We start from the raw sequence: 55695 nt of genomic DNA on the forward strand, positions 1-55695 counted from the left end.
GCTACCGGGGCACGGTCCGGCGCACCGGGCTGCTGTGGGTGAACCCGCTGGGGCGGCGGCGCCGGGTGGATGTGCGGCTGCGGCACTGGCGCAGCGGGGCGATGCCCGCGGCGGACCCCAACGGGCTGGCGCTGCGGGTGGTGGTGCTGGTGGTCTGGCGGGTGCGGGACACCGCGCGGGCGGTGCTCGGCCTGGAGGACCACGAGACCTATCTGCGCGAGTGCGTGGAGGCGGCGCTGGCCCGGGTGCCCGTGGAGCCGGTGGGCGGGACGGGCGGCGGACCGGCGGTGGCCGCGGACGCGCTGACCCGGCTGGTGGCCGTGGACGCCGCGCCGGTCGGCCTGGAGGTGTTCTCGGTGCAGCCGCTGCGGGTCGAGTACGCCCCCGAGGTCGCGCCCGCGATGCAGCGGCGCCGGATCGCCGCACTGGACGCCCGGCAGCGGGCCAGCCTGCTCAGCTCGGTAGTGGACTCGGTGGAGGACACGGTGACCCGGCTGACTGTGCGCGGCCTGGTCGAACTCGACGACTACGAGCGCAAGGTGCTGGTGCGGGACCTGACCGTGGCGTTCTGCTCGGGGCGCGGGGAGCCGGTGTAGCCGGGCCGGGCCGGCCTCCGTTATTGGTATGGACATGCCCAGGATGCGGCCATAATCTGAGACTTGGTCTGGACCTATCTTCTGCACGGCTCACTGAACTCCCCACGTTCTCCAGGAGCGGCAGCATGTGCACCAAGACCAAGTTGTCCGCAGTCGTGCTGGGCGTCGTGACCGCCGGAGCCTTCGTGCTCTCCACCGGCGGCGCCAGCGGGCACGGCTACACCGACCTCCCCATCAGCAGGCAGAAGCTCTGTGCCAACGGCACGGTGACGGGCTGCGGCGAGATCCAGTACGAGCCGCAGAGTGTCGAGGGCCCCAAGGGCTTCCCGGCGGCCGGGCCCGCCGACGGCCAGATCTGCAACGGCGGCCTGAGCCGGTTCGCCCAGCTCAGCTCGCCGACCACCCCGTCCGGCGCGGCGTGGCCCACGACCCGGGTGACGGGCGGCCAGACGTACACCTTCCGCTGGCAGTTCACCGCCATGCACGCCACGACGGACTTCAGGTACTACGTCACCAGGCAGGGCTGGAACCAGAACCATCCGCTGTCCCGCTCGGACCTCGACCTCACCCCGTTCCTGACGGTGCCCTACGACGGCCGGCGCCCGCCGCAGACGCTCACCCACAGCGGCACCCTGCCGGCCGGCCTGAGCGGTCACCACGTCATCCTCGCGGTGTGGACGATCGCGGACACGGGCAACGCGTTCTACGCCTGCTCGGACGTCAGGTTCTGAGCCGGGCTTGAGCGAATCCGGTCCCCGGTGGGGGTAGGTTCCCGCCACGCCGATCCGCAGCGGCGGCGTACCGACCACCGGGGGACCCCATGGAAGCGCTCTTCTACATCGTGCCCACGATCATGCTCGTGCTCGTGCTGTTCGCCGCCTTCGGGGTGCTGCGGCGTTCCCGGGAGATCAGCAGGGCCTGGCAGAGCGGGCTCACGGCCGAGGCGCGCTGTCTGAACGCCTACACCACGACCAGCGGCGGCGGGGACGCCATGGTGAGCACGACGCTGCACCACGTCTACGAGTTCACCACCCGCGAGGGCCGCGCCGTCCGGTTCGAGGAGCGGGGCGGATCCGCGACGGTCGTCCCGGGCGACATCGTCACCGTGCGCTACCCGGCCGACCGCCCGGAGAAGGCCACGGCCAGGCCCCCGGCGCAGGGGAAGCTCGCCGCGGGCACGGGCTGCCTGCTGGCGTTCTTCGGCGTCTTCGCCGCCGGCTGCGTCGCCTTCATGATCGGCGTCCACGCGATGTTCTCGATCGCGGACGACGTCCTGCCGTAGCCCCGCACCTGTGCCGTGCCGGGCGCACCGACGGCCCCTGACGGCGCAAGACGCCGAAGGGCCCCTCGCTCTCGCGAGGGGCCCTTCGATCATGTGCGCCGCCAGGGACTCGAACCCCGGACCCGCTGATTAAGAGTCAGCTGCTCTAACCAACTGAGCTAGCGGCGCATGACTCCCGCCATCCGCTACCCGCGGCCGGCGACGAAGAAAATACTACCTGGTCCCCAGGGGTGCTCGTGACCACCTACAGGGTGAGCGAGAGCAGGACCGGCGCCGCCCCGCGGTTGAGGGTCTCCGCGGCCTGCTTCAGCCGGTGCGCGTGCTCCACCGGGAGCGAGAGCGCCAGGCAGCCCACCGACGAGCCGGCGGTGATCGGGACGGCCGCGCACACCGTGCCCACCGCGTACTCCTGCAGGTCGAGCACCGGCACCGTCGGCGGCTGCGACTCCAGGCGGGAGAGCAGCAGCTTGTCGCTGGTGATGGTGCGCGAGGTGAGGCGGGCCATCTTGTGCCGGGAGAGGTGGTCGCGGCGGGCGTTGTGGTCCAGCTGGGTCAGCAGGCTCTTGCCGACCGCGGTCGCGTGGGCGGAGTAGCGGAAGTCGACCCACTCGTTGACCGCCGGGGTGGTCGGCCCGGCGGCGTACTGGGTGACCTTCACCTCGCCGTCGACGTACCGGCTGATGTACACGGCGGCACCGACCGAGTCGCGCAGCCGGTCCAGGGTGTGCTGGAGCTTCTCGCGCAGGGCGCGCTCGCGGTCGTGGGCCGAGGTGAGGCGGCGCAGGGTGTCGCCGGTGACGTACGCCCCGTCGGTGATCTGCTCGACGTAGCCCTCCCGGCGCAGCATGCGCAGCAGGGCGGTGAGCCGCTCGGGGCCGAGGCCGGTGTGCCGGGCCAGTTCGGTGTCGGTGACGCCGAGGGAGTGGCGCGCCACGGTCTCCAGCACGCGCAGCGCGTCCTGGGCGGAGTGGTACGGGGCGGTCGGCTCGTGCATCAGCGCCACGGTGGGTCCCCCTGCGCTCGCTTACTGGGCCGTATGTCCGGTCGGTGGAGCGGTTCCACGATAACGGGCAAAGGCCGGTTGGGGAGAGGGCGTTGACAAGATTGCGGTCCACGCCCTCTGGCTCCCAACTGCGGCGAGAACCGCTGGCATATGCCAAAGTCATGACCCAGCCGCCGGACCTTGACCGTTCCCGTGTCGCGCTGCGCGGTCACAGGACCGCGCTGAGGAATTCCCGCGTGCGTTCCTGCTCCGGTTCGCCGAAGATCTGCTCCGGTGGGCCGGCCTCGATGACCCGGCCCGAGTCGAACATCAGGACCTGGTCGGAGATGTCCCGGGCGAACCCCATCTCGTGGGTCACGCACAGCATCGTGATGTCGGTGGTGCGCGCGATCTCCCGCAGGAGGTCGAGCACGCCCGCGACCAGCTCCGGGTCGAGCGCGGAGGTCACCTCGTCCAGCAGCAGCACCCGCGGGCGCATCGCCAGGGCCCGCGCGATCGCCACCCGCTGCTGCTGGCCGCCGGACAGCTGCGTCGGGCGCGCGTCGCACTTGTCGGCGAGGCCCACCATGTCCAGCAGCTCCCGGGCGCGCGCCTCGGCCTCGTCCTTGGACAGGCCGAGCACCTGCACCGGCGCCTCGGTGATGTTGCGCAGCACCGACATGTTCGGGAACAGGTTGAACTGCTGGAACACCATCCCGATCTTCTTGCGGACCTCCCGGATCTGCGTCTCCGGCGCGGGGAACAGTGCTTCCCCGTCGACGGTGATCCTGCCCTCGTCCGGCCGGGCGAGGGTCATCAGCAGTCTGAGGATCGTGGTCTTGCCGGAGCCGGAGGGGCCGATGAGCGTCACGTGCTTGCCGGGCCGGACGGCGAAGTCCAGGTGGTCGAGCACGGTGTTCGTGCCGAACCGCTTGGTGACCCCCTCCAGGCGGATCAGGTCGGCCGGCTGGGCCTCGGTGGCGGAGGGCTCGGTACGGGTCTCAACGGACAAGGCGTCGCTCCAGGGCTCGCAGGAGAAGGGAGGCCAGGTAGGAGATGACGATGAAGGCCACCCCGATCACGGTCAGGGGCTCGGTGAACTGGAAGTGCTGCTGGGAGAAGAGCCGGGCCCGGCCGAGCATCTCCAGCACGGTGATCACCATCAGCATCGGCGTGTCCTTGAGCATGGAGATCACGTAGTTGCCGAGGGCGGGCACCACCCGGCGGATCGCCTGCGGCAGGATCACCGCCGTCCAGGTACGCCGCCGGGGCAGGTTCAGCGCGGTCGCCGCCTCCCACTGGCCGGCGGGCACCGCCTCGATGCCGGCCCGGTAGACCTGCATCGTGTAGGTCGAGTAGTGCAGGCCGATCGCGAAGACGCCGGTGGCCAGCGCCGAGAAGGTCAGGCCCCACTCGGGCAGCACGTAGAAGAGGAAGAACAGCTGCACCAGCAGCGGGGTGTTGCGCACGAACTCCGTGACCACCCCGAGCGGCCAGCGCACCCAGCGGCTCGGCGCGCGCATCAGCAGCGTCCAGACCAGCCCGAGCGTGAAGGACAGCAGCGACCCCAGGGCCAGGGCCTGCAGGGTGACCAGCAGCCCGTGCCAGAAGTCCGGCATGAAGTCACCGACGGCGTTCCAGTCCCACTTCATGCGATGCCACCCCCCACTTCGGCGCTCTGCGCCGGCTTCGTCTCGGGCGCCGCCCGCCGCGGGCCGGCGTCCCTGCCGACCTGCGCCTTGAGCCGCTTCTCCAGGCCCCTCATCAGCCGGGTGAGCACGAAGGCGATGACGAAGTAGATCAGCAGCACGTACGTGTAGATCTCCGCGCTCTGCTGCAGCGCGAGCCGCACCAGATTGGCGCTGAACGTCAGATCGCCCATGCCCATGACCGACACCAGCGCGGTGCCCTTGAGCAGCTCGACCAGCAGGTTGGAGAAGGAGGGGATCATCTCCGGCACCGCCTGCGGCAGCAGGATCAGCCGCATCCGCTGCGCCGGGGTGAAGCCGAGCGCGATCCCGCCCTCGCGCTGCGCCGGGTCGACCGCGTTCAGCGCCCCGCGCACGATCTCCGAGCCGTACGCGCCGTACGTCAGGCCGAGCGCCAGCGTGCCCGCCCACATCGGCACCAGCTGCCAGCCGAAGGCGACCGGCAGCACGAAGAACACCCAGAAGATCATCACCAGCGCCGAGGTGCCGCGGAACACCTCGGTGTAGAAGCCGGCCACGAAGCGCACGATCCACAGCCGGTGGGTGCGCGCCATGCCGACGGCGAAGGACACCGCGGTGGCCAGCAGCGCGCTGAACACCAGCAGCTGGACGGTGGTCCAGACGCCCTTCAGTACCAGTTCCCACAGTCCCGAGGTCATCCGCCGCACAGCTCCTTCGCGGTGAGGTCGGTCATCTCGGCCTCGCCGAAGCCGAACGGCCGCAGAATCCGGAAGAGTTCGCCGCTCCTCTTCAGCTTGCGCAGCTCGGCGTTGAAGGCGTCCCGCAGCTTCGTCTCGGTCGGCCGGAACGCGAACGCGCCGCCGTCGACGTGCGGTTTGCCCTTGACCAGCGGTGCGAACGGCTTGGTGGCCTCCGCCTTGGCCGACTTCTTCACCACCTCGCGGGTGGTGAGCGCCGTACCCGCGAACACGTCGACGCGCCCGGCCTCGACGGCGTTCAGCCCGGCGACCTGGTCCGGGACGATCAGGATGTCGCCCTCCTTGTACCCGGCCTCCACGGCGTACTGGATCTCGGCGTAACCGGTGCCGGTGGCGAACCTGGCCTTCTTCTCGACGACGTCCCGGTAGGAGTGCAGCCCCTTCGGGTTCCCCTTGCGGACGATGAACGAATCCAGCATCTGGTAGTCCGGATCGGCGAAGATCACCTGCTGGCAGCGCTCCGGATTGACGTACATCCCGGCCGCGACGACGTCGAACTGCTGCGAGTTCAGGCCGGGGATGAGCGAGCCGAACTCCGTCGGCACCGGCTGCACCCGGTCCACCCCGAGCCGCTTGAAGATCACCTTCGCCAGCTCGGGCGCCTCCCCGGTGAGGTGGCCGTCCTTGTCGATGTACCCGAAGGGGATCTCACCGGCGATCCCGAGCCGCACGACACCCTGCGCGCGCAGCCGGTCGAGCAGGTCGCCGCCGGGCACGCCCGACGCCGCCGCCACCCGTGTGCAGCCCGCCGCCCCCAGCGCGCCGAAAGCCGCGAGGCCGGCGAGCACCGAGCGGCGGCTGCGTCTGCGGTCCGGCCGGAATGTGTGTACGTCGTTCCCAAGTGGTGGAGCCATGGCGGCGCGGCTACCCAACCGCATCCGGGGTATGCACCCTGGATTTCATGGCCGATCGATTCGTCACCGTCTCGCTCGAGAAGCGGGGCGTGCACTGCACGGCACGACTGCTGGCCGACCGCGCGCCGTTGACCTGCGCGGCGGTATGGGACGCGCTCCCGCTCGCGGGTGACGTCTATCACGCGAAATACGCGCGCAACGAGATCTACGCCCTCTTCCCGCCGTTCGCCTCCACGGAACCCCCACGGGAGAACCCGACGGTCACTCCGATCCCCGGCGACCTCTGTTACTTCTCCTTCGCCGGCACCGAGTTGGGCACGGGGGCCTACGGCTACGACCGCGAGGTCCGCCCCGGCGCCGCCGTCGTCGACCTGGCCCTCTTCTACGAGCGCAACAACCTGCTGCTCAACGGCGACGTGGGATGGGTGCCCGGGATCGTGTGGGGGCAGGTGGTGGAGGGGCTGGACGAGATGGCCGGGGCCTGCCAGGACCTGTGGCGGACGGGCGCGGCGGGGGAGACGCTCAGCTTCCGGCGGGCGTGATGGCCCCGGGCGGGCCGAGGGCGCGCCGGTACGTCAGCGCGGGGCGTCCGGACAGGTGCGTCTCGCCGGTCACGGTGAACCCGGTGCGGGCCAGCACGGCGCGCGAGGCCGCGTTGTCGAGGGCGGCGGCGGCCCGCAGGAAGGTCAGCCCGTACCGTTCGGCGGCCAGGGTGCACACCTCCCGCACGGCCCAGGTGGCCAGCCCCCGGCCCGCGGCCCGCTGCGCGACCCGGTACCCGAGGTCGGCGCCGCCGTCCGCGAGGTCCATCAGGTTGATCCGCCCCAGCACCTCGCCCGAGGCGCCGACCACCACATGGAAGCGGCAGATCCCGGCCTCCTGCTCGTCGAGCAGGGCCTGGTGCCGCTCGGCGAACCGGGCGAAGTACTCGTCGCCCCGGTCGGAGATGGACGCGGCGAAGTAGGCCCGGTTCTCCCGCTCGAAGGCGAGGACCGCCGGGGCGTGGTCGGGACGGAGCAGCTGCAGCTCGGGCACGGGAGGGACGGTACGCAACCGGCCGCCCGCCCACCACGCATTTACGACGGCAGGCGGACCGGCGGCACCGCCGCCACCTGGGCCTCGTACAGCGCGTGCGCCGCCCGCAGCACGAGGTCGTCCCGGTGCCGGGCGGCGACGATCTGCAGCCCGGCCGGCAGCCCCTCCCCGTCCGTGCCCACCGGGACGGTCGCGGCCGGCTGCTGGGTCAGGTTGAACGGGTAGGTGAACGGCGTCCACCCGGTCCAGCGACGGAACGGGGAGTGCTTCGGCACCTCCAGCCCCGCCTCGAACGCCGTCAGCGGCAGGGTCGGGGTGACCAGCAGGTCGTACCGCTCGTGGAAGCGGCCCATGCGCCGGCCGAGGTCCATGCGGACGTCCACCGCGGCCAGGTAGTCCAGCGCGCGGTAGCGGGCGCCCTGGGCGCAGATCTCGCGCAGCCCGGGGTCCAGCAGCTGCCGCCGGCCCGGGGAGAACCGCTCGGTGAGCCGGGCGGCGCCGCTGAACCACAACACGTGGAACGCCTCGACCGGCTCGCAGAAGTCGGGGTCGGTCTCCTCCACGTACGCGCCGAGGTCCGCGAGCGCGGCGACCGCCCGCCGCACGGCCGCCGCCACGGCCGGCTGGACCGCCACCTGCCCGCCCAGCGACGGCGAGTACGCCACCCGCAGCCCCCGCACACCCCCCGCGAGCGCCTCCGTGAAGGAACCCGGCGCGGGGGGCAGCGCCGACCAGTCGCGCGGGTCGGGCGCGGCGATGACGTCCATCAGCAGGGCCGCGTCGGCCGCGTCCCGGGTCATCGGGCCGACGTGTGAGAGGGTGCCGAAGGCGCTCGCCGGATACAGCGGCACCCTGCCGTACGTCGGCTTCAGCCCGAAGATCCCGCAGAACGCGGCCGGGATGCGGATGCTGCCGCCGCCGTCGGTGCCCAGCGACAGCGGGCCCGCACCCAGCGCCACGGCCGCGGCGCTGCCGCCGCTGGAGCCGCCGGCGGTGCGCGAGAGGTCGTGCGGGTTGCGGGTGACGCCGGTCAGCGGGGAGTCGGTGACGCCCTTCCAGCCGAACTCGGGAGTCGTCGTCTTGCCGAGGAACACCGCGCCGTGCTCCCGCAGCCGGGCCACCGACGGCGCGTCCTCGTCCCAGCGGCCCTGCTCGGAGACGGTCTTCGAGCCGCGCAGGGTGGGATGGCCGCGCAGCAGCAGGAGGTCCTTGACGGTCACCGGCACCCCGTCGACCAGCCCGGCCGGTTCACCGCGCCGCCAGCGCTGCGCCGACTCCCGCGCCCGCGCGAGCGCGTCCGCCTCGGTGAGCCGCACGAACGCGTTCACCTCCGGTTGACCGCGCCGCGCCCGCTCCAGGGCCTCCTCGGTCACCTCGACGGGGCTGAACTCGCCCTTGCGGTAACCGGCCAGGAGCCGGACGGCGGTCAGGTCGGTGAGCTGCATGCACCCTCCCAGGAGGTCAGTGACCGGGCACGTAGCCGCGCTTCTTGTCGACCACGTTCACCAGTGGTCTGCCCGCCGCCCAGCGCTCGTACAACTCCACGAACTGCGTCCCGAGTTCGTCCCGCCAGCCGGCCGTGTCCCCGCTCATGTGCGGGGAGACGATCAGTCCCGGCAGGTCCCACAGCGGGCTGTCCCGGGGAAGGGGCTCGGCGGCGAACACGTCCAGCGCGGCGCCCGCTATCCAGCGCCTGGTCAGGGCCCGGGCGAGGGCGTCCTCGTCGACGAGCTGCCCGCGCCCGACGTTGACGAAGAACGCCGAGGGCTGCATCACGCCGAACCGGTGCGCGTCGAACATGCGGTACGTCTGCTCGGTCAGCGGCGCCGCCGCGATCACCCAGTCCGCGCGGGAGATCAGCCGGTCCAGGTCGGCCGGGCCGTGGATGCCGGTCCGCGGCACCCGCCCGACCAGCGCCGTCGTCACGCCCAGGGCCTTCAGGGTGCGGGCGATCGCCCGGCCGATGGGGCCCGTGCCGACCACGCACGCGCGCGTGCCCGCCACCCGCCGGCTCTCCCGGTGCCGCCAGGTCCGCTCCCGCTGGTACTCCAGCGTGCGCGGCAGATCCTTGGCGGCGGCCAGCACCAGGGCGGCCACGTACTCGGCGATCGGCTGGTCGAAGACGCCGCGCGCGTTGGTGACCACCGTGTCGGACGCGGCCAGCTCCGGGCACATCAGATGGTCCACGCCCGCGCTCACCGTGTGCACCCAGCGCGGGCGCGGCCCCTCGCCCGGCCACGCCTCGCGCACCGCGTGCGAGGTGAAGTCCCACACCAGCAGCACGTCCGCGCCGGGCAGATGCTCGGCCAGGTGTGCCGCGTCCGTGTGCACGATCCGGGCGCGCCCGGTGAGCCGGCCCAGCCGGGGCGGCGGCTCGGCGTCCAGGACGAGGAGCGTGGGCAGGGTCGTCATACGGGGCGGCTCCCGGCGTCTGACATGCGCGGATTGACCACGCTCGCACCCCAACCTACCGTCGTCAACACGGGCGCACTCGCGGTCCGTTGTCCACTCGTCTCCCAGCGTGAGGCCGGTGCCAGCCATGGACGTCTCCTTTCTCGGCGGCCCCCGCCCCCAGCGCGGGATCGGCGTGGTGGCCCCCTTCGACTTCGCCCTCGACCGCGAGCTGTGGCGCTGGGTGCCCGACGAGGTTTCGCTGCACCTGACGCGGACCCCGTTCGTGCCGGTCGAGGTCGGCCTGGACCTGGCCCGGCTGGTCAGCGAGCACCGGACGCTCGGTGCTGCGGTGCGCGCGCTGACCGCCGTCGTCCCCGAGGTCGTCGCCTACGCCTGCGCCTCCGGCAGCTTCGTCGGCGGCATCGCCGGGGAGCGGGCGATGTGCGCGGCGATGAGCCGGGCCGGCGCCCTGCCCGCGGTGACCACGTCCGGCGCGCTGCTGGAGGCCCTGACCGAGCTGCGGGTCCGCCGGGTCGCCCTGGTCACGCCGTACACGGTGTCCGTCACCCGGGCGCTGGAGGAGTACGTCGCCGAGGGCGGCGTACGGGTCACCGGCTGCGCCTTCATGGGGCTGACCCGGCACATCTGGCAGGTGCCCTACCGGGACGTGGTCGCCATGGCCCGCCGGGCCACCCGGCCCGGCGCGGCCGACGCGCTCTTCATCTCCTGCACCAACCTTCCGACCTACGACGCGATCCCGCAGCTGGAGGCGGAGCTGCGCATGCCCGTGCTCTCGGCCAACCAGGTCACGATGTGGGCGGCGCTGCGCCGGCTGGGTACCCGGGCCGTGGGGCCCTACCAGGCGCTGCTCGACCCGGCCGCGCGCGAACGGCCCGTACTTCCCGAAGAGACGCAGGAAGGCTGGACATGACCGCACTCGGATTCCTCTACCCGGGCCACTCCGCCGAGGACGACTATCCACGCATCGAGCAGCTCCTGGGCAGCGACATCCGGGTGGACCTGGTCCACACCGACATCGGCGTGGACGCGCACCGGGTGGACGCGCTGCGTGAGATGGGCTCGCCCGAGCGGCTCGCCGAGGGCATGGAGCGGCTGCGGCTGGCCGGCGCCGAGACGGTGGTGTGGGCGTGCACCAGCGGCGGCTTCGTCCACGGCTGGGAGGGCGCCAAGGAGCAGGTGCGCACGCTGGCCCGGCTGGCCGGGATGCCCGCCTCCTCGACGTCGTTCGCCTTCGTGAACGCGGCCCGCGAGATCGGGGTACGGCGGGTCGCCGTCGGCGCGACCTACCCCGAGGACGTGGCCGCGCTGTTCGCCGAGTTCCTGCGGGCCGGCGGCCTGGAGGTGACCGGCATGCGCTCGTCCGGGGTCGTCACGGCCGCGGAGGTCGGCACCTGGGGGGAGGAGGACGTGCTCACCCTGGCCCGGGCGGCCGACGTCCAGGACGCGGAGGCGGTCCTGCTCCCCGACACGGCCCTGCACACGGTCGCGCATGTGCCGCTGCTGGAGAAGTCCCTGTCCAAGCCCGTGCTCACGGCGAACCAGGTGACGGTGTGGGAGGGGCTCAGGCTGGCGGACCGCCGGGTGAACGCGCCCGCGTTGGGGTCGCTGTTCACGCGGGAGCCGATCGTGCAGGCCTGAGCGCGGGAATAAGCGGAGACAGCCTCCTGTTAGGCCTGGGAAGCACCGCGACGCACACACAGGAGGCCCGCACCGTGTCGGCAGACGAGGCAGACGAGATCCGGGGCACGACGCACGGGACCGCCCCGGTCCCCCTCTCCGTACTGGACCTGGTGACCGTCGGCGCGGGCCGGACCGCCACCGACGCCCTGCGCACCAGCGTCGAGCTGTCCCGGCTGACGGAGTCCCGCGGATTCCACCGGTACTGGGTCGCCGAGCACCACTCGATGCCCGGCGTCGCCTCCTCCTCGCCCGCCGTGATCCTCGCGCACCTCGCCGCCCACACCGACCGCATCCGGCTCGGCTCGGGCGGCGTCATGCTGCCCAACCACGCCCCGCTCGTGATCGCCGAGCAGTTCGGCACGCTGGAGGCCCTGGCGCCGGGGCGCATCGACCTCGGCCTCGGCCGGGCCCCGGGCACCGACGGCGCCACGGCCGCGGCCCTGCGCCGCACCGACACGCTCAACGAGGGCGCCGACGACTTCCCGCAGCAGCTCGCGGAGCTCACCCGCTTCCTCGACGACGACTTCCCCGACGGGCACCCCTACCGCCGCATCCACGCGATCCCGGGCCCGGTGCAGGGCACCGCACCCGGCGGTGTCCAGTCGCCGCACCGCCCGCCGGTCTGGCTGCTCGGCTCCTCCGGCTTCAGCGCCCGCCTGGCCGGGCTGCTCGGCCTGCCGTTCGCCTTCGCGCACCACTTCTCCGCGCAGAACACCATCCCGGCCCTCGACCTGTACCGGCAGACCTTCCGCCCCTCCGCGGTGCTGGCCGAGCCGTACGCCCTCATCGGCGTCTCCGCCCTCGCCGCCGACGAGGAGCGGGAGGCCCGCCGGCAGACCCGGGCGATGGGCGTCAACATGCTCCGGCTGCGCACCGGCCGGCCCGGCCTCTTCCCCGACCCGGAGGAGGTCGAGCAGCAGGAACTCGGCCCGGCGGAGGAGGAGTTCATCACCTCCTGGACGGCCAACGTCGTGCACGGCACCGCCGACGAGGTCCGCTCCGGACTGGACGACCTGCACAAGCGCACCGGCGCCGACGAGTTGATGATCACCACGCACGCCCACCGCGGCGAGCTGCGCCTGCGCTCCTACGAACTGATCGCCGACGCCTACGGGTTGCCCACCGCGTAGCGCCTACTGCTTGGCCACCACGTCGGCCTGGGCGCCCAGCAGCTCGGAGATGCGATCCGGCGGCACCGGACGGGAGTACAGCCAGCCCTGCCCGGTGTCGCACCCGATCCGGCGCAGCCGGCTGGCCTGGGCGGAGGTCTCCACGCACTCGGCGGTGACCGTCAGGCCCAGGCGGTGGGCCAGCTGGATCATCGCCTCGACGATGACCTCGTCGGCGGGGTTGGGCGGCACGCCCTTGGCCGCCCCCTCGTACTGGAAGCCGCGCACGAAGGAGCCGTCCAGCTTCAGCACCGAGACCGGTAGCCGACTCAGGTAGGCGAGGTTGGAGTAGCCGGTGCCGAAGTCGTCGATGGCGATGCGCACCCCCATGTCGCTGAGGGCCTGCAGGGCCTGCAGCGGCCGGCCGGCCGAGCCCATCACCGCGGACTCGGTCAGCTCCAGCTGCAGCAGATGCGGGGCCAGTCCGGTCTCGGACAGGGTCTTCGCCACGTCGGCCACCAGGTCGGAGTCCCAGACCTGGCGCACGGCCACGTTCACGCTCACGAAGATCGGCGGTTCGCCGGGGTGGTCCAACTGCCAGCGGCGGGCCTGCCGGCAGGCGGTGGCCAGGGCCCAGCGGCCCAGCTGGACGATCGAGCCGTCCTCCTCGGCCAGTCCGATGAACCGATTCGGCGTCAGCGTGCCGAACTGAGGGTGATTCCAGCGGACCAACGCCTCCACCCCGGACAGCTTTCCGTTCTCCATGCCGACCAACGGCTGGTACTCGAGGGTGAATTCGCCGCGCTCGATGGCGGGGCGCAGGGTGGAGGACAGGGCCTGACGGGTCATGCGGTGCGCGTTGCGCTCGGGGTCGAACAGGGTCCAGCGGGCCTTGCCGTCGGCCTTCGCCCAGTACAGCGTCGTATCGGCGGCCTGCATCAGACCGGTCGCGGTCGTGCCCGGCGCATGGCGCTCCACGACGCCGATGGACGCCGTCAGCGACAGCCGCTGCCCGGCCAGATCGAAGGGCTCCTCCAGCGCCTTGAGCGCGGACTCGGCGAGGTCGGCGAGCTGCTCGGTGCCGGTGGAGTCCTCCACGAGCAGGGCGAACTCGTCGCCGCCCAGCCGGGCCACCAGGGGCGTGACGGCGCGGGCGAACCCGGCCTCGTCGGCGACCCGGGTCAGGCGTTCGGCGACGGCCGCGAGGAGCCGGTCGCCGACGCGGTGGCCGAGGGTGTCGTTCACGGCCTTGAAGCCGTCGAGGTCCAGGTAGCACAGCCCGATGCGGCCGGTGCCGCTCTCCTCGTACGACTCCGCCTCCAGCGCGGCCGTCAGCCGCTCGAAGAACAGGGTGCGGTTGGGCAGCCGGGTCACCGGGTCGTGCATCTGCAAGTGCCGCAGCCGCGCCTGGAGTTCGCGGCGGGCGCTGATGTCGGTGACCGAGAGCAGCACGCCGGGGCCGCCGCCGGCCAGCGGGGCGACGGTGACCTGCACCCACAGCGAGTGCCCGTCGGGGTGTTTCAGCCGGCGCGTGCAGCGCAGCCTCGCCTGCCGGCCGCGCAGCACCTCGAGATAGGCGTGCCAGGTGCGGGCGTCCGAGGCGAGGTCCACCAGGTCGGCGGCGACCCGCCCGGTGAGCGTGTCCGCGTCGGTGCCGAGCAGGTCGCCGAAGGCGGGATTGGCGCCGACGACGAGTCCCTCGCGGTCCACGACGGCCATGGAGAGCGGGGCGGCCGCGAAGACACGGTGGTAGATGGTGTGGTCACTGTCTGTGACGGCTGACCGGTCGAGGTCTGCCGCGGGCGTCGGCCCTTCGGACGTTCCGCTCACCGCTCGCTCCCGCAGTGCACTCGATCGCTGTCCGTGCCGGAAAGTGTGCCGATCATAGAGGCTGGCCCCGGGCCCTTCCAGCCGGTCTTCAGTGTCCCGGACGGAGCACAGTTTCTGACAGATCGTTTCTGCCCGCAGGTGGACGGGTTCTTGAGGCCCCCGACCAGTTGTGACGTTCCGTGAGTGTTTCGGGGGTGTCGAGCGCCGGTGTGCGCCGGAGCGCAGATGGGATGCGCTCACTCTTCTGGTGCAGGCAAATAGTGCAGAACAGATCAAACCACATCAATCTGGATTCGGGTCCGTCGAACCGTATCCGGAGGTCATGTCCGTGCCCATGCTGCGCAGCACCGCCGCCGTGTGCACCACGCTGTCGGCGCTGGCCGCGACCACGATCCTCTCCGGCCCGTCGGCCGCGGAGCCCTTCTCGACGGCCCCGTGCGCCCTGCACCGGACCGACGCCCACCACTCCGAGGGCGTCGACACCTGGAACCCCGACTACACCCGCCCGACCAGGCCGCTGGACGCGGTGATGGTGTTCCTGTCCTTCCCGGACGCCACCCCGCAGACCACACCCGCCGAGCTGACGGCCGACCACTTCCCCGGCACCAGCCGCTTCTACCAGCAGGCCTCCTACGGCAGGTTCGCGCTGCGCCCGCATCCGCTGACGCACTGGCTGCGGATGCCGCGGCCCTCGACGGCGTACGCCATACGGCGTGACTGGAGCGCCGAGGACCGGGCCGCCTACCTGCGGGACGCGTTCGCGGTGGCCGACAAGGACGTCGACTTCTCGCGCTACCAGATCGTGTACCTCGTCGCCGACCCGGACGCGCCCGGCGTGGACTCGGACGCCACCAAGGTCGTCAACCTGGACACGCCCCTGCACGTGGACGGCACGGACGTGCGCCGGGTGGTCACGGTGTTCGAGAAGCATCCGCCGGACCGGCTGGTCCTCGCCCATGAGACCGGCCACGTCCTGGACCTGCCCGACCTCTACCACCGCCCGGCCGACGGCAAGGGCGACTGGGACACCTACGTCGGCGACTGGGACCTGATGGGCAGCCAGTTCGGGCTCTCCCCGGACCTGTTCGCCTGGCACAAGTGGCGGCTGGGCTGGCTGGATCCGCGCCAGGTGGTGTGCGTGCGCGGCGCCGGTCCGACCCGCCTCACCCTGGAGCCGCTGGAGGCCGGTCCGGGCATCCCGGTGCAGGGCTCCGGCGGCGTGCCCGCCTTCGGGCTCGGCGACGGTGTGAAGCTGGCCGTCGTGCGCACCGGCCCGGACAGCGTCCTCGCCTTCGAGGCGCGCACCGCCGCCGGCAACGACCGCACGACCTGCCGGGAGGGCATCCTCGTCTACCGGGTGCGCAGCAGCGCGGCGTCCGGCGGCGGGCCGGTCGAGGTCGTCGACACCCACCCGCACACCGGGGCCTGCTCGGAGGACTCGGTCTACCCGCCCCTCGCCGACGCCCCGCTCGGCGTGGGCGAGAGCTTCACCGTGCCCCGGGAGAACGTGAAGGTGGAGGTGGAGGACCGGACGGCGTCGGGAGGCTGGATCGTCAAGATCACGCCGGGACTGAGCGGCTGACCTCCCGCCCGACGGCCGTCGCGCCGGCGCCGGCGGGGGTGCGGGTGGCACACCCCCCGCGCCGCGCGGCGAAACCAGGCGGAAACAGAGATGGCGAGCCGACCCCGTGCGTTACGGAGATGGCTCGCCATCGTCATCGTGCGCCGCCAGGGACTCGAACCCCGGACCCGCTGATTAAGAGTCAGCTGCTCTAACCAACTGAGCTAGCGGCGCCTGCTGACGTCGTAGACCTTAGCATCCTGATCGGCGGGAGGAAAAATCGATATGCGTACGGCCGCGCGGGCCGCCCGGACGGCCGCCCAGAGCACCACCTCGGGGCCGGGCAGCCAGGGGTGCCGGGTGTCGGGGGCGACGAGCCAGCGGGCGGTGCCGGGGGCGTCGTCGCCGGTCGGCGCCGGGACGGTCACCGCGTCCCCCGGGCCGTGGCACAGCAGCGGCGGCACCGCGTCCGTGCGGTGCGAGCCCCACTCCTCCCAGGCCAGCAGCGAGGGCAGCCGCTGGGCCGTGCCGGGCGCGGCGAACAGCAGCACGCGGCCCCGGAAGATCGCGACCGGGCCCGAGCCGGGCCCGTCGTCCCAGAGCCGGTCCAGCATCCGGCGCCCGAAGATCGCGGGGGCGCTCACCACGTCGAAGACGGTGCCGCAGGGCAGGACGACCGGAGCGTCCGGGCGCTCCTCCCAGAGGGCGAGCGTGCTTCGCGGATACGTTCCTGCCGAGGCGAGCCAGGTGACGCCGTCGGAGGTGGCACGGGTGACGTTCGGTGCGCTGCTCATGCCCACTACGTCTACCGGCCGTGAGCGTGCGACTCTGCTCGGTTGTGGAAAACCGGGACACGGGGGAAGAGAGGGAGTATCTTGCCCACCTGGCATATGCCCCCCGAGGGGTCACACCGGGTCCGCGGTCGTGCGTCCCTCGCTGTTCCCCCGCATCAGGTCACGGCCGAACTCGACCATCTTCTTGGCGTAGTCCTCGGTCCACTCCGCCCGCTCGGCGATGTCGGCGGCGGTCAGCCGGTCGAACCGGCGCGGGTCGGCGAGCTGGGCCGCCGCCATGGCCTGGAACTCCACGGCCCGGTCGGCGGCCGCGCGGAACGCCTGGGTCAGCTCGGTCGCCCGGGCCAGCAGCGCCCGAGGATCCTCGATCGACTCCAGGTCGAAGAAGTGCTCGGGATCGCCGGCCGCATCCGCGGGCTCGAAGAGCAGGGGCGCGGGGCGTAGCCGCGGTTCGTTCCGACGCGGCGTGGGCTCCGCCATGTCTTGTCTCCTCCTCGGACGGTCGGCAGGACCACCTTTCAGGTGGGCCACGGTCCATTGTCCCGCGCATACGCAAGGGGCACCCACGGCCTGCGGCCGATCCGGCACCGCCCGCCGGGCGCCGCCCTCCGCGTGCGGCTCATCCGGCGTGGTGCGGCGCCGGGCTCCGGGCTCTCGGCTCGGTGTGCGGCTCATCCGTGTCAGCGGCCCGCCGTGACGTGGTTGCCGGGTCACCCGGCGTGGTGCGGCTCCGGGCTCCGGGCTCGGTGTGCGGCTTGTGCGGCGTCGGCGGGTTGCCGGGGTCGGGTCACGGTTTCCAGGCCACCCGGTGTTCGGCCGGGTGGGCGAGGACCGCGTGGTTCGCCTCCCAGCCGTCGGGGGCTGTAACCGTTGGCCGCCTCCGGCGGCGTGCCGGACTCCGTCCGTCGGGTGCGGCGCTGAGCCGGGTGTCCGCCGATCTGGTGCCCGGTGTGCCGGTCAGGGTTTCCAGGCCACCCGGTGTTCGGCCAGGTGGGCGAGGACCGCGTGGTTCGCCTCCCAGCCGTCCGGGAACTTCACGAGCGTGCCCAGCTGGACCGGTTCCGTGGAGGGGTAGTCGTCCAGGAGGTCGCCCACGCCGGCTCGGCAGACCACGATGCACGCGTGGCGGTGGCGGGAGGCCAGGACACACAGGCGGCCGGTCTCCAGGTGGAAGGCGGTGGCGTCGGGGCGGCCGGAGAGCGGGTGCAGGACGACCGTGACGTCGTACTCACGGCCCTGCAGGCGGTTCGCCGTGTCGACCGTCACCTCCTGGACGCCGAGCTCGGCCAGGGCCGCCCGGACCGCGGCCGCCTGGTCGCGATGGGCGGTGCCGACGGCGATGCGGTCCGCGGTGAGCGGGCCCGGTTCTGTGGAGCGCTCCGAGACGGCGGCTCCGCCGCGGTCCAGGAGGCGCCGGACGACCGCCGCCACCGCGCGCACCGCCTCCGGATCCGTGCGCGGGGTGTGCCGGGCGGGCAGCTCCAGCAGGCCCCACCCGGACACGGCGGCCTCGTCGATCACCCGGTCCGGGCCGGAGCCGTCGGACGGCACCGCGAAGGTCAGGCGGCGGTCACCGTGGTCGGTGCCGCTGCGGAACGGGGTGTACGGGTAGAACGCGTCCGAGACCAGGGGGGCCGCCGAGGCGGGCAGCCGCCAGGACACCGGGAGGCGGTGCTGGGGGAGGTCCGGGTTGTGGGCCAGCAGGGTGGTGACCGCCGAGGCCGACGGGTCGTACGACAGACCCGCCCACTGCTCGCTGCCGACGATCGCGAACGGGTCCAGCTGGCCCGGGTCGCCCACGAACAGCGCCCGCTCGAACAGGCCGGCCACGGCGAGCAGGGAGTCCGAGCGCATCTGGTACGCCTCGTCCACGATCGCGTGCGGCCACGGCTCGTCCACCCTCACGTGCGCCCACTTCGCGGCGGTGGAGAGGACGACCGGCAGGCCGTTCAGGTCGGCCGCCCTGGCGGACGTGCGGACGTTCGGCAGGTCGTCCAGCGCCTTGTCGTACGCGTCGGTGTCGCTGCTGTGCAGGCGGCCCACGGGCAGCTCGCGGTTCTTCTCGGCGAGGCGCTGGACCAGGTCGTCGACCTGGGCGTTGGTCTGCGCCACCACCATCAACGGGCGTCCCGCGTCGGCGAGTTCCAGCGCCGCCCGGACCACCAGCGTGGACTTGCCGGCGCCGGGCGGGGAGTCGACCACCACGCCCCGCTCGCTGCCGCGCAGCGTGTCGCGGAGGATCGCGTCGGTCGCGCGGGCGGCCGCGGCCGCCGGGTCGAAGCCGACGGTGTCGGCGGTCGTCACAGCACGTCCTCCTCGGTCACGGGATCGGCGGCCTCGGGCACGGCCTCGCCCGGCGGGCCGCCGTGCGTCCACGGGGTCCGCTCCGGGTCGGGCAGCTTCGGCCCGCCGCGCTGCTCGTGCTCGAAGACGGTGAAGCGGACCAGGTCGCCCTTCTCCGGCACCGAGCCGGGCTCCGGCTCCTTGCCGCGGCCCATCTTGTCGAGGATCCGCAGCACCAAGACCCCGTCGCCCTCCTGGCCGACGAACTCCGCCGACTGCGGCCTGCCGCCCAGCGAGCGGTACACCTTCGCCCGCTCCGCCAGCTGCGGCCGGTCGTCCGTGCGGACCGTCACCAGCGGGCGCGGGCTCGGCCGCCTGCCCTCGCTGTACGCCATCACGACGTCGGTCACCTCGCCCGCGAACGCCTCACCGGCCAGCCGCCGTCCCGCCATCACCAGCGGATCGTCCAGCGCCTCCTGCGCCTCCAGCCGGGCCTGCTCGCGCTCGCGTGCGGCCAGCTTGTTCGCCGCCGTCACCGCGTCGTCCCGGCGCGGCTGCGGGGGCTCGCCGGCCAGCACCCGGTCCCGGTGGCCGGTGAACGACCAGCGGTCGCGCGTCCAGCGCTCCTCGACGTGCGCGCCCTCCGGCAGCGCCCGCAGCAGGTCCAGACCCCGCCACACCGCGTCCCAGGTGGGGCGGGTGCGGCTTGCCACCAGGTCGCGGATCTCCCGCTCCGCCCTGGTCAGCGCGGCGAGCCGGTCGTCGGCCTCCAGCGGGTCCTCGGCGGCGGCCAGGGCGCCGCGCGCGCGGTCGTAGCGCTCGATGGCCGGGGCCAGCAGCCTGTTGTCGAACGCCGGGTCGGTGGCCGGACCGGCCGGCGGGCACAGCAACTGGCCGTCCGCGTCCCGCGCCAGCTCCGCCCGTCGCGCGGCCTCGGCGCCGCTGCTGCCCTCCGGGGGGTCGATCCACGCCAGCAGCGCGCCCAGGTGCTGGTCCTCCAGTCCGGACTGGCCGGTCGCCCAGTGCCGCGCGAGCACGTCGGTCAGCGCGAGGAGCAGCGAGGAGCCGGGCACCCGGGACCGCTCCCCGTAGTGGGTCAGCCACCGGCCGAGCAGCGGCACCCGGGGCGGTGCCGGGTAGGGCGTCTCCGGGTCCTGCTCGGCGGTACGGCGAAAGCGCATGGAGCGCCCGAGCAGCCGCACGAACTCCAGGCCCGCCCGGCTCGGCACGATCAGCTGGGGCGCGTCCGCGCACAACTCGACCTCCACCTTGACCCGCTTGCCGGTCTCGGGGTCGGTCTCGGTGCGCTCGGCCGCCTCCACGGTCTGTGCGCAGGAGTCGATGTACGGCAGGACGACGTCCGCCAGTTCGGCGAGGAACGCGAAGCGCAGCTCGCGGTCGCGGGGCTGCGGCACGGCCAGCAGGCGCGGCGCGTCCCGGTCGGTGCCCACCAGCGCGCCCAGCGGGGCGCCGGCCTCACCGGCCGTGGTGAGCGGTACGAACACCAGCGGGCGCTCGGACAGATGCCGGTGCCGGACGGTCGCCGCGGGCTGGGCCCGGCCGCTGCCGACGGCCTCGAGACGGGCCAGCGTGGTGATCAGGGACACGGGGTCACCCCCGCGGCGGCCAGTGCCTCCGCGCGCAGGGCCGCCGCCCGGCGCAGCGCCACGACCGCCGGGTCGTCCGGGTCGCCGCGCTCGCCGCGGGCCGCCGCGAGGACGTCCTCGACCGTGTCCAGTCCGCCCAGTTCGGCGCGCAGCGGCCGGCCGAGGCGGGTGACGGCGCCGGCCGCCTGGGCGCGTTCCCGGCAGTGGAAGGCCAGTTCGCACGCGGACAGGCACTCGGGCGCGTACGTCGCCGGGACCGCCGCCACGGCCGCCGTCAGTTCCTCGGCGCTCCGGTCCGGCGCGAAGCAAGTGCCCTCGGGCAGCGAGTCGGCGATCTCCTCGATCCGGGTGAGCCGGGCCAACTGGCGCGCGGTGACCGCCCGCTGCTTGCGGACGTCCACGGCGGACGCGGCGGGCAGGTTGGAGAAGTCCTTCGGGCACACCAGCAGCACCCGGTGACGCACGCGCGGAGCGGGGGCGCCGTCAGGGGCGCTCCGCCCGTGGGGCGCCCCGGCCGGTGCCGAGGGGACGACCGCGCTCTCCCCCTCGGGCCTCCCCGGGCTCTCCCCCTCGACGCCGGCGGGCCCCGCCGGCTCCGCGCCGAGCCGGGCGGCGACCTCCTCCAGGGCGAGCACGTACACCGCCGCCTGCCGGGCGGCCGCGCCCACCTTCGCCGGGTCCGCGGAGCCGTCCAGCATCGGGAAGGACTTGATCTCCACGACCGACCAGCTGCCGTCCGGGTGCACCACGACCGCGTCCGGCTCCAGGAACGCGAGGGAACCCGCCACCTGAAGCGCGAGCATCGGGTGGTCGAGGAGCGTCCAGCCGCCGGCGCGCACGGCCTCGCGCAGCGCCAGCGCCGTACGCGCCGTGCGCCCCTCGGGGCCCTGTGCGGTCAGGTCGGGCACGGCGGCGCCCTCCGGCGGCGGGGCGCCGGGGTCCAGGCGGGCGTGCGCCAGCCGCAGCAGCTCCGCGCCGCCGTCCGCCTTCACCTTGGCCTCGAACGCGTTCCCCCGGGTCAGCGCGAACTGCGACTGCCCGAAGGCGGACGGCGCACCGAGCGCGCTCGCCAGCCGGGCCTTGTCCACCCCGGCGCCGTCCAGGATCGCCCGCCTGCGGCACCCGGGGTTCGCGGCGAGCGCCGCGAGGGCGCGCGCGTCCAGGGCCTTGGCCGGTACGTCGGGGCCGCGCAGCTCAGCGAGCCGGTGCCGCAGCCCCTTCGCCCGCGTCCGCGGTGGAGGCGTCCGGCTCGGCTCCGCCGTCGAGCTGCGACTCGCGCTGCCGTGGAATTCGCTCACCCGCGGAAGTCTGGCATCCGGCACTGACAATCGGGGAACCCGTGCCGTCCGCGGCCGGGACGGCGCGCCGGAGCAGTCGGGCCCGGACCGCGTCCGCGGCCCGCATCACGTGCGGCGCGAGCACGAGGCCGACGCCCATCACGGCGACGCCCGCGACCGCGTCCAGGAGGTAGTGGTTGGCCGTGCCCATGACCACCAGCGCGGTGCCCAGCGGGTAGAGGACGCCGAGGACCTTGGTGAGGCGCGTGCCGCCGTACCGCCAGAGCATGATCCCGCACCACAGGGCCCAGCCGACGTGCAGGCTCGGCATGGCCGCGTACTGGTTGGTCATCCCGCCCAGGCCGCGCGGCGCGCTGGCCTGGCTGCCCCACCAGCCGTACGAGCTGTAGTGGGCCATGGTGTCCACGAAGCCGTGGCCCGCGGAGAGCAGGCGCGGCGGGCAGGTCGGCAGCAGCGTGAAGCCGATCAGGCCGATGAACGTGGACGTCATCAGCCAGGTGCGGGCCCGCCGGTAGTGCTCGGAGCGGGCCCGGAACAGCCACACCAGGAGCGCGGGCGTGATCAGGTAGTGCAGCGAGGCGTACCAGAAGTCGGCCGGGATCCCGAGCCACGGCTCACGCGTGAAGAGCCGGTTCAGCGGGTGCTCGGCGTTCAGGTGCAGCAGCTTCTCCAGGCGCAGGATCGCCAGGCCGTGGTCGACGGCGCCCTGCACGTCACCGCGCGCGAGGAGCCGGCCGGCCGAGTAGCAGCCGTAGACCAGCAGGATCAGGGGCAGCTCGGTCCACCAGCGCAGCCGGGTGCGGGGCACCACCTCGGTGCCCAATGTCTCGGTCTGCGGCATCCGATCGCCCGCCCCCTTCGCTGTACGGCGCGCCGCCCGGTGAGCGACCGTGCCACTTTACGGTGTGCGCATCTCGCCCATGAGGGCGCTCCGGCCCACAAAGACGTCGAGACGGGCCGCCGGGTTGCCCCGGCCGGGGGTGGGCGATGATGGAGAGGCCTCACCTGCTGTTTCCGCGGCGTCCGTGTGGCGTCCGTCTCCCGGAAAGGTCTCCCATGGCTCCGCGCATCCTGCTGGCCCGGCACGGGCAGACGGCCTGGTCGCTGTCCGGCAAGCACACCGGCAGGACCGACGTGCCCCTGCTGGAGGAGGGCCGGCGCGGGGCCAAGCTGCTGGGCGAGCGCCTCCACGCCGCACCGCTGGACGGGCTGCCCGGGGCGGAGGTGCGGACCAGTCCGCTGTCCCGCGCGCGTCAGACGTGTGAGATCGCCGGGTTCGGCGGGCGCGCCGAATGCTGGGACGCGCTGCTGGAGTGGGACTACGGGGCGTACGAGGGCATGACGCCGGCCGAGATCGGGGCGGTGCGGCCGGGCTGGCTGATCTGGCGGGACGGCGTGCCCGAGGGGGAGAGCCTCGCCGAGGTCACCGCGCGCGCGGACGAGGTGGTCGACTGGGCCCGCTCCGCCGACCGGGACGTCCTCGTCTTCGCCCATGGGCACATCCTGCGGTCCATCGGCGCGCGCTGGCTGGGCCTGCCGGTGGACTTCGCCGCCCGGATACGGCTGAACCCGACGTCACTGTCCGTGCTCGGCTGGGCCTACGGCGAGCCGGCGATCGAGAGCTGGAACGACACCGGGCACCTGCCGGACTGACCGGCTGCCCGGTGCCGGCGACGGCCGGGGGCCTCCCACCGGGGTTCAGGCCCTGCCCGTTCTCGGCATGGACGCATGCCGGTCCAGGAACTCCGAGACCCCCGACGCGCGCCGGTGCGGCAGCAGCACGCGCGCGGTGCCCGCGAGCATGCTCTGGATGCGGGACGACTGGACCTGGTCCAGCAGGGACAGCACGCGCAGGCCCGCGGCGGCCGCCTCGTCGGGACGGCCCTCGCGCGCGAGGTCGTCGGCCAGCTCCGCGGTGTAGAGCGCGATGTTGCGCGTGAAGTGGGGATCCTGCACCTCGGCGGCCCGGCGCGCGTGCCGGGCCGCGCGCCCCCAGTCGCCGAGCATGGACCAGCACTGCGCCTCGAGTCCCTCCAGTTCGGCCTCGCCGTAGAAGCTCATCCACTCGGGGTCGGCATCGCAGTGCCCGCGCTCGAACAGGGCCTGCGCGCGGGCCAGGGCCTGTTCGCAGCCGGTGCGGTCGGCGAGCCCCGCCCAGCCGCCCGCCTCGCGCAGCGCCAGCAGGGACATCAGCCGGGCCGAGCCCAGGGGCCGCGCGGCGCGCTGCGCCGCCTGGGCGGCCCGCACCGCTTCCCTGGGGCGGCCGGAGTCCCGGGCGAGGAACGCGGTGTTGCAGAAGGCGTGCGCCTCCAGCCCCGCGTCCCCGGTCATCCGGGCCGTCGCCAGGGCCTCGGCGTAGTGCGAGCGGGCGTCGTCGAAGCGCCCGGAGTCATGGGCCAGCCAGCCCACGGAGATGGCGAGTTCACCCGCGCCCGCGTGCAGCCGGTCGACCGTGGTCTGCCGGGTGGCGCCGGCGTCCAGCAGCGCGTACGCGGCGCGCAGGGGAGCCGCCGCGCGGCGGTAGAGGCCGTCCGCGCCGTGCCGGTCGTCGAGCAGCCGGATGCGGCGGACGGCCTCCTCCAGGGCGGCCGCCTCGGGGCTTCCGGGCCGGCGCCCGGGCCGGACCGCGGCCAGGGCGTCCGTGGTGAGCCGGAGCGGGCCCAGCGTGGCGGCGGCCACCGTGGCGCCTCCGCCGGTCATGAATGCGCGACGCAGCACGTCGCTCTCCTCGTGGTTCGGATGGTCTTTCTCGTACGGCTCGTACCGGTCGTACGGGTCCTGCCTGTCATACGGCTCGAACGCCTCCCACGTCTCAGCGGCCCCACCGGTCCCGGCCGTCGTGAGCTCACCGGCGGTGGGCTCCGGCGGTCCGTCCGCCGCCGGGCGCGCCGCGCGTCCGCGGACGGACGAGCGGGGCGCGAAGCCGAGGTCGGTGAGCGTGCGGCCGGGGAACATGTGCAGGAACACCCGTTCGTACGCGTAGTTGGGGCAGCGGATCTCGCCTGCCTCGACCCGCCCGACGTAACGCGCGTCACAGCACACCCGCTCACCGATCTCGCGCGCGGCCCGCCGCACCAGCGCCGCGAACTCGGCCGGTGAGCGCCGGCCGCGCAGCTGCCGGAAGGCGAGATTCGGCCGGGGTGGCCGGTCGGGCTGTGACGAGGTCACCGTTGACGACGCCATGGCCGGGTCCTCTCGTGCGAACCGTCGAACCATTGCCGCAGCCGGGGCGGTTCGGGACGAGTTGTCCGTGTGACGCCCTGGTTCCGGCGGGCATGAACGTACCGGCTGTGAAGGACTCGCCACGCTGTGTTTGGCTACAAACCGGATATCTCATCCACGATCTGCCATGAACTGCCATCCTTTGCGGCGCACTTGCGCCGTAGCCGTTGACGCGCTCGCGCGTTGGGCTCCATGGACCGCAACAGGGCTGTGTGGTGGAGGCCGGCATGGAGACCAGCCAGAGCAACGAACCGTGCCCGTCGCCGTCGTCGCCGACGACGGCCGAGGGTGACGAGGCGCCGTGCGACCTCGTGACGGTGCCGGCTCGGCAGGGGCTGGAGGCGGTCGACATCCTGCGCCGTGCGGACGCGGACGCCGTGGGGCCCGTGCTGCACGACGGCGGCTGCGACACCCTCGGCTTTCTCGTGCCGGCGGGCACGGCGGCCTGCTGGGACGTGCCGGGCAGCACCTGCACGGAGACGGACGGACGCGGGCTGCAGCTGAACCCCGAGCCACCGGTCGCGGGATCCGACTGGCTGCTGCCGCCCGGCGACGCCGATCTCGCCACCGACCCGGTGGTGCTGCGCCGGGCCCTCGGGGAGGCGGCCCGGCTGATCGAGGCGGCCGACAACTGCCGGTGACGCGGTCGCCCGCGGGACCTGCGAAAATGGGCCGATGGGCAGGTCCAGGAACACACGGCGCAGATCGGCCGCCGAAGCCGTCGAGGAGCCGGTGGACGGCGGGCTTGCGCAGCTCATACCCGATCCGGACCACGGCCGGGCCTGGACACTGCTGATCGACGGCGCCCCGCAGTCGCACGTCGACCTGGACGACCCGGCCCGCCTCTCGTTCGAGTACCAGCGCCGCCTCGGCCATGTCGTCGACCTCGCCGCCCCGCCCGGCAGACCCGTGCACGCCGTGCACCTGGGCGGCGGCGCGTTCACCCTCGCCCGGTACGTCGCCGCCACCCGCCCCCGCTCCACCCAGCAGGTCGTCGAGCGGGACGCGAGCCTCGTCCAACTGGTCCGCCGACTGCTGCCGTTGGACCCCAACGCGCGGATCCGGGTGCGCTCGGCCGACGCCCGCGCCGGGCTCGCCAAGGTGCCCGACGGCTGGGCGGACCTGGTCGTCACCGACGTGTTCAGCGGCGCCCGCACGCCCGCACACCTGACCTCCACCGAGTTCCTCGACGAGGTCCGCCGCGCCCTGAAGCCCTCGGGTGTCTACGCCGCCAACCTCGCCGACGGGCCGCCGCTCGCGCATCTGCGCGGCCAGATCGCCACCGCCGCCGCCCGGTTCGCGGAGCTCGCGCTGATCGCCGACGCGGCCGTGCTGCGCGGCAAGCGCTTCGGCAACGCGGTCCTGGTCGCCTCCGACCTTCCGCTGCCGCTCGCCGAGCTCACCCGCCGCGCCGCCTCCGACCCGCATCCCGGCCGGGTCGAACACGGCAGGCAGCTCACGGACTTCACCGGCGGCGCGCCGCCCGTGACCGACGCGGCGGCAGTGGCATCCCCGGCGCCGCCGCCCTCGGTGTTCCGCTGAGCCGCCGCCGTACGCTCAGTAGGTGCCGATGTCCACGTGCGGCGGCCCGTCGTGCCAGGTGCACATCACCGACACCCGGTCCGTGCCCCGGCTGAACTCCACCCGGATCCACGTCTCCGTCTTCCACACCTGCATCGACCAGCCGGTGCCCGGCGTCGCCGAGACGAGCGTCGCGCTCGCCGGGTCCAGTTCGAACACCGCCCGGCCGCCGTCGGTGTCGTACGCCTTGACCCGGCCCGACGGGGTGGCGGACGGCGGGGCGGCGGGGCCGCGGGCCGGCGCACTGGACGGGGTGGGCTTCGGCGGCCTGGCCGACGGGCCGCGCGACGGGGACGCCGAGGGTGCCGGGGAGGCCGGTGCCCTGTTGCCCTGGGCCGTCGCCCCGGCAGCCGTCACCGGCAGCGCGCGCGGCGGGTCGTACGCCGTGGCCGCCATCACCGTGTGCACACCCCACCACGACAGCGTGACCGCCGCTCCGGTCGCGAGCAGCCACGCCAGTACGTGAACGAGTCCTCTGCGCATCAGCGCCATCCTGCCCCAAGACTCCCCCGGGTTGTCCACAGGAACGGAGTTGTCCACAGGTCCGGACCGGGTGCCGCCGCATGGCGTACGGTGCGGCGCATGGCAAGTGTGCTCGTGGTCGAGGACGACCAGTTCGTACGCTCGGCGCTCATCCGGCACCTGACCGACGCCTCGCACACCGTGCGCAGCGTCGGCACGGCACTGGAGGCGCTGCGCGAGGTCGCCCATCTCCGTTTCGACCTGGTCATCCTGGACCTCGGACTGCCCGACCTGGACGGCTCCGAGGCCCTGAAGATGCTGCGCGGCATCACGGACGTGCCGGTCATCATCGCCACCGCCCGGGACGACGAGGCGGAGATCGTCCGGCTGCTCAACGCCGGTGCGGACGACTACCTCACCAAGCCGTTCTCCGTCGAGCACCTCTCGGCCCGCATCGCGGCGGTGCTGCGCCGGACCCGCTCCTCGGGCGGCGAGAGCCCGCCCTCGCCCGTCATCCGGGTCGGCGGCCTGACCGTCGACCCGCTGCGCCGCCAGGCCGAACTGGACGGCGCCCGGCTCGACCTGACCCGCCGCGAGTTCGACCTGCTCGCCTTCCTCGCCGGCCGGCCGGGCGTGGTCGTGCCGCGCAAGGAACTCCTCGCCGAGGTCTGGCAGCAGTCCTACGGCGACGACCAGACCATCGACGTCCATCTGTCCTGGCTGCGCAGGAAACTGGGGGAGACGGCCGCCCGGCCGCGCTATCTGCACACCCTGCGGGGCGTCGGCGTGAAGCTGGAACCGCCCGGAGAGGTGACACCGCGATGAGGTGGGCCCTCGTCAAGGTGTGCCTCGCGGTCACCACGATGGTCGTGGTCGCCTTCGCCGTCCCGCTCGGCCTGGTCGTCAAGGAGATGGCCCGCGACCGCGCCTTCTCCAACGCCGAGCGGGAGGCCGCGGCGGTCGCGCCCGCGCTGTCCATCACCACCGACCGGGAGAAGCTGGAGCGGGTGGTGGCCTCCGCCGGCGCCGGCTCCCAGATGGCGGTGCACCTGCCCGCCGACGGCGGCCGGGCCGCGCTCGACCTCGGCCCGCAGCACGCCGCCGAACGCGACATCGAGGCCGTGCGCAAGCTCGGCCGGGCCTCCACCACCTCCGTCCGCGGCGGCTCCACCCTGCTGCAGCCGGTCGCGCTCGGCTCCGGCTCGATCGCGGTCGTCGAGGTGTACGTCCCCGAGTCCGAGGTGACCAACGGGGTCGGCACGGCCTGGGCGGTGCTCGCCGCCGTCGGCCTCGCGCTGATCGTCGGCTCGGTGGCCGTCGCCGACCGGCTCGGCGTACGCATGGTGCGGCCCGCGCAGCGGCTGGTGGAGGGCGCGCACGAACTGGGCGAGGGCAAGCTGGGCGCCCGGGTCCCGGAGGAGGGGCCGGACGAACTGCGGCTCGCGGCCGTCGCGTTCAACTCCATGGCCGACCAGGTCGTCCAACTCCTCGCCAACGAACGGGAGCTGGCGGCCGACCTCTCCCACCGCCTGCGCACCCCGCTCACCGTCCTCCGGCTGAACGCGGCCTCCCTGGGCGCCGGCCCGGCCGCCGAGCAGACCCGGACCGCCGTCGCCCAGCTGGAGCGCGAGGTCGACACCATCATCCGCACCGCGCGGGAAGCCAAGCCGCAGACGGCCGCCCTCGGTCCCGGCGCGGGCTGCGACGTCGCCGAAGTGGTCCGCGAGCGCATGGAGTTCTGGTCCGCGCTCGCCGAGGACGAGGGCCGCAAGTGGCGGGTGGCCGGCGTGGAGCGGCCGGTGCGCATACCCGTGGCCCGGGCCGACCTGGCCGCCGCGCTCGACGCCCTGCTCGGCAACGTCTTCCGGCACACCCCGGAGGGCACCGCCTTCGCGGTCGACGTGCACAACGGCGAGGACGCGGTGATCGTGCTGATCTCCGACGCGGGCCCCGGCATATCCGACCCCGAGGCGGCGATGGCCCGCGGCCGGGGTTCCGGAACCGCGGGGTCGACCGGCCTCGGCCTCGACATCGTGCGCCGGCTCGCCGAGTCCACCGGCGGCGACGTCCGCATCGGCGCCTCCGTCCTGGGCGGCACCGAGATACGGATCTGGTTCCAGTTGGACGGACGGAAGCCGGTGGGACGGATTCACCGGGGGGCGGTGCGGCGGCGGCGATCGGGCAAATTGGTCTCGACCTTTAACCGCTCCCGATCCCTTCCTTAAGCGAAGCCTAAGGTCTTCAACGACCGTCCGCATCAAGCCGTTTGTCCGATTCCGGCTCGCTAGCGTGCTGCCGCACCACTCCCCGTGATGAACGAAGGCAGGCACGCGCATGAGCAGCACTCACCGGCGCAGGATCAGTGGCAGGAACAAGGCGATAGGCGGCGTCGTCGCCGCGGCCGTGGTCGGGGGCGGTGCCCTCCTGCTCACCGGGACCGCCAACGCGGCCGCGGTGAACGCCGCGTTCACCAGGACGAGCGACTGGTCGACGGGCTACACCGGCCAGTACGTCGTCACCAACAACAGCGGTGCGCAGGAGAAGACCTGGACGCTGGAGTTCGACCTGCCGGCGGGCGCCAGGCTCTCCTCCCTGTGGAACGGCGAGTCGAGCGTGAGCGGGCAGCACGTCACGGTGCGGCCCGCGAAGTGGGACACCGAGGGCCTCGCCCCCGGCAAGTCGGTGACCGTCGGCTTCGTGGTCAACGGCAGCGGCACCCCGACGGGCTGTCGCATCGACGGTGCCCAGTGTTCCCCGGACGGCGGCCCGACGCCCGAACCGAGCGGCCGCCCCACCCAGTCGCCGTCCCCGACCGCGAAGCCGACCGGGAGCGCGACCCCGACCCCCACCCCGACCAGGACGGCGACCCCCACCCCGACCGCCACCGGGACCACCGGCAGCGGCACCACCACCTCCGCCGGCTTCGCCCCGTACGTCGACACCTCCCTCTTCCCGGCCTTCGACCTCCTCGGGGCCGCCGACGCGACCGGCGTGAAGAACTTCAACCTCGCCTTCGTCACCGACGGCGGCGGCTGCACCCCCAAGTGGGGCGGCGTGACCGACCTCACCAGCGACGCGGTGGCCGCGCAGATCGGCTCCCTGAGGGCCAAGGGCGGTGATGTGCGGGTCTCCTTCGGCGGCGCCTCCGGCTCCGAGCTGGCCACCACCTGCTCCTCGGCGGACGCGCTCGCGGCGGCGTACGGCAAGGCGGTCGACGCCTTCAAGCTCACCAAGGTCGACTTCGACGTCGAGGGCGGCGCGCTGCCCAACACCGCCGCCAACACCCGCCGCGCCCAGGCCATCGCCAAGCTCCAGCAGCAGCACCCCGGCCTGGACGTCTCCTTCACCCTGCCGGTGCTGCCGCAGGGCCTCACCCAGGACGGCGTGAACCTGCTGTCCGACGCCAAGTCCAACGGCGTGAAGATCTCCGCCGTCAACATCATGGCGATGGACTACGGCCCCTCGTTCAGCGGCGACATGGGCGACCTGGCCGAACAGGCCGCCACCGCCACCCAGGCCCAGATCAAGAGCGTGCTCGGGCTGTCCGACTCCGCCGCCTGGAAGACCGTCGCCGTCACCCCGATGATCGGCGTCAACGACGTCTCCTCCGAGGTCTTCAAGGTCGACGACGCCACCCAACTGGTGAACTTCGCCAAGTCCAAGGGCCTCGGCGGGCTCTCCATGTGGTCCGGTGCCCGCGACAAGCAGTGCGCCGGCGGCGCCAAGCCCACCGCCGACGCCACCTGCAGCTCGATCGTCCAGGACAAGTTCGCCTTCTCGAAGGCGTTCGGCGCGTTCCACTGACGCCCACACACCGGGCGCGTTCCACGGACGCGCACACACCGGGCGCGTTCCACGGACGCGCACACACAGCGAGGGGCGCGGCACCGCGGAGGGGTGCCGCGCCCCTTTCCCGTCGGGTCAGGCCACCCGCTCCACCGGCGGCAGCGTCCCGCTCCGCGCCGCCTCGCCGTACCAGCGGGCGCTCGACTTCGGGGTGCGGTCCAGGGTCGCGTAGTCGACGTACACCGCGCCGAACCGCTTGCCGTAGCCGTAGGCCCACTCGAAGTTGTCCATCAGGGACCACAGGTAGTAGCCGCGCACGTCGGCGCCGTCGGCGATGGCGCGGCGCACCGCACCGAGGTGGCCGTGCAGGTAGGCGATGCGCTCGGGGTCGTGCACGCTTCCGTCGGGGCCGGGCTTGTCGTCGTAGGCCGCACCGTTCTCCGTCACGTACAGCGGCAGCCCCGGGGCCTCCCGGGAGTACCGCGTGATCAGGTCGTACAGGCCCGTCGGGTCGATCGTCCAGCCCATCGCGGTGCGCTCGCCGGGGGTCTGGTGGAACAGCACGCGGTCGGCGCCCGGCCAGGGGGAGTGGTCGCCGCCGCCGTGGCCGTCCGCGCGCGGGCCCTCGACCTTCTCCGGGGCGGCCGAGACCAGCGTCGGGGTGTAGTAGTTCAGGCCCAGCGCGTCCAGCGGCGCGTGGATCGTGCGGACGTCGCCGTCGCGGACGTACGACCAGTCGGTGATCGAGCTCGTCGCCTCGAACAGGGACGCGGGGTACTGCCCGTGCAGCATCGGGCCGTGGAAGACGCCGTTGGCCAGGTCGTCGATGCGGTGGGCCGCCGCGACGTCGGCGGGGTCCCGGGTGAGGGGCCGTACGACGGAGGAGTTCAGGCTGACCGCGATCCGGTTGCGCGCCGGCATCACCGACCGGAGCGCCGCGGCGGCCAGGCCGTGCCCCAGGTTGAGGTGGTGGGCCGCGCGCAGGGCGGCCGCCGGGTCGGTGCGCCCGGGGGCGTGCACGCCGGAGCCGTAGCCCAGGAAGGCGCTGCACCACGGCTCGTTGAGGGTGATCCACTGCTCCACCCGGTCGCCGAGGGCCTCGCCGACGAGCTGGGCGTACTCCGCGAACCGGTGCGCGGTGTCCCGCTCCGGCCAGCCGCCCGCGTCCTCCAGCTCCTGCGGCAGGTCCCAGTGGTAGAGGGTGATCGCCGGCTCGATGCCGTGCGCCAGCAGCTCGTCCACCAGGCGGCGGTAGAAGTCCAGGCCCACCTGGACCGCAGGGCCCCGGCCCGTCGGCTGCACCCGGGGCCAGGAGACGGAGAAGCGGTACGCGTTCAGGCCCAGCCCGGCCATCAGCGCCACGTCCTCGCGGTAGCGGTGGTAGTGGTCGACAGCGATGTCACCGGTGTCGCCGCCGGCCGTCTTGCCCGGGGTGTGGCTGAAGGTGTCCCAGATCGAGGGGGTGCGGCCGTGCTCCCGTACCGCCCCCTCGATCTGGTACGCCGAGGTCGCGGCGCCCCAGAGGAAGGCGGGAGGGAAGCTTTCGGTCGACGCGTCAGCAGGCATGGAACCGCTCCCATGGGTCGGATGCGTCCTATTATGCATGGGAGCGCTCCCATAGCCAACCCGCGACCGGCCGGTAGGGCTCGGCCCTCACCTCCTGGTCGGTGAGCAGGGCTCGGCCCTCACCTCCTGGCCGGCCGGCAAGGCTCACCCTCAGCTCTCCGTCGGTCGGCAGAGCCCGGCGTTCAGCTCCCGACCGGTCGGCAGGGCCCCGTCCTCACCTCCCTGCCGGTCGCCAGGGCCCGGCATTGGGCTTGGCGTTCAGCTCCCGACCGGTCGGCAGGGCCCCGTCCTCACCTCCCTGCCGGTCGCCAGGGCCCGGCGTTCAGCTCCCGACCGGTCGGGAGGACCCCGTCCTCACCTCCCCGCCCGTCGGCAGGACCCGGCTCTCACCTCTCGGGCCCGTCGACAGGGGTTCAACCCTCACCTCCCGTCCGGTCGGTAGGGGTTCAACCCCCACCTCCCGTCCGGTCGGTAGGGCTGATCGTTCACCTTCCGGCGTCCCTCCGGGAATCCGGAGATTCCGCCGCCGTAAATCGGCGCGTAACCCCTCGCGCGTGCGGGCCGGGCGGCGAATTCGGCCCGCTTATCGTTGTTGACCTGGGAAAATGCGGGAAGGCGTGGGGCGTTGAGTCGGCCTGTGACGTCGTGCTCTGCGACACATTCCCGTGACGTGCGGAACACGCTTGGGCAACAAGGCTGTTTTCAAGTCTTGACACCGGGCCCGACAACAAGGAGTCTTCCGGACGTGCCGCATGGGAGCGGTTCCACGGGATGACCGGGACCCTCTCCCGTGTGGGGCAAAAGCACCGACGGCCCTTCCCTCCAACTCGCATGGCACTCCGTTGACCAGCACCTTCACAGCGCAGAGCGCTGTGGGCTGGCCGCTGCTCGAACCGAGAGGGCAGGTCACAAACGCCGCATACCGGCGGTCTGATTCCTGAGGTCACGTTCCCCACTGGAACTAGGAGTAGTGGAATGCGTATCACCCCCACCGGCGGCCGTCGTGGCCGCAGAGCAGCGGCCCTGACCACGACGGTCCTGGCGGCCTCGGCGTTGCTGCTGACCGCCTGCAGCAGCAACGACAACGGCGGCTCGGACGGCACGGATGCCAACGGGAACATCACGCTGAAGGTCGCCGACTTCGGTCAGTTCGGCTACAAGGAAGCCGGCCTGTTCGCGAAGTACCACCAGCTGCACCCGAACATCACGGTGAAGGAAGACACCACCGCCAACGAGCAGGACTACTACCCGAAGCTGCTTCAGCAGCTGAACACGGGCAGCGGTCTGGGCGATGTCACGGGCATCGAGGTGGGCCGCATCACCGAGGTCGTCAACACCCAGGCCGACAAGTTCGCCGACCTGAGCAAGTCGATCAACGTCAGCGACTGGGTGTCCTGGAAGGAGAAGCAGGCCACCACGAAGGACGGTGCGGTGATCGGCGCCGGCACCGACATCGGCCCGATGTCGCTGTGCTACCGCACCGACCTCTTCAAGAAGGCCGGCCTGCCGACCGACCGCGAGGCCGTCGCCAAGGCCGTCGCGGGCGGCTGGGAGGACTACATCAAGCTCGGTGAGAAGTACAAGAAGAGCGCGCCCTCCGGCACGTACTTCATGGACTCCGCCAGCGCCATGTACAACGCGGTCGTCAGCTCCTCCCCGAAGCAGTACTACGACGCGGACGGCAAGGCGGTCTACAAGGACAGCGCCTCCGTGAAGCAGGGCTGGAACCTGGCCGCCGAGGCCGCGTCGAAGAAGCTGTCGCAGGGCCTGCCGCAGTTCACCGACGCCTGGACCGCGGCGCTGCGCAAGGGTTCGGTCGCCACCGTGGCCTGCCCCGCCTGGATGGCCGCGCAGATCTCCACCAACGCCGGTGACGCCTACAAGGGCAAGTGGGACATCGCCCACGCCCCCGGTTCCACCGCCGCCAACTGGGGCGGTTCGTTCCTGGCCGTGCCCAAGCGCGGCAAGCACGTCAAGGAGGCCACCGACCTCGTCAAGTGGCTGACGGCCCCGGAGCAGCAGGCCGCGGTGTTCAAGGCGGTCGGTGTCTTCCCGTCGAACAAGGGCGCCTACGAGCTTGCCGACGTGAAGAACGCCAAGCTGCCGTACTTCAACGACGCCCCCATCGGCCAGATCTACGCCGACGAGGCCAAGTCCATCCCCGAGGCGGTGCTCGGCGCGAAGGACGGCGTGATCAAGGACACGATCTCCACGCAGATCAACAACATGGAGCAGCGCGGCACCAAGCCCGCTGACGCGTGGAAGGCCGCGACCGAGACGATCGACAAGGCGATCGGCTGACGCCCCGGTGCGGGCGGCCCACCGGCTGCCCGCACCGCGCCCGCGCGGGGACCGTACCCCGGTTCCCACGGCGGGCGCGCAGGCCGTGCCCGCCACGCCACCGGCTGTATCGCCGGCCGTACGGACTCGGGCCCGCGCACCCGGTCAGACTCTGCCCCGGGTGCGCGAGCCGGAGCCCGTCCGCCACGAGAACGCGCCGGACGCGGTGAGGACGGCGCCGAGAGGCGACGCGGGGCATCCCCACGGAGCCGGGCCGGGTGCCCTGCTCGGTACGGCGGGAAGCACCCTCCGTCGCCCCCCGTTCCACCCGGCGGGGTCCGGAAGCCTGCGGCCGGACCTCGCCTCACCCGCACGTCAGGCCGCAGCGTGGAACGAACCGTGACGATCCGCGCGGGGAGCGACGGGATGGGCGCCCGGCCCGCGACCTCGCCTCCCACCCCGTACCCGGCCCAGACCTCCAGGGAAGGACTCCCTCCGTGGCAACGACAACCCCCACACGGGGTGCCTACACCCCGCCCCCCGGCGGCTCCGGCGCCGCGCCGAACGGGCGCAGCAAGTGGCGCACCCGCCTGTGGCGCTTCGACGACAAGGTGTCGCCGTACGCCTATGTGGCACCCTTCTTCCTCGTCTTCGGCGCCTTCGGGCTCTACCCCCTCCTCTACACCGGCTGGATCGCCCTGCACCGTGTGGAGCTGACGAGCCTCGACCAGTCCCAGTGGGTCGGCTTCGACAACTTCTCCAGGATCCTGCAGGACTCCGAGTTCTGGACGGCCGTCGCCAACACGTTCATCATCGGCGTCATATCGACCGTCCCGCAGCTCCTCATGGCCCTCGGCCTCGCCCACCTGCTCAACTACAAGCTGCGCGCCAGCACCTTCTGGCGGACCGTGATCCTCACGCCGTACGCCACCTCGGTGGCCACCGCGGCCCTGGTGTTCGCCCTGGTCTTCCGCGCCGACGGCGGCATCCTCAACTGGGTGCTGCACTTCTTCGGCGCCGGCAACACCGACTGGGGCAACGGCCACTGGTCGTCCAAGATCGCCATTTCGGTGATCGTGATCTGGCGCTGGACCGGCTACAACGCCCTGATCTACCTGGCGGGCATGCAGTCGGTGCCCACCGAGCTGTACGAGGCCGCCTCGATCGACGGAGCCACGCGGTGGCAGCAGTTCCGCAAGGTGACCATCCCCTCGCTGCGGCCGACGATCCTGTTCACCATCGTCATCTCGACCATCGGCTCCATGCAGCTGTTCGGTGAGCCGCTGCTGCTGCAGGGCGGCACGCTCGGGTCCATCGGCGGCAGCGACCACCAGTACGAGACCCTCAGCGTCTACCTCTACAACTACGGCTGGAAGCTGGGGCACCTCGGCCCGGCCTCGGCCGTGGCCTGGGCCATGCTCGTCCTGCTGCTGCTGATCGCCCTGATCAACTGGATCGTCGGCCGGCTCGTGCACAAGAGCGCGGCCTGACGGGAGCGATATCGATGACCACGACCAGTCCCACCAAGACCACGGCGCACGGCCTTCCCGCAGCGCCCTCCGCGGCCGGCCCGGTCAAGGGCCGCGCACGCTTCAAGGTCGGCGCCGGCGAGCAGCTCAAGGGCGGCCCGTTCACCTACATCGCGCTGATCGTCGTCGGCCTGGGTTCGCTCTTCCCGCTGTACTGGACGCTGGTGGCCGCCTCGCACGACCAGCAGCGGGTCCTCGACAGCCCGCCCCCGCTCCTGCCGGGCGGCCGGCTGTGGACCAACCTCCAGGCGGCCTGGGACCAGGCCAACCTCGGCAAGGCCCTCGTCAACACCGTCATCGTGGCCGGCTGCATCACCGCGGCGACCCTGTTCTTCTGCACCCTGGCCGGCTACGCCTTCGCCAAGATGCGCTTCAAGGGCCGCAACGTGCTGATGACCGCCGTCATCGCCACCCTGACGATCCCGCCGCAGCTCAGCGTGGTTCCGCTGTTCATGCTCATGTCGGACATCGGCTGGGGCGGCAAGCTGGAGTCGGTGATCTTCCCGACCCTGGTGGGCGCGTTCGGCGTGTTCTTCATGCGCCAGTACCTGCTGGAGGCCCTGCCCTACGAGCTCATCGAGGCGGCCAAGGTGGACGGGGCGAACAACCTGCGCATCGTGTGGAGCGTGGTCCTGCCCGCGGCCCGCCCGGCGATGATGGTGCTCGGCATGCTCACCTTCGTCCAGGCCTGGAACGACTTCTTCTGGCCCTTCCTCGCGCTGAGCCAGGACAACCCCACCATTCAGGTCGCGCTCGGCCAGCTCAGCGCCTCCTACACCCCCGACCAGAGCATCGTCATGGCCGGCGCGCTGATCAGCACGCTGCCGCTGCTGGCCGTCTTCGTGATCTTCGGCAAGCAGATCGTCGGAGGCATCATGGCCGGCGCCGTCAAGGGCTGATCCCGCGGCGGCAGGGTTCGGCCCGCCGGCCGGGCCCGCCGCCCGTCCGCCGTCGCGTACGGCTCGTCCTCCCCGTAAGGACGGGCCGTACGGGGCGGGCACCCAGCCCCCGCCGCCGGCCTGCCCCTGTCCGTCCCCTTCCCCCTTCCCGTCAGCGCCGGACCCCTTCGTCCGCGCTTTCCACCCCATTTTGGGAGCGCTCTCACCATGACCGCCGTACGACCCGAGACCAGCGCTGCGCAGGCATCGGACACCTCCTTCCCGACGGACTTCGTCTGGGGCGCCGCCACCGCCGCGTACCAGGTGGAAGGCGCCGCCGCCGAGGACGGCCGCACGCCCTCCATCTGGGACACCTTCAGCCACACGCCCGGCAAGGTCCGCAACGGTGACACCGGTGACATCGCGGCCGACCACTACCACCGGTACCGCGACGACGTGGCGCTCATGAAGGACCTGGGCCTGAAGGCGTACCGGTTCTCCATCTCCTGGTCCCGGGTGCAGCCGACCGGCCGGGGCCCGGCGATCCAGGTGGGCCTGGACTTCTACCGCCGCCTCACCGACGAGCTGCTGGAAGCGGGCATCACCCCGGTCGCCACCCTCTACCACTGGGACCTGCCCCAGGAACTGGAGGACGCGGGCGGCTGGCCGCAGCGCGACACCGCGCACCGCTTCGCCGACTACGCCGAGATCATGGCCCAGGCCCTGGGCGACCGCGTCGGCATCTGGACCACCCTCAACGAGCCCTGGTGCTCGGCGTTCCTCGGCTACGGCTCCGGTGTGCACGCACCCGGGCGCACCGACGCCGCCGCGACCCTGCGCGCCGCGCACCACCTGAACCTGGCCCACGGAAAGGCGATCGGGGCGCTGCGCGCCAACCTGCCGGCGTCCGCCCAGACCTCCATCACCCTCAACCTGCACCAGGTGCGCCCGCTCACGGACAGCGCCGGTGACATCGAGGCCGCCCGCCGTATCGACGCGGTCGGCAACCGGGTCTTCACCGGTCCGATCCTGGACGGCGCCTACCCCGAGGACCTGCTCGCCGACACCGGGCACATCGTCGACTGGGGCCGGCTCGTGCAGGACGGCGACCTGGCGGAGATCTCCCGCCCGATCGACGTGCTCGGCGTCAACTACTACTCGCCGACCGTCGTCTCGAAGCCCGTCGACGGCCGGGCCAGCACGAAGAACGACGGCCACGGCGCCAGCGACCACTCCCCGTGGACCGGTTCCGAGGATGTCGCCTTCCACCTGGCCAACGACCGGCTCACCGCGATGAACTGGGCCATTGACGCGAACGGGCTGCACACGCTGCTGACCGATCTGGCCGCCTCGCACCCCCGCCTGCCGCTGATGGTCACGGAGAACGGCGCCGCCTTCGACGACTACATCTCCCCCGAGGGCCGGGTGAACGACCCGCAGCGGATCGAGTACCTGCACTCCCACCTGGACGCCGTCCGCCGGGCCATGGCCGACGGGGCGGACGTGCGCGGCTACTTCCTGTGGTCCCTGCTGGACAACTTCGAGTGGTCGTACGGCTACTCGAAGCGCTTCGGCGCGGTCTACGTCGACTACTCCACCCAGCGCCGCATCCCCAAGGCGAGCGCCCACTGGTACGCCGAGGTGATCCGCCGCAACGCGCTGCCCGCCGGAGACGAGCGGAGGTAGTCGGCACGGCCGGCCGCGTGGCGCCGCCGGGCGACGGTCGCGCCACGCGACGGGCCGCCGAGGACGAGGGTTTCGCCGAAGAGGGACCATGGGGTCGGGGGAGGCCGGTCCACGGCTGTTACATTCCTGGCGTGGAGCTGTGAACGGAAGGCGACGACTATGGCGGTCAAGGGCGAGCGGGGCCGGGGCACTCGGCGGCCGACCCTGGAGGAGGTCGCCGCCCGGGCCGGCGTGGGCCGCGGCACGGTGTCGCGGGTGATCAACGGCTCACCCCAGGTCAGCGAGGCGACCCGGGCGGCCGTGGAGGCGGCCGTCCTCGAACTCGGCTACGTTCCCAACAACGCGGCCCGCGCCCTGGCCGCCAACCGCACGAACGCGATCGCGCTGGTCGTTCCCGAGCCGGAGACCCGGTTCTTCTCGGAGCCGTACTTCTCCGACATGCTCAGCGGCGTGGGCGCGGAACTGGCCGACACCGACATGCAGTTGCTGCTGATCTTCGCGGGCAGCGACCGCGAGCGGTGCCGGCTGGCCCAGTACCTGGCCGCGCACCGGGTCGACGGGGTGCTGCTGGTGTCGGTGCACGCCGACGACCCGCTGCCCGACCTGGTGGCCCAGATGGAGATCCCGGCCGTGATCAGCGGCCCGCGCTCGGCGGTGGAGACGCTGCCCTCGGTGGACTCGGACAACTACGGCGGCGCCCGCTCGGCGGCCGAGCACCTGCTGGCCCGCGGCTGCCGCACGATCGCCCACATCACCGGACGTCTCGACGTGTACGGCGCCCAACGCCGCGTCGAGGGCTACCGGGACGCCCTGCTCGACGCGGGGTACTCCGCGGACGACATCCTCGTGGAACAGGGGGACTTCACGGAGGAAGGCGGCCGCCGTGCCATGGCCAGGCTGCTGCGGCGCAGCCCCGGCCTGGACGCGGTGTTCGCCGGCTCGGACGTCATGGCGGCCGGGGCCCGTCAGGTGCTGCGCGAGGAGGGCCGCCGCATCCCCGACGACGTGGCCCTGGTCGGCTACGACGACTCGGCCATCGCCCGCCACATGGATCCGCCGCTCACCAGCGTCCGCCAGCCGATCCAGGAGATGGGCCGCGCGATGATCGAACTCCTTCTCGGGGAGATCGCGGGCAGCCGTCGCGCCGGCTCCCGCGAGCCGGAGCAGCGGCAGCTGGTGCTGCCCACGGAACTGGTGCCCCGGGCCTCGTCATGAGGGAACCGGTGCCCCGGGCCTCGTCGTGAGAAGCGTGGCCCCGGGGCCGACCCCGGGCCCGTGCGCGGGACCACCTCCGAGAGCGACACCCGGTACGGCAGCCGCAGGGGGGGCACCAGTATGGCCACGGGGTCACGAAAGAGGCCGATGACTGCGTCACCGCATGTCATCGGCCTCTCTACGGAGGGTGAGTGACGGGACTCGAACCCGCGACATCCTGGACCACAACCAGGTGCTCTACCAGCTGAGCTACACCCACCACGACCGGCGGTTGAACTCGTCGTTTCCCCGACCGGCCGAGAAGAAGTCTACAGGGTCCGAAGGGGTGCTCGCGCACAGGTTTTCGCGCGGGCCACCGAGCGGACCCCGGTCGGCCTACTGGGCGGGCAGCACGTACTTGGCGGCGATGGCCCGCGCGGTGTCGGTGTCGGGGCCGGGCTGCGGGACGAAGACGGCCTCGCGGTAGTAGCGCAGCTCGGCGATCGACTCGCGGATGTCGGCGAGCGCCCGGTGGTTGCCGTTCTTCTCCGGGCTGTTGAAGTACGCCCTCGGGTACCAGCGGCGGGCCAGCTCCTTGATCGAGGACACGTCGACGATCCGGTAGTGGAGGTAGTCCTCCAGGGTCGGCATGTCCCGCAGCAGGAAGCCGCGGTCGGTGCCGACGGAGTTGCCGCACAGCGGGGCCTTGCCCGGCTCCTTCACCCACTCCTTCACATACGCCAGGACCTGCTCCTCGGCGTCCTGAAGGGTCGTGCCGTTCGGGAGCTCCTCGAGCAGCCCGGACGCGGTGTGCATCCGACGCACCACCTCCGGCATCGTCTCCAGCGCCTGCTCCGGCGGGCGGATGACGATGTCCACCCCCTCGCCGAGCACGTTCAGCTCGGCGTCGGTGACGAGGGCGGCCACCTCGATGAGAGCGTCGTCGGACAGCGAGAGGCCGGTCATCTCGCAGTCGATCCACACCATGCGATCGTTCATGCGACCACCCTAAAGCTGGCGTCCGCTTTTGGGATGCCCCGTGCCGGTGCGGGCCTCGGGGGCCCGCGCCCGGAGCCGGGGAAGAAGAAGGGGCGAGCCACTGCTCGCCCCGTCTCTCTCGCTCTCAGCTGCCGCTGCGTGGCCCCGGCAGCAGCCCCACCGCGCCCGCCGTCTGCCGGCGGCTCTGCAGGGGCACGCCGCTGTCCCGCTCCGAGTGCAGGACGGAGGGCACGTGGCCCACCGCGGCGCCCGGTCCCGGCATCCCCGCGGGCGGGGCCGGCTGGCCGGGCTGCGGCACAGGCGCATCCGCGTCGCCGGGCTTGTCGCCCTGCGGCCTGCGGGCCCGGTAGGCGGCCCGGTAGGCGGCGGGGGAGGAGCCGAGCTGGCGGCGGAAGTGGCCGCGCAACGCGACCGGCGAGCGGAAGCCGCACCGGCCCGCGACCTCGTCCACGGAGTAGTCGGACGTCTCCAGCAGCCGCTGCGCCTGGAGCACCCGCTGGGTGATCAGCCACTGCAGCGGCGCGCTCCCGGTGAGCGAGCGGAACCGGCGGTCGAACGTGCGGCGGCTCATGTAGGCGCGTGCCGCCAGGGTCTCCACGTCGAACTGCTCGTGGAGGTGTTCCAGCGCCCAGGCGACGACCTCGGCGAGCGGGTCGGCGCCGATCTCCTCGGGTAAAGACCGGTCGAGGTAGCGCTCCTGACCGCCCGACCGGCGCGGCGGGACCACCAGGCGCCGGGCGAGCGCGCCGGCCGCCTCGTTGCCGTGGTCCGTCCGCACGATGTGCAGACAGAGATCGATTCCGGCCGCCGTGCCCGCGCTCGTGAGCACGTCGCCGTCGTCGACGAACAGCTCCCGCGGATCGACGTGCACCGACGGATAGCGCTTGGCCAGCGTCGGCGCGTACATCCAGTGGGTGGTCGCCGGGCGCCCGTCCAGCAGTCCGGCCGCGGCGAGCACGAACGCGCCCGTGCACAGCCCGACGATGCGGGCACCCTCCTCGTGGGCCCGGCGCAGCGCCTCGAGCGCCTCCTCCGGCGGCGGCGAGGTGATCGAGCGCCAGGCCGGTACGACGACCGTGCCGGCGCGCGATATCGCCTCCAGCCCATGTGGTGCGGTGAGTTCCAGGCCCCCTGTGGTCCGCAGTGGGCCTTCCTCGCCGCCGCACACCAGCAGTCGGTAGCGCGGCACTCCGGCGTCCTGGCGGTCGATCCCGAACACCGAAAGCGGTATGGAACTCTCGAAGATGGGGCCGCCGCTGAACAGCAGCACCGCGACGATCTCCTTGCGGCGGCGCCCGGACAGCTTCCGGGCTGCGGTTTCCGGCGCGGCAGTGGAGTCGTGGCTCATACTGCTAAGCCCCCCTCGGTGGTCGCGGCTCCTCGGTTGTGTCGCTCCTGCACGTTTCCCCTCGGTCCTGCACGAGTCCCCCGCCGTAAAGACAGTCAAGATCGAATCTACTGGTTCCCGCGGTCTGACGGTGACCAGTTCCGAATGCGGCACATTGTCGACATGACAACTTGGCGTGAAGCATTCGATCACGAAGCGTTGCACTCGCGGGGCGTGCAGGGAAGTACGCCTCGTCGCAGTGGCCAAACCGCATAGGGTGCGCAGCGCCCCGCAGACCCTTTTCGTGCAGGTGGAACGGGGGTTGAGGGGTGCTCGGCGCCCCTCCGGGGCGATATTCAGAAGTTGGCTGAAAAGAAGCGTTCTCAGGCGCGGAAACAGGTCAGTCGCCCGGTGTCTGTCCCCGGGTGTGACGTCCACCTCTTTGCGCGGGGCAACGCCGGGCGACCCGCTCGGAGCGGCGCAGCAGCAGCCGGCACACGGCCGTGACGGCGGCCAGCCCCAGCGCGGTGCCGGCCGCGCCGGCCAGCGAGGTGCCGTACCAGAGGAGGACCACGGGGACGAGGACGCAGCTGAAGGCGGCCCAGCGGATCACATCGCTCGCGGTGTCCGGCGCGGCGGGCTGCTCGCTGCTGGATCCGGGTCCGGGCATGTCGTACTCCCTGTGGCGGTGGCTCATCCGTGATCAACGCCCGTCCGGCCGGTCGGTCACCGCTCGCGCATCCGTGAATCCTGTGCAAACCGCCTGTACGGGGCAGCAACCATTGCGTTACGGGCGTCGCTCGTGCATGCTCCGGTGAACCCCTGTGGAGGTCGGGGGCTTACGGAGCGTGCGCGGGATCTGGGCTCGGGAGGCGTGCCGCCGTACCCTTGGGGGTATGGGGTTGGGAAGATGTTTCCCGGACACAGCTCCGCCGCACACTGTCGTCCCACCCAAAAAGGATCACAACGCCGAGACAGCCATGGCCGGTCACGAATTCTTCGAACCCGCGGACCGCAAGCGGCCGGTCGCCGATCCCACGGCGGCCGATCCCCTGGCGGCGGAAGAGCCACGCCCCTCCTGCGATCCCGCCTTCCGTCATGGAGTCGTCGTCGGCTTCGACGGCTCCACGTCCAGTGAGCGTGCCCTCGCCTACGCGATCGGCATGGCCCACCGCTCCCACTCCGGCCTGATCATCGTGCACGTGGCCAACCGGCTGCCCACCACCGTGTGGGCCGGCTGCGAGCCGCCCGTCTTCGTGGACGTGCCGGACCACCGCACCGAGGTCCTGGGGCTGGAACTGGCCTGCGCGGACTATCTGGCCGAGGTGCCCTGGATCCTGGTCGAGCGCGGCGGCGACATCTGCCACGAACTCGAAGAGGTGGGGCGGGAGTACGAGGCGGACGCGATCGTCGTCGGCTCCACGCACGGCATCGTCGGCCGGATCTTCGGCTCGGTCGCGGGACGGCTCGCCAAGCGGGCGCGGCGGCCCGTGATCGTCATTCCGTAGACGTCTCACGTGCCGTCAACTCTCTTTGTGCAGCGCGAAACTACTCGCGCGTAGAGGTGGTTTGTGCCCTTGTGAAGGGCATATATCGGTCACCGCACAACTGCACATGCATGAAGGGAGCCCGCCGTGGACAACGACGTCTCTGCGGGAAGCGCAAGCACCACCGTGGTCGGCCGACTCGCCCTGGGTATCACCCTGTTGGCGTTCGGGATCGGTACGACCGGCGTGATCGACGGCGTGGCGGCGTCCGACGCCGTGTCGCTGGCCCACTACGTGGGCGGGGTCGCGCTGTTCCTCGTCGGCCTGCTGGCCTTCCGTGCCGGTGAAAGCGCCTCCGGTACGGCCTTCGCGGCCCTCGGCGCGCTCTGGTTCACCTGGGCCGTCGGCGGTCACGGGTCGGCCCATGCGGCGGGGCTGTTCCTGCTGCTGTTCGCCCTCGTGGCGCTCACGCTGACCCTCGCGGGCGGCGACAGCCTCGGGCAGGCCATGTACGGGCTGCTGTTCCTGGCCATGCTCGTGCTCGCCGTCGGGCAGTTCGCGGACAGCTCCGTGCTCACCAAGGTCGGCGGCTGGGTGGCCGCCGTCTCCGGGGCGGTGGCGTGGTACGCGGCGACCGCGGCCGTCGCGCACTGGCCGACGGCGCTTCCCCGGCGTGCCGCAGGCCGGGGGGTGACGGCCACCGGCTGACAACAGGCGGCACTGGCAGGACCCCCACGTGTTCGGTGGCGTACGTGGGGGTCCTGCCGTGTCCGTCCGGCTTCTGCCGGCTGCTATTCGACGGTCACCGACTTGGCCAGGTTGCGCGGCTTGTCGATGTCGCGGCCGAGGGCCTTCGCGGTGTGGTAGGCCAGCAGTTGGAGCGGGATGCCCATCAGGATCGGATCCAGTTCGTCCTCGTTCTTGGGGACGACGACGGTCTGGTCGGCCTTCTCCTGGTGCTGGTGGGCCACGGCGAGGATCCTGCCCGAGCGGGCCTTGATCTCCTCCAGGGCGGCGCGGTTCTTCTCCAGCAGGTCGTCGTCGGGGACGATCGCGACCGTGGGCAGGGCCGGCTCGATCAGGGCCAGGGGGCCGTGCTTGAGCTCGGAGGCCGGATAGGCCTCGGCGTGGATGTAGGAGACCTCCTTGAGCTTCAGGGAGGCCTCGCGGGCCACCGGGTAGCCCCGGACGCGGCCGATGAAGAGCATCGAGCGGGCGTCGGCGAACTGCTCCGCCAACTGCCGGATGTCCTCCTCCTGCTTGAGGATCTCGGTGATCTGCTGGGGCAGCCTGCGCAGGCCCTCGATGATCCGCTTGCCGTCGCGGACGGAGAGGTCGCGGGTGCGGCCGAGGTGCAGGGCCAGCAGGGCGAAGGCGACCGTGGTGTTGGTGAAGCACTTGGTGGAGACCACGCAGACCTCCGGGCCCGCGTGCACGTAGACGCCGCCGTCCGCCTCGCGGGCGATCGCCGAGCCGACCACGTTGACCACGCCGAGGACGCGGGCGCCCTTGCGCTTGAGCTCCTGGACGGCGGCGAGGACGTCGTACGTCTCACCGGACTGGGAGACCGCGACGTAGAGGGTGTCGGGGTCGACGACCGGGTTGCGGTAGCGGAACTCGGAGGCGGGCTCGGCGTCGGCGGGGATGCGGGCCAGCTCCTCGATCATCTGGGCGCCGATGAGCCCCGCGTGGTAAGAGGTGCCGCAGCCGAGGATCTTCACCCGGCGGATCTGCCGGGCCTCGCGCGCGTCCAGATTGAGGCCGCCGAGGTGCACGGTGGAGAAGCGGTCGTCGATGCGGCCGCGCAGCACGCGGTCCACGGCGTCGGCCTGCTCGAAGATCTCCTTGTGCATGTAGGTGTCGTGGCCGCCCATGTCGTACGACTCGGCCTCCCACTCCACGGTGGTGGGCTCGGCCGTCGTCCGGGTGCCCTCGGTGGTGTAGGTGCGGAAGTCGTCGGCCTTGAGGGTGGCCATCTCGCCGTCGTCGAGGGTCACTATCTGCCGGGTGTGGGTGACCAGGGCGGCGATGTCGGAGGCGACGAACATCTCCTTCTCGCCGATGCCCAGGACGACCGGGGAGCCGTTGCGGGCCACCACGATCCGGTCGGGGAAGTCGGCGTGCAGCACGGCGATGCCGTAGGTGCCCTCGACCAGCCGGACCGCCTGGCGGACCTTGTCCTCGAGCTTGTCGGCGGTGGAGCGGGCGATGAGGTGGGTGAGGACCTCGGTGTCGGTCTCGGACAGGAACTCGACGCCGTCCGCCTCCAGCTTGCGGCGCAGGTCGGCGGCGTTGTCGATGATGCCGTTGTGGACGACCGCGACCTTGTTGTCGGCCGACATGTGCGGGTGGGCGTTGACGTCGGAGGGGGCGCCGTGGGTGGCCCAGCGGGTATGGGCGATGCCGGTGGTGCCCCTGAAGCGCGCCGGGACCTTGGCCTCCAGGTCGCGCACCCGGCCCTTGGCCTTGACCATCTTCAGGCCGGGCGCCTTCGGGGAGGTGACGACGATGCCCGCGGAGTCGTACCCGCGGTACTCCAGCCGCTGCAGGCCCTCCAGGAGGAGAGGGGCGACGTCACGCTTCCCGATGTATCCGACAATTCCGCACATGTATATGTATCTCTCAGCCTGGCGTCTCAGCCGTAGACCATGCGGCGCAGCTGCCTGAGCGTCAGCTCCGGCGGCGCCACCGCCCGGTATTTCAGGTCCGCCTCGATCCGTTCGAAGATCTCCGCGTTCACCAGGCCCTGGGCCTGGAGTTCGCGGTGACGGCGGCGGACGAACTCCTGGGTCGTCTCGTCGAAGTAGGCGAGCACGTCCTGGACCACGCGCAGCGCCTCGCCCCGGCTCAGGGGCGTGGACCGCATCAGATGATCAAGAAGTTCGTCGTGCACCCGGTAGATCCTGGGGTACGAGCCGCCGTTTCGCAAGAATCGTGCCCGATTTCGGGCAGATACCTGTGGGTGTGACCGTGGATCCGAGATCGAGGGTGTGGTCTGTGTCACCGTGGGCGCGGCGGGCCGCAGCCTGGACGCGTTCAGCGCCCCCGACTCCTACGAGGGCCACGAGCACGAGGCCGACTCCGTGGCCCGGCCCGCGGCGGAGAGGACCGGCGCTCCCGTCCCGGCCCGGGGCGAGTCGCGGGGCGTTCGCCGCCGAAGACCCCGGTAGCGTCCTTCCGGGTGATTTCCGCCGTACGGGGATTGTTTCACCGGATCTGCGGGAGAGTGGTCTCGACCACATCCGACGGTCGATCACATCTGAAGGGAGCGCATGTGAGACGGCACCACAGCACGACTCCCCGGACACCTCGCATCCTCGGATCACTCCTGCTCGTCGCCGCGGCCGGTGTCTTCGGCCTCGGCGCGGCCCCCACCGCGCGCGCCGCACCGCCGGCACCGCTGGACCGGGTCGTCCCGGCACCCGCCTCCGTGCGGCCGGGCGGCACCCCGTACCGCATCACCCGCGGCACCCGCGTCCGTGTCGACGGACCGGCCGAGGCCCGCCGCGTCGGCGCCTACCTCGCCGGCATCCTGCGGCCCTCCACCGGCTACCCGCTGCCGCTCATCGACCACGGCAACGCCGGCATCCGACTCGTGCTCGCCCGGGGCGACTTCGGCGCCGAGGGCTACCGGCTGCACAGCGCCGCCGACGGCGTCACCATCGCCGCGAGCGCCCCCGCAGGCCTCTTCCACGGCGTCCAGACCCTGCGCCAGCTCCTCCCGGCGGCGGTCGAGAAGAGGACCGTCCAGCCCGGACCCTGGCAGATCGCGGGCGGCACCATCGAGGACCACCCGCGCTACGCCTACCGCGGCGCCATGCTGGACGTCGCCCGGCACTTCTTCACCGTCGCCCAGGTCAAGCGGTACATCGACCGGCTGGCCCTCTACAAGATCAACGAGCTGCACCTGCACCTCAGCGACGACCAGGGCTGGCGCATCGCCGTCGACTCCTGGCCGCGCCTTGCGACCTACGGCGGCTCCACCGAGGTCGGCGGCGGCGCGGGCGGCTACTACACCAAGGCCGACTACCGGGAGATCGTCCGCTACGCGGCCTCCCGCTACCTCGAGGTCGTCCCCGAGGTGGACATGCCCGGCCACACCAACGCGGCCCTCGCCTCCTACGCGGCGCTCAACTGCGACGGCGTGGCACCCCCGCTGTACACCGGCACCAACGTCGGCTTCAGCTCGCTGTGCGTGCCCAAGGACATCACGTACACCTTCGTCGACGACGTGGTCAGGGAGCTCGCCGCCCTCACGCCCGGCCGCCATCTGCACATCGGCGGCGACGAGGCGCACTCCACCAGCCACAGCGACTACGTGACGTTCATGGACCGCGTGCAGCCGATCGTCGCCAAGTACGGCAAGACGGTCATCGGCTGGCACCAGCTCACCGGCGCCCACCCCGTCAAGGGCGCCCTCGCGCAGTACTGGGGCCTGGACAGCACCAGCGCGGCGGAGAAGGCACAGGTCGCCGAGGCCGCCCGGAACGGCACGGGCCTGATCCTGTCCCCGGCCGACCGGGTCTACCTCGACATGAAGTACACGAAGGACACCAGGCTCGGGCAGGACTGGGCGGGCCTGGTGGAGGTGAAGCGGTCCTACGACTGGAACCCGGGCGCCTATCTGCCGGGGGTCCCCGCCGACGCCGTCAAGGGGGTGGAGGCCCCGCTGTGGTCCGAGACCCTGACGACGTCCGCCGACATCGACTACATGGCCTTCCCGCGCCTCGCCGGCGTGGCCGAGCTGGGCTGGTCCCCGGCGGCCACCCATGACTGGGACGCCTACAAGGTACGGCTGGCCGCCCAGGGTCCGCGCTGGACGGCCCTCGGCATCGGCTTCTACCGGTCGCCGCAGGTGCCCTGGCCGGCGAACTGACCGCACGCAGACGGGCACCCCTGAAGGACCGTACTTCGGGGGTGCCCGTCCGTCCGCGGTGCCGCGGCGCTCAGAACCCGGCGATGGGGTTCCTCAGCGTGCCCACCAGCTGCAGCGCCCCGGACGGATCGGCGAGGTCGACCATCTGCCGGTTGTCGCGCAGCTGGAGCCGGTTGAGGCAGGACAGCGCGAACTCCTCGGCGAAGATGTCGTACCGGCGGAACCGGTCGGCCAGTTCGGGCGCCGACTCCTGGTACTCGCGGGTGACTTCCGCGACCGTGCGCCAGAAGTCGTCCTCCTCCAGGATGCCCTCGGCGGCGAGGTTCGCCGCGAGGAAGCGGAAGAAGCAGTCGAAGACGTCGGTGAACAGCGACAGCAGCTTCCTGTCGTCCGGCACCTCGACCCGGATCCGCCGGACCTCGGGCGGCAGGTCCGCGTCCGGGTCCATCACCGCGATCTCCTCGGCGATGTCCTTGAAGACCGCCCGCCGCACGGCCCCGTCCTCCAGCACCAGGATCACGTTCTCGCCGTGCGGCATGAACACCAGGTCGTAGGCGTAGAAGCTGTGCAGGAGCGGGGTGTAGTACGCCCGCAGGTACCGGCGCAGCCAGATGGTGGGCGCGAGCCCCGACCGCTCGATCAGGGCGCCCGCGAAGGAGGCGCCCTTGTGGTCGACATGCAGCAGGGAGGCCATGGTGGCGAGCGACTCGCCGTCCCGGAGCGAGGGTACCGGGCTCTCCCGCCACAGCGCGGCGAGCATCCTGCGGTAGGGCGAGTGGCGGTCGGTGGCCCGCTCGTACTCCAGGTGCCGGTAGCCGACGGCCGCCCGTTCCCGGATGATCGTCAGGCCCGTCGACTTCAGCACCGGGTCGTGCTCGATCAGCTGGGCGAGCCAGTCGTTGATCGCCGGGGTCGCCTCCATGCAGGCGGCCGAGAGCCCGCGCATGAAGCCCATGTTGAGGACGGACAGGGCCGTCTTGACGTAGTGCTTGTGCGGGGCGGTGACGTTGAAGAGGGTCCGTATGGACTGCTGGGCCAGGTACGCGTCGTCGCCCTCGCCGAGGCAGACGAGGTGGCGCCGGGCGACCTCGGCGGCGAAGGTCACGGAGAGCTTGTTCCACCACTGCCAGGGGTGCACCGGGATGAACAGGTAGTCGGCCGGGTCGAGGCCCTGCCCGGTGAGCGTGGCGCGGAAGCGGTCCAGCGTGCGCTCGCCCAGCTCCCCGCGCAGGAAGGACTCGTACTCGATGCCGGCCCCCGCCGTGAACGCGGCCCGCGAGCGGTGCGCGGCCAGCCACACCAGCCGCACCGGGCTCGCGGTCTCCGGGGCGTACGACAGGTACTCGTGGACGCCGAACCCGAGCCGCCCGTTGTTCGCGACGAAACAGGGGTGGCCCTCGGTCATGCCGGTCTCGACGGCCTGGAAATCCCGGCGGGCCAGCTCGGCGGAGGTCACCTGCGGCTTGGCCAGCTTGTAGCAGGTGCCGGAGAGGGTGGAGGAGATCTCCTCCAGGTAGACCGGCAGGATCTCGTCGCTCAGCCCCAGGGTCCTCCTCAGCTCGACGAAGAAGTCCAGGGCGGACAGGGGGAGTTCCCGGCCGTCGCGGTGCCGGCTGACGGAGGCGGCGTCCACCTCCCAGTGGTCGAGGGCGCGGCGCACGGCACGGAACCGGTAGGCGGTGAGCCCGTCGTCGCTGCGGACGACGTACCGGTCGCCCTCCTCCTCAGGCGTGATCAGCCGCTCGTGCGCGAACTCGGCGAGCGCCTTGCGCATCAGCATCCGGCCGGCGGTCTCCCAGCGCTCGGGCGAGAGGTGGGCCACGGCGTCGGCGAGGGTCATTTGACCACCGCCTTCGCGAACCGCTCCCGGGTGCAGAAACTCAGCAACGCCGTCTTCTCCGGCTTGCGGATCTCCCGCTCGGGCACGAACCCGACGGCCGCGTTCAGGGCGTGTACGGCCGTGTTGCGCACGTCCGGTTCCACGACGACGCGGCGCACCGCGGGATCCTCGAAGAGGTGCGCCAGCACCGCCGTGATGACGGCCCGCGTGAACCCGTGCACGGGGGTGTCGGTGGGCGCGACGAGGAAGTGCATGCCGACGTCGCCCGGCTGCGGCTCGTACAGCCCGGCCAGCTCCCGGTGCGCGGGGTCGTACCGCTCCATCAGGAAGACCGGCTCCCCGTCGCACAGCCCGAGGAGGGCGTCGTGGTGCTCGTCCGCCGCGATCTGCCGGTAGACCCGCTCGACGTCCGCCGGCCTCGCGTCCCGCATCATCCAGAAGGCGGCCTTGGGGTGGGTGACCCAGCGGTGCAGCAGCGCGGCGTCCCGCGGGGGATCGAGGGGGCGGAAGGTGAACCTCATACGGCGAACTCCTGGAAGGCGACGGACTTCTCGACCGGGTAGTACTCGGTGCCGAGCAGCTCGCGGATGATGCAGCTGTTGCGGTACGCGCCCATGCCGAGGTCGGGGCTGGTGATGCTGTGGGTGTGGACCGCGGCGTTCTGCAGGAAGACGCCGCGGCCGGTGACGTCGACGGCGTAGTTGCGGGCGACGTCGAAGTTGCCGTGCCCGTCGAAGCGGAGGCGGTCGCGGACCGGGGCGAGGAAGGCCGGGGGCTCGTAGTGGTAGCCGGTGGCCAGCAGCAGGCCCTCCGTGCGGATCTCGAAGTCCTTGTCCTGCTCGTCCTGGTGGAAGCCTAGGGTGTAGGCGCCGTCCGCGTACGTCGCGCTCCGCAGCGTGGAGTTGGTGAGGAGCCGGGTGGGCAGCGGGCGGTCGCCGCTCTCGACGTTCTTCTGGTAGAGAAGGTCGAAGATCGCGTCGATCAGCTCCGAGTTGATGCCCTTGAACAGGCCCTTCTGCTGCTTCTGCAGCCGGTAGCGCGTCTCCTCCGGCAGCGCGCGGAAGTAGTCGATGTAGTCCGGGGAGGTCATCTCCAGGGTGAGCTTGGTGTACTCCAGCGGGAAGAACCGCGGGGAGCGGGTCACCCAGTTGAGCCGGTAGCCGTGGACGTCGATCCCGGACAGCAGGTCGTGGTAGATCTCGGCCGCGCTCTGGCCGCTGCCGACGATCGTGATCGACCTCTTCGCCCGCAGCTCCTCCTTGCGGTGCATGTACTGGGAGGTGTGCAGGAAGTCGCCGCCGAGCCCCTGGCAGGCCCGCGGCACGAAGGGGACCGTGCCCGTGCCGAGGACCAGGTGCCGGGCGCGGAACGTCTCGCCGGTGGCGGTGCGGACCACATACAGCTCGTCCTCGTACGTCACCTCGGTGACCGTCGTGCCGAAGCGGACGCTGCGGAGTCCGCTCGCGGCCCAGCGGCAGTAGTCGTCGTACTCGATCCGCAGGGGGTAGAAGTTCTCGCGGATGTAGAAGGAGTACAGCCGGCCCCTCTCCTTCAGGTAGTTGAGGAAGGAGTACGGCGAGGTGGGGTCGGCGAGGGTGACCAGGTCCGACAGGAAGGGGGTCTGGAGGTGGGCGCCGTCCAGGAACATGCCGGCGTGCCACTCGAAGCCGGGCTTGGACTCCAGGAAGACGCCGTCCAGTTCGGCGATCGGCTCGGTGAGGCAGGCCAGGCCGAGGTTGAAGGGGCCGAGCCCGATCCCCACGAAGTCATGCGTGCGGCGTGCCTCAGGAAGCGCGGTCAAGGGACTCTCCCAGGTACTGCTCGGCGTGGCCGGCGATCAGGTCCAGGACAGCGGCGATGTCGGCCGGCGTCGTCTCGGGGTTGAGCAGGGTGAACTTCAGGTAGTGGCGGCCGCCCACCGTGGTGCCCGCGACCACGGCGTCACCGGAGGCGAACAGCGCCTTGCGGGCGTAAAGGTTCGCGCGGTCGATGTCGGCCGGGTCGGTGACGGCCGCCGGGACGTAACGGAAGACCAGGGTGGACAGGGCGGGCTCGACGACGACGTCGAAGCGGGGGTCGGCGGCGAGCAGCCGCCAGCCCTGCGCCGCCAGGTCGCAGACCTGGTCGAAGAGTTCGCCGATGCCGTCGGCGCCCATCACCCGCAGGGTCAGCCACAGTTTCAGGGCGTCGAAGCGGCGGGTGGTCTGCAGGGACTTGTCGACCTGGTTGGGGATGCGCTCGGCCACCATGCGGCGCGGGTTGAGGTAGTCGGCGTGGTAGGTGACGTGGCGCAGGGTGGCCGCGTCCCGGACCAGCACGGCGGACGAACTCACGGGCTGGAAGAAGGACTTGTGGTAGTCGACGGTGACCGAGTCGGCACGCTCGATGCCGGCGAGGCGGTCGCGGTGCCTGAGCGAGGCGAGCAGCCCGCAGCCGTAGGCGGCGTCCACGTGCAGCCACACGCCGTACTGGGCGCACAGTCCGGCGATCTGCGGCAGCGGGTCGATGGAGCCGAAGTCGGTGGTGCCGGCGGTGGCGACGACGGCCATGGGGACCAGGCCGTCCCGGCGGCAGCGCTCCAGCTCGCGGGCGAGGGCGACGGTCCGCATGCGCCGGTCGTGATCGACGGGGACGGTGACGACCGCGTCCGGCGCGAGGCCGAGGACCTTGGCGGACTTGCGGACGCTGAAGTGGGCGGCCTCGGAGGCCAGGACGCGCAGCCCGGCGGCGGAGTCGGTCTTCGCCTCCTCGCGGGCCAGCAGCAGCGCCTGGAGGTTGGACTGGGTGCCGCCCGAGGTGAACACGCCGTCGGCGGCCGGGCCCAGGCCGATCCGGGCGGCCGTCCAGTCGATGAGCCTGCGCTCGATGAGGGTGCCGCCGGCCGACTGGTCCCAGGTGTCGAGGGAGGAGTTGACCGCCGAGAGCACGGCCTCGCCGAGCACCGCGGGGATGACGACGGGGCAGTTGAGGTGGGCGAGGTAACGGGGGTGGTGGAAGTAGACGGCGTCCCGGAGGTAGACGTCCTCCAGTTCGTCCAGGGCGGCGACGGCGTCGCCCAGCGGCCGGTCGAGGTCGACGGCGTCGATGCGGGGGGCGAGGGCGTCCACGGTGACGCCGGTGAACGGACGGTCTGCGGTGGCGAGCCTGGCCGCCACCCGCTCCACTCCTTCGGTCACGGAGCGGCGGTAGTGCTCCGCGGTGAGGCCATTGAGCAGGTGCGAGCGCATGGGGGGTCCTCCGGGGCGAGCGATGTCTATTTAGGTTAGCCTAACCTTACTTCCTTGGATCAAGGTATGCCTCTGCGATGACCTGGCGTCACCGCAGGGGGAGTTGCCCGGGGAGTCTCACTCCGCCGCGCGGAGCTCTTCCTCGCTCATGCCGCGTCGCCAGTACCCGACGAAGACGACCCGGCGGCGGTCGACGCCGCGCTCGCCGACGAAGTGCCGCCGCAGCGCCTTCACCTGGCCCGACTCGCCCGCGAGCCACACGTACGGCCGCTCGGCGGGCGGCAGTGGGGCGGCCCGTACGGCGTCGACGGCCACCGGGGCGCCGCCGCGCCGCACGAGCCAGGTGATCTCCGCGTCGGCGTCCGTGGGCACGTCCTGGATGTCCCCGGCGTGCGGCACCTCGAGCCAGGCGCGGGCGCGGGTGCCGGCGGGGAGCGACTCGAGGATCGCGCTCGCGGCGGGTACGGCGGTCTCGTCGCCCCACAGGACGACCAGGTCGGTGTCCCCGGGCGGGCGGAACCGGATGGCGCGGTTGTCGGCGACGGTCGGCCCGAGCAGCAGGACGCGGTCACCGGCGGCGGCGCGGGAGGCCCAGCGGGAGGCGGGGCCGGCGGGGGAGGCCCCGGATGCGACGCCGTGCAGGGCGAAGTCGATGTCGATCTCGTCGGGTTCACGTCTGAGGGCGCGCAGGGTGTACGAGCGCATCACCGCCCGTACGTCGTCCGGGAGTTCGCGCCAGCCCTGCCACCACCCGTCCTCCCGGTCCAGCGGGACGACGGGCTCCGACTGGCCCGGGTGCGGCAGGAACAGCGACAGGGACTGGTCGCGTCCGGCGGAGTGGAAGGCGTGCAGGCCGGGTCCGGCGAAGGTGACCCGGAGCAGAGACGGGCCGAGCCGCCTCGTCCGTACGACCTGCAGGGAGAAGAAGCGGAACGGGGCGGCCACGGCCGTCGTCATGACTGGCTCCTGAGAGGGGGGACTTCAGGAAAACGGGGGGTCAGCCGACCTTCCGGGCCTTCTCCAGGGCCTCGGCCAGGGTGGTGAGCAGCGGCACGCACTTGTCGTAGGAGAGGATCGGCTCCGGCGACCGGGCGATGACCTGGCCGGCCTTCACGGCGGGCAGTTTCCTCCAGGTCGGCTTGGTGATGTCGGCGGGCTGGATGGCCGAGGTGCGGTCGTCCATCATGATGATGTCGGCCCGGTACTTGTCGACGTTCTCCCAGCTCAGCGACTCGTACCAGCCGCCGCCCCGCTTCTTGGCACTCTCGGGCGGCTCGACGAAGTTCACGCCGAGGGCCTTGAAGTACTCCAGGTCGATGGAGAGGTTGCTACCGGAGACGTAGAAGAGCTGATCGCTGGCGCTGCCGGCCATGACCTTGATGTCGGGCTTGGCCTTGGCGGCGGCCCGCAGCCGGGCGGCGGCGGCCTCGAAGCGCTTCTTGGCGTCCGTCACCTTCGCGGCCCTCATGTCCGCGCCGAGCGACTCGGCGAGGTCCCACATCCGCTGCAGCGGCTCGGTGAGTTGGCGGTCGTAGACGGAGATGCCGACGCTGGGCGCGAGCTGCGCGATCTTCTTCTTCGACTCCTCGGGGACGTACCAGAGCGTCCCGGCGTTGTCGAACATCGTGGAGATCAGCACGTCCGGGGCGAGGGAGGCGTACTTCTCGAGGTTGAACTGGCCCCAGGCGTTGCCGAGGATCGTCACCTTGCTGATGTCCATGTCGCCGGCCTGGACGTCGGCCGTGCCGTCCTTGGTCCGCGTCGGGCCGAAGACGCCCTTGACCTGGATGCCGTAGTCGTACAGCGCGGCGCCCACCCCGGTGAACGCCACGATGTTCGCGGGCACTTTGTCCAGCTTGGCGGTGGTGCCGCGGTCGTCCTTGAAGGACCAGGGGCCGGACCCGCCGGCCGCCGCGCCCTTCCCGGACGTCGTGCCTTTCCCCTTGCCGTCCCCGCAGGCGGCGAGCGCGGCACCGAGTCCGAGGGCGCCGCCCGCGGCGA

Annotated in this window: 51 protein-coding genes and 3 tRNA genes (1 of these 54 only partly in view); 22 read left to right on the forward strand and 32 right to left on the reverse strand. The window is 72.3% G+C overall.

Annotated elements, in window-relative coordinates; all coding sequences use genetic code 11:
- The 3 genes from ACLU3S_RS09785 to ACLU3S_RS09795 all read left to right on the forward strand — a co-directional run.
- Positions 1-596, forward strand: a 596-nt coding sequence (locus ACLU3S_RS09785) for an SPFH domain-containing protein (RefSeq protein WP_413951350.1), incomplete at its 5' end; no start/stop codon positions are given.
- Between the two features lie 125 nt (positions 597-721).
- Positions 722-1327, forward strand: a complete 606-nt coding sequence (locus ACLU3S_RS09790; RefSeq protein ID WP_413951351.1) for a lytic polysaccharide monooxygenase — start codon at positions 722-724, stop codon at positions 1325-1327.
- A gap of 89 nt (positions 1328-1416) precedes the next feature.
- Positions 1417-1878: a DUF3592 domain-containing protein gene (locus ACLU3S_RS09795; RefSeq protein WP_413951352.1), complete on the forward strand. Its 462-nt coding sequence runs from the start codon at positions 1417-1419 to the stop codon at positions 1876-1878.
- Positions 1879-1972: 94 nt separating this feature from the next.
- On the opposite strand, the gene ACLU3S_RS09800 is transcribed toward ACLU3S_RS09795, so the two are convergent.
- From ACLU3S_RS09800 to ehuB, 6 genes are all read right to left on the reverse strand, one after another.
- Positions 1973-2046: transfer RNA gene (locus tag ACLU3S_RS09800), tRNA-Lys, on the reverse strand.
- 76 nt (positions 2047-2122) lie between these two features.
- Positions 2123-2881 carry an IclR family transcriptional regulator gene (locus ACLU3S_RS09805; RefSeq protein ID WP_413951353.1) on the reverse strand — a complete coding sequence of 253 codons (759 nt, stop codon included), beginning with the start codon at positions 2879-2881 and terminating at the stop codon, positions 2123-2125.
- Positions 2882-3089: 208 nt separating this feature from the next.
- Positions 3090-3872, reverse strand: a complete 783-nt coding sequence (gene ehuA, locus ACLU3S_RS09810) for an ectoine/hydroxyectoine ABC transporter ATP-binding protein EhuA (RefSeq protein WP_413951354.1) — start codon at positions 3870-3872, stop codon at positions 3090-3092.
- Complete coding sequence (ehuD, locus tag ACLU3S_RS09815) at positions 3862-4512, reverse strand: ectoine/hydroxyectoine ABC transporter permease subunit EhuD (protein WP_413951355.1); 651 nt, start codon at positions 4510-4512, stop codon at positions 3862-3864. Before ehuD ends, ehuA begins: the two co-directional genes overlap by 11 nt.
- On the reverse strand, positions 4509-5228 hold the full coding sequence (gene ehuC, locus ACLU3S_RS09820) for an ectoine/hydroxyectoine ABC transporter permease subunit EhuC (RefSeq protein WP_413951356.1): 720 nt from the start codon (positions 5226-5228) through the stop codon (positions 4509-4511). Before ehuC ends, ehuD begins: the two co-directional genes overlap by 4 nt.
- Positions 5225-6142 carry an ectoine/hydroxyectoine ABC transporter substrate-binding protein EhuB gene (gene ehuB, locus ACLU3S_RS09825; protein WP_413951357.1) on the reverse strand — a complete coding sequence of 306 codons (918 nt, stop codon included), beginning with the start codon at positions 6140-6142 and terminating at the stop codon, positions 5225-5227. Before ehuB ends, ehuC begins: the two co-directional genes overlap by 4 nt.
- Before the next feature lie 47 nt (positions 6143-6189).
- Between ehuB and ACLU3S_RS09830 the strand changes: the two genes are divergently transcribed.
- A complete protein-coding gene (locus ACLU3S_RS09830) occupies positions 6190-6684 on the forward strand; it encodes a DUF3830 family protein (RefSeq protein ID WP_413951358.1) in 495 nt (164 codons plus the stop codon).
- Here ACLU3S_RS09830 and ACLU3S_RS09835 read toward each other — a convergent pair.
- The 3 genes from ACLU3S_RS09835 to ACLU3S_RS09845 are packed head-to-tail and all read right to left on the reverse strand — an operon-like array spanning position 6665 to position 9589.
- Positions 6665-7177, reverse strand: coding sequence for a GNAT family N-acetyltransferase (locus ACLU3S_RS09835; RefSeq protein ID WP_413951359.1), 513 nt, complete (start codon positions 7175-7177; stop codon positions 6665-6667). The two genes, ACLU3S_RS09830 and ACLU3S_RS09835, sit on opposite strands and share 20 nt — an antisense overlap.
- Before the next feature lie 41 nt (positions 7178-7218).
- On the reverse strand, positions 7219-8622 hold the full coding sequence (locus ACLU3S_RS09840) for an amidase (protein WP_413951360.1): 1404 nt from the start codon (positions 8620-8622) through the stop codon (positions 7219-7221).
- Positions 8623-8638: 16 nt separating this feature from the next.
- Positions 8639-9589 carry a D-2-hydroxyacid dehydrogenase gene (locus tag ACLU3S_RS09845; RefSeq protein WP_413951361.1) on the reverse strand — a complete coding sequence of 317 codons (951 nt, stop codon included), beginning with the start codon at positions 9587-9589 and terminating at the stop codon, positions 8639-8641.
- Between the two features lie 127 nt (positions 9590-9716).
- Here ACLU3S_RS09845 and ACLU3S_RS09850 point away from each other — a divergent pair, with 127 nt between their 5' ends.
- From ACLU3S_RS09850 to ACLU3S_RS09860, 3 genes are all read left to right on the forward strand, one after another.
- Positions 9717-10502, forward strand: coding sequence for a decarboxylase (locus ACLU3S_RS09850; protein ID WP_413951412.1), 786 nt, complete (start codon positions 9717-9719; stop codon positions 10500-10502).
- Positions 10499-11230: a decarboxylase gene (locus ACLU3S_RS09855; RefSeq protein ID WP_413951362.1), complete on the forward strand. Its 732-nt coding sequence runs from the start codon at positions 10499-10501 to the stop codon at positions 11228-11230. Before ACLU3S_RS09850 ends, ACLU3S_RS09855 begins: the two co-directional genes overlap by 4 nt.
- Positions 11231-11304: 74 nt before the next feature.
- The gene (locus ACLU3S_RS09860) at positions 11305-12402 is read left to right on the forward strand and encodes an LLM class flavin-dependent oxidoreductase (protein ID WP_413951363.1); all 1098 of its coding nucleotides are present in this window, start codon (positions 11305-11307) and stop codon (positions 12400-12402) included.
- 3 nt (positions 12403-12405) lie between these two features.
- Here the strand turns inward: ACLU3S_RS09860 and ACLU3S_RS09865 are convergent, their stop codons facing one another.
- Positions 12406-14211, reverse strand: a complete 1806-nt coding sequence (locus tag ACLU3S_RS09865; protein WP_413951364.1) for a putative bifunctional diguanylate cyclase/phosphodiesterase — start codon at positions 14209-14211, stop codon at positions 12406-12408.
- Positions 14212-14533: 322 nt separating this feature from the next.
- Between ACLU3S_RS09865 and ACLU3S_RS09870 the strand changes: the two genes are divergently transcribed.
- Positions 14534-15793 carry a M6 family metalloprotease domain-containing protein gene (locus ACLU3S_RS09870; RefSeq protein WP_413951365.1) on the forward strand — a complete coding sequence of 420 codons (1260 nt, stop codon included), beginning with the start codon at positions 14534-14536 and terminating at the stop codon, positions 15791-15793.
- Between the two features lie 139 nt (positions 15794-15932).
- On the opposite strand, the gene ACLU3S_RS09875 is transcribed toward ACLU3S_RS09870, so the two are convergent.
- From ACLU3S_RS09875 to ACLU3S_RS09905, 7 genes are all read right to left on the reverse strand, one after another.
- A tRNA-Lys gene (locus tag ACLU3S_RS09875) sits at positions 15933-16006 on the reverse strand.
- Entirely contained in the window at positions 15997-16566 is a 570-nt protein-coding gene (locus ACLU3S_RS09880; protein WP_413951366.1) for a bifunctional DNA primase/polymerase, read from the reverse strand. The genes ACLU3S_RS09875 and ACLU3S_RS09880 overlap by 10 nt, the downstream gene beginning before the upstream one ends.
- A 111-nt stretch (positions 16567-16677) precedes the next feature.
- Positions 16678-17046 (reverse strand): hypothetical protein, encoded by a 369-nt coding sequence (locus tag ACLU3S_RS09885; RefSeq protein ID WP_413951367.1) that lies wholly within the window; start codon positions 17044-17046, stop codon positions 16678-16680.
- A 477-nt stretch (positions 17047-17523) separates the two neighbouring features.
- Complete coding sequence (locus ACLU3S_RS09890) at positions 17524-18870, reverse strand: AAA domain-containing protein (protein ID WP_413951368.1); 1347 nt, start codon at positions 18868-18870, stop codon at positions 17524-17526.
- On the reverse strand, positions 18867-20456 hold the full coding sequence (locus tag ACLU3S_RS09895) for a hypothetical protein (RefSeq protein WP_413951369.1): 1590 nt from the start codon (positions 20454-20456) through the stop codon (positions 18867-18869). The genes ACLU3S_RS09890 and ACLU3S_RS09895 overlap by 4 nt, the downstream gene beginning before the upstream one ends.
- Complete coding sequence (locus tag ACLU3S_RS09900; RefSeq protein ID WP_413951370.1) at positions 20447-21754, reverse strand: hypothetical protein; 1308 nt, start codon at positions 21752-21754, stop codon at positions 20447-20449. The genes ACLU3S_RS09895 and ACLU3S_RS09900 overlap by 10 nt, the downstream gene beginning before the upstream one ends.
- On the reverse strand, positions 21651-22595 hold the full coding sequence (locus ACLU3S_RS09905; RefSeq protein ID WP_413951371.1) for a phosphatase PAP2 family protein: 945 nt from the start codon (positions 22593-22595) through the stop codon (positions 21651-21653). The genes ACLU3S_RS09900 and ACLU3S_RS09905 overlap by 104 nt, the downstream gene beginning before the upstream one ends.
- A gap of 215 nt (positions 22596-22810) precedes the next feature.
- On the opposite strand from ACLU3S_RS09905, the gene ACLU3S_RS09910 reads away from it, so the two are divergent.
- A complete protein-coding gene (locus ACLU3S_RS09910; RefSeq protein ID WP_413951372.1) occupies positions 22811-23407 on the forward strand; it encodes a histidine phosphatase family protein in 597 nt (198 codons plus the stop codon).
- Positions 23408-23452: 45 nt separating this feature from the next.
- Here the strand turns inward: ACLU3S_RS09910 and ACLU3S_RS09915 are convergent, their stop codons facing one another.
- Positions 23453-24937 carry a hypothetical protein gene (locus ACLU3S_RS09915; RefSeq protein ID WP_413951373.1) on the reverse strand — a complete coding sequence of 495 codons (1485 nt, stop codon included), beginning with the start codon at positions 24935-24937 and terminating at the stop codon, positions 23453-23455.
- 266 nt (positions 24938-25203) lie between these two features.
- Here ACLU3S_RS09915 and ACLU3S_RS09920 point away from each other — a divergent pair, with 266 nt between their 5' ends.
- Positions 25204-25617, forward strand: coding sequence for a hypothetical protein (locus ACLU3S_RS09920; protein ID WP_413951374.1), 414 nt, complete (start codon positions 25204-25206; stop codon positions 25615-25617).
- 34 nt (positions 25618-25651) lie between these two features.
- Complete coding sequence (locus ACLU3S_RS09925) at positions 25652-26518, forward strand: spermidine synthase (protein ID WP_413951375.1); 867 nt, start codon at positions 25652-25654, stop codon at positions 26516-26518.
- A 15-nt stretch (positions 26519-26533) separates the two neighbouring features.
- Here ACLU3S_RS09925 and ACLU3S_RS09930 read toward each other — a convergent pair whose 3' ends face one another.
- On the reverse strand, positions 26534-27040 hold the full coding sequence (locus ACLU3S_RS09930; protein WP_413951376.1) for a hypothetical protein: 507 nt from the start codon (positions 27038-27040) through the stop codon (positions 26534-26536).
- A 99-nt stretch (positions 27041-27139) separates the two neighbouring features.
- Here ACLU3S_RS09930 and ACLU3S_RS09935 point away from each other — a divergent pair, with 99 nt between their 5' ends.
- The 3 genes from ACLU3S_RS09935 (at position 27140) to ACLU3S_RS09945 (ending at position 30823) form a co-directional block, all read left to right on the forward strand.
- Entirely contained in the window at positions 27140-27844 is a 705-nt protein-coding gene (locus ACLU3S_RS09935) for a response regulator transcription factor (protein ID WP_413951377.1), read from the forward strand.
- Positions 27841-29244 (forward strand): sensor histidine kinase, encoded by a 1404-nt coding sequence (locus tag ACLU3S_RS09940; protein WP_413951378.1) that lies wholly within the window; start codon positions 27841-27843, stop codon positions 29242-29244. Before ACLU3S_RS09935 ends, ACLU3S_RS09940 begins: the two co-directional genes overlap by 4 nt.
- A 109-nt stretch (positions 29245-29353) precedes the next feature.
- Positions 29354-30823 carry a cellulose binding domain-containing protein gene (locus tag ACLU3S_RS09945; RefSeq protein ID WP_413951379.1) on the forward strand — a complete coding sequence of 490 codons (1470 nt, stop codon included), beginning with the start codon at positions 29354-29356 and terminating at the stop codon, positions 30821-30823.
- 117 nt (positions 30824-30940) lie between these two features.
- Here ACLU3S_RS09945 and ACLU3S_RS09950 read toward each other — a convergent pair whose 3' ends face one another.
- Positions 30941-32371: a GH1 family beta-glucosidase gene (locus tag ACLU3S_RS09950; RefSeq protein WP_413951380.1), complete on the reverse strand. Its 1431-nt coding sequence runs from the start codon at positions 32369-32371 to the stop codon at positions 30941-30943.
- 975 nt (positions 32372-33346) lie between these two features.
- On the opposite strand from ACLU3S_RS09950, the gene ACLU3S_RS09955 reads away from it, so the two are divergent.
- The 5 genes from ACLU3S_RS09955 (at position 33347) to ACLU3S_RS09975 (ending at position 39959) form a co-directional block, all read left to right on the forward strand.
- Entirely contained in the window at positions 33347-34672 is a 1326-nt protein-coding gene (locus tag ACLU3S_RS09955; RefSeq protein WP_413951381.1) for an ABC transporter substrate-binding protein, read from the forward strand.
- A 476-nt stretch (positions 34673-35148) separates the two neighbouring features.
- Positions 35149-36141, forward strand: coding sequence for a carbohydrate ABC transporter permease (locus ACLU3S_RS09960; RefSeq protein ID WP_413951382.1), 993 nt, complete (start codon positions 35149-35151; stop codon positions 36139-36141).
- 14 nt (positions 36142-36155) lie between these two features.
- Complete coding sequence (locus tag ACLU3S_RS09965; protein ID WP_413951383.1) at positions 36156-37079, forward strand: carbohydrate ABC transporter permease; 924 nt, start codon at positions 36156-36158, stop codon at positions 37077-37079.
- A gap of 207 nt (positions 37080-37286) precedes the next feature.
- A complete protein-coding gene (locus ACLU3S_RS09970) occupies positions 37287-38744 on the forward strand; it encodes a GH1 family beta-glucosidase (RefSeq protein WP_413951384.1) in 1458 nt (485 codons plus the stop codon).
- Positions 38745-38903: 159 nt separating this feature from the next.
- On the forward strand, positions 38904-39959 hold the full coding sequence (locus tag ACLU3S_RS09975) for a LacI family DNA-binding transcriptional regulator (RefSeq protein ID WP_413951385.1): 1056 nt from the start codon (positions 38904-38906) through the stop codon (positions 39957-39959).
- A gap of 186 nt (positions 39960-40145) precedes the next feature.
- On the opposite strand, the gene ACLU3S_RS09980 is transcribed toward ACLU3S_RS09975, so the two are convergent.
- From ACLU3S_RS09980 to ACLU3S_RS09995, 4 genes are all read right to left on the reverse strand, one after another.
- Positions 40146-40218: transfer RNA gene (locus ACLU3S_RS09980), tRNA-His, on the reverse strand.
- 116 nt (positions 40219-40334) lie between these two features.
- Positions 40335-40937, reverse strand: coding sequence for an oligoribonuclease (gene orn, locus ACLU3S_RS09985; RefSeq protein ID WP_413951386.1), 603 nt, complete (start codon positions 40935-40937; stop codon positions 40335-40337).
- A gap of 124 nt (positions 40938-41061) precedes the next feature.
- Positions 41062-42285: a helix-turn-helix domain-containing protein gene (locus ACLU3S_RS09990; protein ID WP_413951387.1), complete on the reverse strand. Its 1224-nt coding sequence runs from the start codon at positions 42283-42285 to the stop codon at positions 41062-41064.
- A 379-nt stretch (positions 42286-42664) separates the two neighbouring features.
- Positions 42665-42934: a hypothetical protein gene (locus ACLU3S_RS09995; RefSeq protein WP_413951388.1), complete on the reverse strand. Its 270-nt coding sequence runs from the start codon at positions 42932-42934 to the stop codon at positions 42665-42667.
- A gap of 310 nt (positions 42935-43244) precedes the next feature.
- Between ACLU3S_RS09995 and ACLU3S_RS10000 the strand changes: the two genes are divergently transcribed.
- Positions 43245-43772 (forward strand): universal stress protein, encoded by a 528-nt coding sequence (locus ACLU3S_RS10000; RefSeq protein WP_413951389.1) that lies wholly within the window; start codon positions 43245-43247, stop codon positions 43770-43772.
- A 126-nt stretch (positions 43773-43898) separates the two neighbouring features.
- Entirely contained in the window at positions 43899-44459 is a 561-nt protein-coding gene (locus ACLU3S_RS10005; RefSeq protein WP_413951390.1) for a GPR1/FUN34/YaaH family transporter, read from the forward strand.
- A gap of 83 nt (positions 44460-44542) precedes the next feature.
- On the opposite strand, the gene glmS is transcribed toward ACLU3S_RS10005, so the two are convergent.
- Positions 44543-46360 carry a glutamine--fructose-6-phosphate transaminase (isomerizing) gene (gene glmS / locus ACLU3S_RS10010; protein ID WP_413951391.1) on the reverse strand — a complete coding sequence of 606 codons (1818 nt, stop codon included), beginning with the start codon at positions 46358-46360 and terminating at the stop codon, positions 44543-44545.
- A 26-nt stretch (positions 46361-46386) separates the two neighbouring features.
- Positions 46387-46644 carry a hypothetical protein gene (locus ACLU3S_RS10015; RefSeq protein ID WP_413951392.1) on the reverse strand — a complete coding sequence of 86 codons (258 nt, stop codon included), beginning with the start codon at positions 46642-46644 and terminating at the stop codon, positions 46387-46389.
- A gap of 381 nt (positions 46645-47025) precedes the next feature.
- Between ACLU3S_RS10015 and ACLU3S_RS10020 the strand changes: the two genes are divergently transcribed.
- Complete coding sequence (locus ACLU3S_RS10020; RefSeq protein WP_413951393.1) at positions 47026-48627, forward strand: beta-N-acetylhexosaminidase; 1602 nt, start codon at positions 47026-47028, stop codon at positions 48625-48627.
- Positions 48628-48697: 70 nt separating this feature from the next.
- Here the strand turns inward: ACLU3S_RS10020 and ACLU3S_RS10025 are convergent, their stop codons facing one another.
- The 6 genes from ACLU3S_RS10025 to ACLU3S_RS10050 all read right to left on the reverse strand — a co-directional run.
- Positions 48698-50467: an IucA/IucC family protein gene (locus ACLU3S_RS10025; RefSeq protein WP_413951394.1), complete on the reverse strand. Its 1770-nt coding sequence runs from the start codon at positions 50465-50467 to the stop codon at positions 48698-48700.
- Entirely contained in the window at positions 50464-50988 is a 525-nt protein-coding gene (locus tag ACLU3S_RS10030; protein WP_413951395.1) for a GNAT family N-acetyltransferase, read from the reverse strand. The genes ACLU3S_RS10025 and ACLU3S_RS10030 overlap by 4 nt, the downstream gene beginning before the upstream one ends.
- Positions 50985-52268 carry a lysine N(6)-hydroxylase/L-ornithine N(5)-oxygenase family protein gene (locus ACLU3S_RS10035; protein WP_413951396.1) on the reverse strand — a complete coding sequence of 428 codons (1284 nt, stop codon included), beginning with the start codon at positions 52266-52268 and terminating at the stop codon, positions 50985-50987. Before ACLU3S_RS10035 ends, ACLU3S_RS10030 begins: the two co-directional genes overlap by 4 nt.
- Positions 52252-53694 (reverse strand): lysine decarboxylase DesA, encoded by a 1443-nt coding sequence (gene desA / locus ACLU3S_RS10040; protein ID WP_413951397.1) that lies wholly within the window; start codon positions 53692-53694, stop codon positions 52252-52254. The genes ACLU3S_RS10035 and desA overlap by 17 nt, the downstream gene beginning before the upstream one ends.
- Before the next feature lie 117 nt (positions 53695-53811).
- On the reverse strand, positions 53812-54651 hold the full coding sequence (locus ACLU3S_RS10045; RefSeq protein ID WP_413951398.1) for a siderophore-interacting protein: 840 nt from the start codon (positions 54649-54651) through the stop codon (positions 53812-53814).
- Between the two features lie 40 nt (positions 54652-54691).
- Positions 54692-55695: the 3' portion of an ABC transporter substrate-binding protein gene (locus tag ACLU3S_RS10050; RefSeq protein WP_413951399.1), read on the reverse strand. It continues 43 nt past the right edge of the window; 1004 of the gene's 1047 nt are visible here — the last part of the coding sequence; its start codon lies off the right edge, out of view; it ends in the stop codon at positions 54692-54694.

The organism is Streptomyces sp. AF1A, from assembly GCF_047340315.1.
GTDB lineage: Bacteria > Actinomycetota > Actinomycetes > Streptomycetales > Streptomycetaceae > Streptomyces.

Excerpts from the sequence above, each read along its gene's own strand:
- ACLU3S_RS09885 (WP_413951367.1), bottom strand. The coding sequence starts at position 17,046 with ATGGCGGAGCCCACGCCGCGTCGGAACGAACCGCGGCTACGCCCCGCG.
- orn (WP_413951386.1), bottom strand. The coding sequence starts at position 40,937 with ATGAACGATCGCATGGTGTGGATCGACTGCGAGATGACCGGCCTCTCG.
- ACLU3S_RS09795 (WP_413951352.1), top strand. The coding sequence starts at position 1,417 with ATGGAAGCGCTCTTCTACATCGTGCCCACGATCATGCTCGTGCTCGTG.
- ACLU3S_RS09975 (WP_413951385.1), top strand. The coding sequence starts at position 38,904 with ATGGCGGTCAAGGGCGAGCGGGGCCGGGGCACTCGGCGGCCGACCCTG.
- ACLU3S_RS09830 (WP_413951358.1), top strand. The coding sequence starts at position 6,190 with ATGGCCGATCGATTCGTCACCGTCTCGCTCGAGAAGCGGGGCGTGCAC.
- ehuD (WP_413951355.1), bottom strand. The coding sequence starts at position 4,512 with ATGAAGTGGGACTGGAACGCCGTCGGTGACTTCATGCCGGACTTCTGG.
- ACLU3S_RS09850 (WP_413951412.1), top strand. The coding sequence starts at position 9,717 with ATGGACGTCTCCTTTCTCGGCGGCCCCCGCCCCCAGCGCGGGATCGGC.
- glmS (WP_413951391.1), bottom strand. The coding sequence starts at position 46,360 with ATGTGCGGAATTGTCGGATACATCGGGAAGCGTGACGTCGCCCCTCTC.
- ACLU3S_RS09905 (WP_413951371.1), bottom strand. The coding sequence starts at position 22,595 with ATGCCGCAGACCGAGACATTGGGCACCGAGGTGGTGCCCCGCACCCGG.
- ACLU3S_RS09995 (WP_413951388.1), bottom strand. The coding sequence starts at position 42,934 with ATGCCCGGACCCGGATCCAGCAGCGAGCAGCCCGCCGCGCCGGACACC.
- ACLU3S_RS09790 (WP_413951351.1), top strand. The coding sequence starts at position 722 with ATGTGCACCAAGACCAAGTTGTCCGCAGTCGTGCTGGGCGTCGTGACC.
- ACLU3S_RS09945 (WP_413951379.1), top strand. The coding sequence starts at position 29,354 with ATGAGCAGCACTCACCGGCGCAGGATCAGTGGCAGGAACAAGGCGATA.
- ACLU3S_RS09930 (WP_413951376.1), bottom strand. The coding sequence starts at position 27,040 with ATGCGCAGAGGACTCGTTCACGTACTGGCGTGGCTGCTCGCGACCGGA.
- ACLU3S_RS10025 (WP_413951394.1), bottom strand. The coding sequence starts at position 50,467 with ATGACCCTCGCCGACGCCGTGGCCCACCTCTCGCCCGAGCGCTGGGAG.
- ehuC (WP_413951356.1), bottom strand. The coding sequence starts at position 5,228 with ATGACCTCGGGACTGTGGGAACTGGTACTGAAGGGCGTCTGGACCACC.
- ACLU3S_RS10030 (WP_413951395.1), bottom strand. The coding sequence starts at position 50,988 with ATGAGGTTCACCTTCCGCCCCCTCGATCCCCCGCGGGACGCCGCGCTG.
- ACLU3S_RS09955 (WP_413951381.1), top strand. The coding sequence starts at position 33,347 with ATGCGTATCACCCCCACCGGCGGCCGTCGTGGCCGCAGAGCAGCGGCC.
- ACLU3S_RS09965 (WP_413951383.1), top strand. The coding sequence starts at position 36,156 with ATGACCACGACCAGTCCCACCAAGACCACGGCGCACGGCCTTCCCGCA.
- ACLU3S_RS10000 (WP_413951389.1), top strand. The coding sequence starts at position 43,245 with ATGGCCGGTCACGAATTCTTCGAACCCGCGGACCGCAAGCGGCCGGTC.
- ACLU3S_RS09920 (WP_413951374.1), top strand. The coding sequence starts at position 25,204 with ATGGAGACCAGCCAGAGCAACGAACCGTGCCCGTCGCCGTCGTCGCCG.
- ACLU3S_RS09840 (WP_413951360.1), bottom strand. The coding sequence starts at position 8,622 with ATGCAGCTCACCGACCTGACCGCCGTCCGGCTCCTGGCCGGTTACCGC.
- ACLU3S_RS09855 (WP_413951362.1), top strand. The coding sequence starts at position 10,499 with ATGACCGCACTCGGATTCCTCTACCCGGGCCACTCCGCCGAGGACGAC.
- ACLU3S_RS09880 (WP_413951366.1), bottom strand. The coding sequence starts at position 16,566 with ATGAGCAGCGCACCGAACGTCACCCGTGCCACCTCCGACGGCGTCACC.
- ACLU3S_RS10045 (WP_413951398.1), bottom strand. The coding sequence starts at position 54,651 with ATGACGACGGCCGTGGCCGCCCCGTTCCGCTTCTTCTCCCTGCAGGTC.
- ACLU3S_RS09990 (WP_413951387.1), bottom strand. The coding sequence starts at position 42,285 with ATGAGCCACGACTCCACTGCCGCGCCGGAAACCGCAGCCCGGAAGCTG.
- ACLU3S_RS09870 (WP_413951365.1), top strand. The coding sequence starts at position 14,534 with ATGTCCGTGCCCATGCTGCGCAGCACCGCCGCCGTGTGCACCACGCTG.
- desA (WP_413951397.1), bottom strand. The coding sequence starts at position 53,694 with ATGCGCTCGCACCTGCTCAATGGCCTCACCGCGGAGCACTACCGCCGC.
- ACLU3S_RS09970 (WP_413951384.1), top strand. The coding sequence starts at position 37,287 with ATGACCGCCGTACGACCCGAGACCAGCGCTGCGCAGGCATCGGACACC.
- ACLU3S_RS09940 (WP_413951378.1), top strand. The coding sequence starts at position 27,841 with ATGAGGTGGGCCCTCGTCAAGGTGTGCCTCGCGGTCACCACGATGGTC.
- ACLU3S_RS09925 (WP_413951375.1), top strand. The coding sequence starts at position 25,652 with ATGGGCAGGTCCAGGAACACACGGCGCAGATCGGCCGCCGAAGCCGTC.
- ACLU3S_RS09915 (WP_413951373.1), bottom strand. The coding sequence starts at position 24,937 with ATGGCGTCGTCAACGGTGACCTCGTCACAGCCCGACCGGCCACCCCGG.
- ACLU3S_RS09935 (WP_413951377.1), top strand. The coding sequence starts at position 27,140 with ATGGCAAGTGTGCTCGTGGTCGAGGACGACCAGTTCGTACGCTCGGCG.
- ACLU3S_RS09950 (WP_413951380.1), bottom strand. The coding sequence starts at position 32,371 with ATGCCTGCTGACGCGTCGACCGAAAGCTTCCCTCCCGCCTTCCTCTGG.
- ACLU3S_RS09845 (WP_413951361.1), bottom strand. The coding sequence starts at position 9,589 with ATGACGACCCTGCCCACGCTCCTCGTCCTGGACGCCGAGCCGCCGCCC.
- ehuB (WP_413951357.1), bottom strand. The coding sequence starts at position 6,142 with ATGGCTCCACCACTTGGGAACGACGTACACACATTCCGGCCGGACCGC.
- ACLU3S_RS09910 (WP_413951372.1), top strand. The coding sequence starts at position 22,811 with ATGGCTCCGCGCATCCTGCTGGCCCGGCACGGGCAGACGGCCTGGTCG.